The 57,429-nt window shown below is 70.9% G+C and carries 51 protein-coding genes and 1 tRNA gene (1 of these 52 only partly in view); 26 read left to right on the top strand and 26 right to left on the bottom strand.

The window, feature by feature from the left end; genetic code table 11:
• Positions 1-26 precede the first annotated feature (26 nt).
• Positions 27-251: a 50S ribosomal protein L31 gene (gene rpmE / locus QSK37_RS27150; protein WP_285579632.1), complete on the bottom strand. Its 225-nt coding sequence runs from the start codon at positions 249-251 to the stop codon at positions 27-29.
• A gap of 175 nt (positions 252-426) precedes the next feature.
• The gene (locus tag QSK37_RS27145) at positions 427-2,640 is read right to left on the bottom strand and encodes an MMPL family transporter (protein WP_285626404.1); all 2,214 of its coding nucleotides are present in this window, start codon (positions 2,638-2,640) and stop codon (positions 427-429) included.
• A gap of 186 nt (positions 2,641-2,826) precedes the next feature.
• On the opposite strand from QSK37_RS27145, the gene QSK37_RS27140 reads away from it, so the two are divergent.
• Both QSK37_RS27140 and QSK37_RS27135 read left to right on the top strand, forming a co-directional pair.
• Positions 2,827-4,095, top strand: coding sequence for a sensor histidine kinase (locus tag QSK37_RS27140; protein ID WP_285626401.1), 1,269 nt, complete (start codon positions 2,827-2,829; stop codon positions 4,093-4,095).
• A gap of 16 nt (positions 4,096-4,111) precedes the next feature.
• Positions 4,112-4,759 (top strand): LuxR C-terminal-related transcriptional regulator, encoded by a 648-nt coding sequence (locus QSK37_RS27135; RefSeq protein WP_285579627.1) that lies wholly within the window; start codon positions 4,112-4,114, stop codon positions 4,757-4,759.
• A 15-nt stretch (positions 4,760-4,774) separates the two neighbouring features.
• On the opposite strand, the gene QSK37_RS27130 is transcribed toward QSK37_RS27135, so the two are convergent.
• Both QSK37_RS27130 and QSK37_RS27125 read right to left on the bottom strand, forming a co-directional pair.
• Positions 4,775-5,422, bottom strand: coding sequence for a response regulator transcription factor (locus QSK37_RS27130; protein ID WP_285579626.1), 648 nt, complete (start codon positions 5,420-5,422; stop codon positions 4,775-4,777).
• 34 nt (positions 5,423-5,456) lie between these two features.
• Positions 5,457-5,912, bottom strand: a complete 456-nt coding sequence (locus tag QSK37_RS27125) for a winged helix-turn-helix transcriptional regulator (protein WP_285626398.1) — start codon at positions 5,910-5,912, stop codon at positions 5,457-5,459.
• 91 nt (positions 5,913-6,003) lie between these two features.
• On the opposite strand from QSK37_RS27125, the gene QSK37_RS27120 reads away from it, so the two are divergent.
• Both QSK37_RS27120 and QSK37_RS27115 read left to right on the top strand, forming a co-directional pair.
• Entirely contained in the window at positions 6,004-6,597 is a 594-nt protein-coding gene (locus QSK37_RS27120) for a dihydrofolate reductase family protein (RefSeq protein ID WP_285626396.1), read from the top strand.
• Positions 6,594-7,025, top strand: a complete 432-nt coding sequence (locus QSK37_RS27115; RefSeq protein WP_285579622.1) for a PPOX class F420-dependent oxidoreductase — start codon at positions 6,594-6,596, stop codon at positions 7,023-7,025. Before QSK37_RS27120 ends, QSK37_RS27115 begins: the two co-directional genes overlap by 4 nt.
• Positions 7,026-7,067: 42 nt before the next feature.
• On the opposite strand, the gene QSK37_RS27110 is transcribed toward QSK37_RS27115, so the two are convergent.
• From QSK37_RS27110 to QSK37_RS27075, 8 genes are all read right to left on the bottom strand, one after another.
• Positions 7,068-8,369 (bottom strand): sensor histidine kinase, encoded by a 1,302-nt coding sequence (locus QSK37_RS27110; protein WP_285626394.1) that lies wholly within the window; start codon positions 8,367-8,369, stop codon positions 7,068-7,070.
• Between the two features lie 206 nt (positions 8,370-8,575).
• A complete protein-coding gene (rho, locus tag QSK37_RS27105; protein ID WP_285626392.1) occupies positions 8,576-10,531 on the bottom strand; it encodes a transcription termination factor Rho in 1,956 nt (651 codons plus the stop codon).
• 363 nt (positions 10,532-10,894) lie between these two features.
• Positions 10,895-11,794 (bottom strand): homoserine kinase, encoded by a 900-nt coding sequence (gene thrB / locus QSK37_RS27100; RefSeq protein ID WP_285626390.1) that lies wholly within the window; start codon positions 11,792-11,794, stop codon positions 10,895-10,897.
• Positions 11,791-12,831 (bottom strand): threonine synthase, encoded by a 1,041-nt coding sequence (gene thrC / locus QSK37_RS27095; RefSeq protein WP_285579618.1) that lies wholly within the window; start codon positions 12,829-12,831, stop codon positions 11,791-11,793. Before thrC ends, thrB begins: the two co-directional genes overlap by 4 nt.
• A gap of 277 nt (positions 12,832-13,108) precedes the next feature.
• Positions 13,109-14,410: a homoserine dehydrogenase gene (locus QSK37_RS27090; RefSeq protein WP_285626389.1), complete on the bottom strand. Its 1,302-nt coding sequence runs from the start codon at positions 14,408-14,410 to the stop codon at positions 13,109-13,111.
• Complete coding sequence (lysA, locus tag QSK37_RS27085; protein ID WP_285626387.1) at positions 14,407-15,786, bottom strand: diaminopimelate decarboxylase; 1,380 nt, start codon at positions 15,784-15,786, stop codon at positions 14,407-14,409. Before lysA ends, QSK37_RS27090 begins: the two co-directional genes overlap by 4 nt.
• A gap of 16 nt (positions 15,787-15,802) precedes the next feature.
• Positions 15,803-16,561 carry an arginine--tRNA ligase gene (locus tag QSK37_RS27080; protein ID WP_285626386.1) on the bottom strand — a complete coding sequence of 253 codons (759 nt, stop codon included), beginning with the start codon at positions 16,559-16,561 and terminating at the stop codon, positions 15,803-15,805.
• A gap of 37 nt (positions 16,562-16,598) precedes the next feature.
• Positions 16,599-16,988 carry a response regulator transcription factor gene (locus QSK37_RS27075; protein ID WP_285579612.1) on the bottom strand — a complete coding sequence of 130 codons (390 nt, stop codon included), beginning with the start codon at positions 16,986-16,988 and terminating at the stop codon, positions 16,599-16,601.
• Positions 16,989-17,198: 210 nt separating this feature from the next.
• On the opposite strand from QSK37_RS27075, the gene QSK37_RS27070 reads away from it, so the two are divergent.
• The 4 genes from QSK37_RS27070 to QSK37_RS27055 all read left to right on the top strand — a co-directional run bounded on the left by QSK37_RS27070 (position 17,199) and on the right by QSK37_RS27055 (position 20,547).
• Positions 17,199-17,270: transfer RNA gene (locus QSK37_RS27070), tRNA-Arg, on the top strand.
• Between the two features lie 770 nt (positions 17,271-18,040).
• Complete coding sequence (locus QSK37_RS27065; protein ID WP_285626385.1) at positions 18,041-18,931, top strand: NmrA family NAD(P)-binding protein; 891 nt, start codon at positions 18,041-18,043, stop codon at positions 18,929-18,931.
• Between the two features lie 20 nt (positions 18,932-18,951).
• Positions 18,952-19,977 carry an amidohydrolase family protein gene (locus QSK37_RS27060; RefSeq protein WP_285626383.1) on the top strand — a complete coding sequence of 342 codons (1,026 nt, stop codon included), beginning with the start codon at positions 18,952-18,954 and terminating at the stop codon, positions 19,975-19,977.
• A gap of 342 nt (positions 19,978-20,319) precedes the next feature.
• Complete coding sequence (locus QSK37_RS27055) at positions 20,320-20,547, top strand: Lsr2 dimerization domain-containing protein (RefSeq protein WP_285626381.1); 228 nt, start codon at positions 20,320-20,322, stop codon at positions 20,545-20,547.
• A gap of 186 nt (positions 20,548-20,733) precedes the next feature.
• On the opposite strand, the gene QSK37_RS27050 is transcribed toward QSK37_RS27055, so the two are convergent.
• From QSK37_RS27050 to QSK37_RS27035, 4 genes are all read right to left on the bottom strand, one after another.
• Positions 20,734-22,245, bottom strand: coding sequence for a hypothetical protein (locus tag QSK37_RS27050; RefSeq protein ID WP_285626379.1), 1,512 nt, complete (start codon positions 22,243-22,245; stop codon positions 20,734-20,736).
• 6 nt (positions 22,246-22,251) lie between these two features.
• Complete coding sequence (locus QSK37_RS27045) at positions 22,252-24,909, bottom strand: hypothetical protein (protein WP_285626378.1); 2,658 nt, start codon at positions 24,907-24,909, stop codon at positions 22,252-22,254.
• Between the two features lie 131 nt (positions 24,910-25,040).
• Positions 25,041-25,850 carry a polysaccharide lyase family 7 protein gene (locus QSK37_RS27040; RefSeq protein ID WP_285626376.1) on the bottom strand — a complete coding sequence of 270 codons (810 nt, stop codon included), beginning with the start codon at positions 25,848-25,850 and terminating at the stop codon, positions 25,041-25,043.
• Between the two features lie 197 nt (positions 25,851-26,047).
• Positions 26,048-26,581 carry a MarR family winged helix-turn-helix transcriptional regulator gene (locus tag QSK37_RS27035; RefSeq protein ID WP_285626374.1) on the bottom strand — a complete coding sequence of 178 codons (534 nt, stop codon included), beginning with the start codon at positions 26,579-26,581 and terminating at the stop codon, positions 26,048-26,050.
• Between the two features lie 39 nt (positions 26,582-26,620).
• Here QSK37_RS27035 and QSK37_RS27030 point away from each other — a divergent pair, with 39 nt between their 5' ends.
• From QSK37_RS27030 to QSK37_RS27020, 3 genes are all read left to right on the top strand, one after another.
• A complete protein-coding gene (locus tag QSK37_RS27030) occupies positions 26,621-27,238 on the top strand; it encodes a mycothiol-dependent nitroreductase Rv2466c family protein (protein WP_285626373.1) in 618 nt (205 codons plus the stop codon).
• Entirely contained in the window at positions 27,216-28,472 is a 1,257-nt protein-coding gene (locus QSK37_RS27025) for an MFS transporter (RefSeq protein WP_285626371.1), read from the top strand. Before QSK37_RS27030 ends, QSK37_RS27025 begins: the two co-directional genes overlap by 23 nt.
• Before the next feature lie 62 nt (positions 28,473-28,534).
• On the top strand, positions 28,535-29,755 hold the full coding sequence (locus tag QSK37_RS27020) for a tetratricopeptide repeat protein (RefSeq protein WP_285626369.1): 1,221 nt from the start codon (positions 28,535-28,537) through the stop codon (positions 29,753-29,755).
• A 26-nt stretch (positions 29,756-29,781) separates the two neighbouring features.
• Here the strand turns inward: QSK37_RS27020 and QSK37_RS27015 are convergent, their stop codons facing one another.
• From QSK37_RS27015 to QSK37_RS27005, 3 genes are all read right to left on the bottom strand, one after another.
• On the bottom strand, positions 29,782-30,963 hold the full coding sequence (locus QSK37_RS27015) for a hypothetical protein (RefSeq protein ID WP_285626367.1): 1,182 nt from the start codon (positions 30,961-30,963) through the stop codon (positions 29,782-29,784).
• Positions 30,963-31,499 (bottom strand): RNA polymerase sigma factor, encoded by a 537-nt coding sequence (locus tag QSK37_RS27010; protein WP_285626366.1) that lies wholly within the window; start codon positions 31,497-31,499, stop codon positions 30,963-30,965. Before QSK37_RS27010 ends, QSK37_RS27015 begins: the two co-directional genes overlap by 1 nt.
• A 77-nt stretch (positions 31,500-31,576) precedes the next feature.
• Positions 31,577-32,614, bottom strand: a complete 1,038-nt coding sequence (locus tag QSK37_RS27005) for a DUF2891 domain-containing protein (protein ID WP_285626364.1) — start codon at positions 32,612-32,614, stop codon at positions 31,577-31,579.
• Positions 32,615-33,097: 483 nt separating this feature from the next.
• Here QSK37_RS27005 and QSK37_RS27000 point away from each other — a divergent pair, with 483 nt between their 5' ends.
• A complete protein-coding gene (locus tag QSK37_RS27000; protein WP_285626362.1) occupies positions 33,098-34,141 on the top strand; it encodes a hypothetical protein in 1,044 nt (347 codons plus the stop codon).
• Between the two features lie 64 nt (positions 34,142-34,205).
• On the opposite strand, the gene QSK37_RS26995 is transcribed toward QSK37_RS27000, so the two are convergent.
• From QSK37_RS26995 to QSK37_RS26975, 5 genes are all read right to left on the bottom strand, one after another.
• Positions 34,206-34,511: a hypothetical protein gene (locus QSK37_RS26995; protein WP_285626361.1), complete on the bottom strand. Its 306-nt coding sequence runs from the start codon at positions 34,509-34,511 to the stop codon at positions 34,206-34,208.
• Positions 34,512-34,680: 169 nt separating this feature from the next.
• Positions 34,681-36,897: an ATP-binding protein gene (locus QSK37_RS26990; RefSeq protein WP_285626359.1), complete on the bottom strand. Its 2,217-nt coding sequence runs from the start codon at positions 36,895-36,897 to the stop codon at positions 34,681-34,683.
• A 43-nt stretch (positions 36,898-36,940) separates the two neighbouring features.
• Entirely contained in the window at positions 36,941-37,897 is a 957-nt protein-coding gene (locus QSK37_RS26985; RefSeq protein ID WP_285626357.1) for a sensor histidine kinase, read from the bottom strand.
• Positions 37,898-38,107: 210 nt separating this feature from the next.
• Complete coding sequence (gene lanL / locus QSK37_RS26980; RefSeq protein WP_285626354.1) at positions 38,108-40,705, bottom strand: class IV lanthionine synthetase LanL; 2,598 nt, start codon at positions 40,703-40,705, stop codon at positions 38,108-38,110.
• Between the two features lie 120 nt (positions 40,706-40,825).
• Positions 40,826-40,996 (bottom strand): hypothetical protein, encoded by a 171-nt coding sequence (locus QSK37_RS26975; RefSeq protein WP_285579580.1) that lies wholly within the window; start codon positions 40,994-40,996, stop codon positions 40,826-40,828.
• A gap of 300 nt (positions 40,997-41,296) precedes the next feature.
• On the opposite strand from QSK37_RS26975, the gene QSK37_RS26970 reads away from it, so the two are divergent.
• The gene (locus tag QSK37_RS26970) at positions 41,297-43,195 is read left to right on the top strand and encodes an ABC transporter ATP-binding protein (protein ID WP_285626351.1); all 1,899 of its coding nucleotides are present in this window, start codon (positions 41,297-41,299) and stop codon (positions 43,193-43,195) included.
• Between the two features lie 108 nt (positions 43,196-43,303).
• Positions 43,304-44,167, top strand: coding sequence for a TlpA family protein disulfide reductase (locus QSK37_RS26965; RefSeq protein ID WP_285626348.1), 864 nt, complete (start codon positions 43,304-43,306; stop codon positions 44,165-44,167).
• Positions 44,168-44,215: 48 nt separating this feature from the next.
• Here the strand turns inward: QSK37_RS26965 and QSK37_RS26960 are convergent, their stop codons facing one another.
• Complete coding sequence (locus QSK37_RS26960) at positions 44,216-45,046, bottom strand: NAD(P)H-binding protein (protein WP_285626345.1); 831 nt, start codon at positions 45,044-45,046, stop codon at positions 44,216-44,218.
• 61 nt (positions 45,047-45,107) lie between these two features.
• Here QSK37_RS26960 and QSK37_RS26955 point away from each other — a divergent pair, with 61 nt between their 5' ends.
• From QSK37_RS26955 to QSK37_RS26900, 12 genes are all read left to right on the top strand, one after another.
• Complete coding sequence (locus tag QSK37_RS26955) at positions 45,108-45,488, top strand: NIPSNAP family protein (RefSeq protein WP_285626342.1); 381 nt, start codon at positions 45,108-45,110, stop codon at positions 45,486-45,488.
• A 120-nt stretch (positions 45,489-45,608) separates the two neighbouring features.
• Positions 45,609-47,099, top strand: coding sequence for an apolipoprotein N-acyltransferase (locus QSK37_RS26950; protein WP_285626339.1), 1,491 nt, complete (start codon positions 45,609-45,611; stop codon positions 47,097-47,099).
• A gap of 252 nt (positions 47,100-47,351) precedes the next feature.
• Complete coding sequence (locus tag QSK37_RS26945) at positions 47,352-48,149, top strand: helix-turn-helix domain-containing protein (RefSeq protein WP_285626336.1); 798 nt, start codon at positions 47,352-47,354, stop codon at positions 48,147-48,149.
• 11 nt (positions 48,150-48,160) lie between these two features.
• Positions 48,161-48,880, top strand: coding sequence for an SDR family oxidoreductase (locus QSK37_RS26940; protein ID WP_285626333.1), 720 nt, complete (start codon positions 48,161-48,163; stop codon positions 48,878-48,880).
• Between the two features lie 167 nt (positions 48,881-49,047).
• The gene (gene dacB, locus QSK37_RS26935) at positions 49,048-50,574 is read left to right on the top strand and encodes a D-alanyl-D-alanine carboxypeptidase/D-alanyl-D-alanine endopeptidase (protein ID WP_285626331.1); all 1,527 of its coding nucleotides are present in this window, start codon (positions 49,048-49,050) and stop codon (positions 50,572-50,574) included.
• Positions 50,575-50,797: 223 nt separating this feature from the next.
• Positions 50,798-51,088 carry an ArsR/SmtB family transcription factor gene (locus QSK37_RS26930; protein ID WP_285626328.1) on the top strand — a complete coding sequence of 97 codons (291 nt, stop codon included), beginning with the start codon at positions 50,798-50,800 and terminating at the stop codon, positions 51,086-51,088.
• A gap of 184 nt (positions 51,089-51,272) precedes the next feature.
• Positions 51,273-52,934: a purine-cytosine permease family protein gene (locus tag QSK37_RS26925; protein ID WP_285626325.1), complete on the top strand. Its 1,662-nt coding sequence runs from the start codon at positions 51,273-51,275 to the stop codon at positions 52,932-52,934.
• A gap of 93 nt (positions 52,935-53,027) precedes the next feature.
• Entirely contained in the window at positions 53,028-53,783 is a 756-nt protein-coding gene (locus tag QSK37_RS26920; protein ID WP_285626322.1) for a GntR family transcriptional regulator, read from the top strand.
• A gap of 221 nt (positions 53,784-54,004) precedes the next feature.
• Complete coding sequence (locus tag QSK37_RS26915; protein WP_285579555.1) at positions 54,005-55,438, top strand: amidase; 1,434 nt, start codon at positions 54,005-54,007, stop codon at positions 55,436-55,438.
• 20 nt (positions 55,439-55,458) lie between these two features.
• The gene (locus tag QSK37_RS26910) at positions 55,459-55,686 is read left to right on the top strand and encodes a hypothetical protein (RefSeq protein WP_285579552.1); all 228 of its coding nucleotides are present in this window, start codon (positions 55,459-55,461) and stop codon (positions 55,684-55,686) included.
• A gap of 113 nt (positions 55,687-55,799) precedes the next feature.
• Positions 55,800-56,279 carry a MerR family transcriptional regulator gene (locus tag QSK37_RS26905; protein WP_285626319.1) on the top strand — a complete coding sequence of 160 codons (480 nt, stop codon included), beginning with the start codon at positions 55,800-55,802 and terminating at the stop codon, positions 56,277-56,279.
• A gap of 23 nt (positions 56,280-56,302) precedes the next feature.
• Positions 56,303-57,175, top strand: coding sequence for a TIGR03619 family F420-dependent LLM class oxidoreductase (locus QSK37_RS26900; protein ID WP_285626316.1), 873 nt, complete (start codon positions 56,303-56,305; stop codon positions 57,173-57,175).
• A gap of 97 nt (positions 57,176-57,272) precedes the next feature.
• Here the strand turns inward: QSK37_RS26900 and QSK37_RS26895 are convergent, their stop codons facing one another.
• Positions 57,273-57,429, bottom strand: partial view of an MFS transporter gene (locus tag QSK37_RS26895; protein ID WP_285626312.1) — the 3' portion only. It continues 1,019 nt past the right edge of the window; the window shows 157 of its 1,176 coding nt (coding positions 1,020-1,176); the start codon falls outside the window, past its right edge — the gene reads right to left on this strand; the stop codon is at positions 57,273-57,275.

Below are 57,429 nucleotides of genomic sequence, written 5' to 3'. Positions count from 1 at the left end.
CTCTCCGGCCGGCGTGGGACGTCTGGCTACTTCTTGTTGCCCGCGGCCTTCTTGCCGAACCGCCGCTCGAACCGGGCCACGCGGCCACCGGTGTCGAGGATCTTCTGCTTGCCCGTGTAGAACGGGTGGCAGTTCGAGCAGACATCGGCGTGGATCGCGCCGTTCTCCGCGGTGCTCCGGGTCTGGAAGGTGTTCCCGCACGTGCACGTCACGGTGGTGACGCCGTAGCTCGGGTGGATGTCAGGCTTCACTACTTCTCCTCGCTTCAGGCGGTCGCCGGGTCATCACCCGGGGGATCCGGGGATGTGAACCGGTACCGCAGCGCGTACCAGTGTGCCAGATAGCACAACATGCCGAGGCCACCGCGCATTCCCCCGCCCGACGCGGCCCGGCCGGCGCCCCCGTGCCCGGCCGGGACCCGCCGGTTCAGCGCCCCACCGGCACCGCGCTGCGCTCCGCGCGGGGAGGCGCCGGCTCCTCGCCGTGGGACACCTGGGGCAGCCGGCCGAGCCAGCGCGGCAGGTACCAGTTGCGCTCGCCGAGCAGGGCCATCACCGACGGCAGCAGCACCGCGCGTACGACGGTCGCGTCCAGCAGCACGGCCACCGCCAGGCCCACGCCCATCTGCTTCATGTCCTGCATCGACAGCGTCGCGAAGACCGCGAAGACGGCCACCATGATCACCGCCGCGGAGGTGACGACGCCCGCGCTGGAACGCACGCCGTGCGCCACCGCGTCCGGGGTCCGCAGGCCCCGGTCGCGCGCCTCGCGGATCCGCGACACCACGAACACGTGGTAGTCCATCGACAGGCCGAACAGCACCACGAAGACGAACAGCGGCATCCATCCCTCGACCGCCCCCACCGGTTCGGTGCCGAACAGGCCCGCGCCCCAGCCGTGCTGGAAGACCGCGACCATGACGCCGTACGCCGCCGCGACCGACAGCAGGTTGAGCAGGATCGAGGTGATCGCGACCGTCAGCGACCGGAACGAGATCAGCATCAGGACGAACGTCACGATCATCACGAACACGAAGACCGGCACGATGTCGGCGTTCAGCTGGTCGTTGAAGTCGACCGAGTCGGCGAGCTCACCGGTCACGTACGCCGTCCCGGCCGCCCCGACCGTCGCGGGCACGATCTGCTCCCGCAGCGTCTTCAGGGCGTGCCGGGAGGTCGCGTTCCTGCCGTCGCCGGCGAGCGGCACGGCGATCTCGGCGACGTTCTGCCGCGCATGGGTGGTCACGGTGGCCGGTGCGCGGAACTCCCCGTCGTGGCCGGTCCGGCTCTTCAGCGCGGAGATGGCCTTCCGTACCTCCGGCGAGCGGATGTCGGCGGCCTTGAGCACCACCTTGGCGGGCGCCGGTCCACCGGGGAACGCCGTGGAGATGTGCTGGTAGGCCTCGAGCGTGGGGGTGCCCTTGGGCATCTCCTGGTCCAGGCCGAGCTGCTGGGTGCGCATGCCGAGGGTCGGCGCGGCCAGGACGAGCATGACGACCGCCGCCAGCACCGCGAAGATCGCCGGACGGGCGAGCACGGGTCGCAGGACGGCCGCCGACACGCCTCCGCTCGTGGCGCGGCGGCCGCGGCGGCGGCCCAGGAACGGGATGCGGCCGAGCTCGACCTTGTCGCCGAGCAGGGACAGCAGCGCCGGCAGCACGGTCACCGAGCCGAGCATCGCGATGAAGACGACCAGGATCGTGGCCAGCGCGAAGCCGTTGAACAGCAGCAGCCCGGACAGGAACATGCCCGCCATCGCCAGCATCACCGTGAGACCGGAGATCAGCACCGACCGGCCGGACGTCGCGGCGGCGATGCGCAGCGCGGTCTGCCTGTCGTGGCCCGCGGCGCGCTCGTCGCGCTCCCGGCGGATGTAGAACAGGCAGTAGTCGACGCCGACCGCCAGCCCCACGAGCAGCATCACCGAACTCGTCGTGTCGAACAGGTGCAACGCGTGGCTGGCCACGGCCAGCACCCCGTTCGCCGCGACGAACGCGGTGAGCGCGAGCCCGACCGGCAGCAGGGCGGCCAGCAGCGCGCCGAACGCCACGAGCAGGATGCCGATGGCGAGCGGCACCCCGGTCCACTCGGCGCGGGCGAAGTCCTTGCTGAGCACGTCGTTCAGCCACTTGCCCCCGCTGGCGTCGCCGAACTGGCCGATCGTCACCTCCGGGTGGGCGGCCCGCACCCGGCCGACGGCGTCCAGGACCGGCTGGACCCGGTCGGCCGCCGTCTCCGGGTCGCCGGTCATGGTGAACCGCACCAGGCCGTCCCGCCCGTCCGCGGAGGTCACGGCGGGTGCGACCGTACCGACGAGGCCCGTGGCCCGTACCGCGGCCGAGACGTCCTTCGCCGCGTCACGCCAGGCGCCGGGCGTACGGCTGTGCACGATCACCATCTCGCCGGCCGGGTCCTTGATCCCGGCGTCGTAGAGGATCTTCTGGGCGCGGGCGGAGTCGCCCGCGGCGTTCTCGTAGGGCTTCATGTTGGCCTGGCCGGCCATTCCGCCGATCACGCTGGCGGCGATCACGAACAGCAGCCAGCCGATGATCGCGGTCTTGCGGTGCCGCACGCTCCAGCCGCCGATCCGGGCGGCGAAGGACGACGGAGGGGCATGACGTCCGCGAACGTGGCTTCTCATGAGCGTCTCCCGACTTTGGGCTTCGCCGAAGACGCTAGGAATCCGCGATGGCCCGCCCCAGCCGCTCAGACCCCCTCCCGGGGTGGTGCCAGTGACACCCCCGGCCGGTCCCTGGCCCCAGTGACCGCGGACGGCACGCTCGCGAGACTCGAGACGGCAAGATAAGGACGGAGACCGGGAGGAACGATGAACATTGGGAGGGCGGCGCTCGCCGCCGTACGCGGACTGGGCCTGGCCCTGCTGGCCATGGTCGGATCGCTGGTGTCCTTCATCTTCTCGGTCGTGTTCATGGCGTTGTCCCTGGTCGGCGTGGGGCTGTTCGTGACGCCGGTCGTCACGGCCGCCGCCCGGTCCTACATGGGGTTGCGCCGCCGGCTCGCCCGCGACTGGTTCGGCGTGGAGATCGAGACGCCGTACCGGCGGAAGCCGGAGTTCCAGAGCGGCGTGCTCGGCGTGCTGGAGCGGTACCGGTGGATCATGAAGGACCCGGCGACGTACCGCGACCTGCTGTGGATGATCACGGATGCCACCGCCGGGTTCGCCATGGCGATCTTCGCCTTCGCGCTGCTCTTCTACGGCCCGTACGGCTGGGTGCTGGCGGCCGGGCTCTGGTACCCGATCGTGCACGCGGACGGCGGCGACTGGTACACCTTCGTGCACGTCACCGGCTTCGGCAGCGCGATGCTCGCCGGCCTGATGGGGTTCGTGTACGCGGGGCTGGGCATCTGGCTGACCCCGCTGATCATGAAGGCGCACGCGCGGCTGGACGCCTCCCTGCTGGGCCCGACGCACGAGCGGGAGCTCGAGATGCGTGTGGAGCGCCTGACCGAGACCCGCTCCGACGCGCTCGACACGCAGGCGGCCGAGCTACGCCGGATCGAACGCGACCTGCACGACGGCGCGCAGGCCCGCCTGGTGGCCATGGGCATGAACCTCGGCGCGATCGAGCACCTGCTCGAACGCGACCCGGAGAAGGCCAGGAAGCTGCTGTCCGAGGCGCGCGAGTCCTCCTCCAAGGCCCTCACCGAGCTGCGCGACCTGGTCCGTGGCATCCACCCGCCGGTCCTGGCCGAACGCGGGCTCGGCGACGCCGTACGGGCCCTGGCCATGGCGAGCCCGCTCACCACCGAGGTGTCGGTCGACCTTCCCGGCGTTCTGGAGGCCCCGGTCGAGTCGGCGGCCTACTTCGCGGTCTCGGAGGTGCTGACCAACGCGGCCAAGCACTCCGGCGCGCAGCGCGTCTGGCTGGATCTCCGGCACGAGAACGGCATGCTCCGTATCATGATCACCGACGACGGCCAGGGTGGCGCGGACATGTCCGGCGGCACCGGACTTCGCGGAATCGAGCGGCGACTCGGTACATTCGATGGTGTCCTCGCGCTGAACAGTCCGGCGGGAGGCCCCACGATCGTGACCATGGAGCTGCCGTGCGCGCTGACCACGCCCCGGCGTTGATGCTGGAGGAGCCGGGATGCGCGTCGTCCTCGCCGAGGATCTGTTCCTGCTGCGGGACGGCCTCGTCCGGCTCCTCGAGGCGTACGACTTCGAGATCGCGGCCGCGGTCGACAACGGGCCCGAGCTGAACCGGGCCCTGGTCACGATCAAGCCGGACGTGGCCGTGGTCGACGTACGCCTCCCCCCGACGTTCACCGACGAGGGCCTGCAGGCCGCCCTCCAGGCCCGGCGCGAGATCCCCGGGCTGCCGGTGCTGGTGCTGTCGCAGCACGTCGAGCAGCTGTACGCCCGCGAGCTGCTGGCCGACGGCAGCGGCGGCATCGGCTACCTGCTCAAGGACCGGGTGTTCGACGCCGACCAGTTCATCGACGCGGTACGCCGGGTGGCCTCCGGCGGCACGGCGATGGACCCCCAGGTGATCTCCCAGCTCCTCGTCCGCAAGTCCCGCGACGAGCCGCTGGGCGACCTGACGCCGCGCGAGCGCGAGGTGCTCGCGCTGATGGCCGAGGGCCGCTCCAACCAGGCGATCGCGCAGCGCCTCGTGGTGACCGAGCGCGCCATCGCCAAGCACACGTCGAACATCTTCTTGAAGCTGGACCTGCCGGTTTCCGACGACGACAACCGCCGCGTCCTCGCCGTCCTGGCCTACCTCAACGGCTCCTGAAGCCGGACCGGCCGTTCAGCTCTGGCCGAGGAAGGCCAGCACCGCCATCACCCGGCGATGGGTGCTGTTGGTGTGCTGGAGGCCGAGCTTGAGGAAGATGTTGGAGATGTGCTTCTCCACCGCGCCGTCCGTGACGACGAGCCTGCGGGCGATCGCCGCGTTGGACAGGCCCTCGGCCATGAGGCCGAGCACCTCGCGTTCCCGCGGCGTCAGCGCCTCCAGCCGGTCGCCGCGACGCCGGCGGCCCAGGAGCTGCGCGATGACCTCGGGGTCGATGACCGTGCCGCCCTCGGCGACCCGCTTGACCGCGCCGAGGAACTCCGCGACGTCGGCGACACGCTCCTTCAGCAGGTAACCGACGCCCTCGGCGCCGCCGCCGATCAGGTCGGTGGCGTAGCGCTCCTCGACGTACTGGGAGAAGACGAGGATGGGCGTGCCGGGCACCCGCTCCCGCACCTGCAGGGCGGCGCGCAGCCCTTCGTCGGTGAACGTCGGGGGCATGCGGACGTCGACGATGACGAGATCCGGCCGGTGCTCCTCGACGAGCGCCATGAGCCCGGCGCCGTCGCCGGAGGTGGCCACCGTCTCGATGCCCTCATCGGCGAGAAGGCGGATCAGGCCTTCGCGCAGCATCACAGCGTCTTCCGCGATCACGACCCGCACGGTCGCCAAGCTTAGAGGAGATCCGCGCGCGGCCTCAGGTCGCCGCCGCACCGGGGCCGGGCAGCAGGTCGACGTCGCCCGCGTGCATCGGCTCGCCGCAGTGGGCGCAGCGCAGGTCGACGCTGCTGATCTCACCGCACGCGTGGTGCCGGTAGAGGACCGGCGGGCCGGCCTCGCCCGCGAGCCACTTGTCCCCCCAGCCGATCATGACCATGAGCAGGTCGACGAGTTCGGCGCCCTTCTCCGTCAGGACGTACTCGTACCGCGGTCGCCGGTCGTAGGGCCGGCGTTCGAGCACGCCCTGCTCGACGAGGTGGTTCAGCCGCTCGGTCAGGACCTTGCGCGAGATGCCGAGGTCCGCCTGGATCTGCTCGAACCGGCTGACCCCGGCGTACACGTCGCGCAGGACCAGCGGCGACCAGGGCTCCCCTATGACGTCGAGCGTGCGCGCGATCGAGCACGCCATCTCCGCGAAGTTCGTGCGTTGCATGGAATCAGTTTAGCAATCGGGGTTCCCTAAGGGAACTTCGGGCTGCTACGGTCATGGCGTCTCCTCAAGGAACTCCGAAAGGATCGAGAAAATGAGCAAGGTCCTCAGCGCCCACGCGGTGTCGGTCGACGGTTACATCACCGGCCGCGACCCCGGCGCCGGGCGCGGGCTCGGCGACGGCACGACGCTCTTCGACTGGTACTTCGCCGGCGACACGCCCAGCCGGGTGTTCGACGGATTCAAGCTGAGCGAGTCCAGCGCCCGGGTCTTCGACGCCTTCGCCGGACGCGTGGGCGCGGTCGTGGCGGGGCGCAACACCTACGACGACTCCGACGGTTTCGGAGGCGGCAGCCCGCACCCGAACGCCCGCCTGGTCGTGCTGAGCCACCGGCCCGTTCCGGAGATCTCCGAGCGGCAGACGCTGGTCACCACCGGCATCGAGGACGCGATCGCGGCGGCTCGCGAGGCCGCCGGCGACGGTGACGTCGGCCTCATGGGCGGCGGCGTCCTGACCGAGGCGCTGAAGGCGGGGCTCGTCGACGAGGTGGTCCTCCACCAGGTGCCGGTCCTGCTCGGCGGCGGCCGGCCCTTCTTCCAGACCCTCCCCGAGCACGTACGGCTCCGCCTCATCGAGGCCGTCCCGGCGCCGGGCGTCACCCACCTCCACTACGCGGTCGAGCGATGACCCACTCCCCCGACGACCCGATGAACCCCGATGACCAGGAGATGACCCCGATGCTCGACACCGACGTACGCCGCGTCCTCGACGGCAGCCCGATCGCCCACCTCGCCAGCGTCCTGCCCGACGGCGCTCCCCACTCCGTGCCGGTCTGGATCGGCACGCATGACGACCACGTCGTCATCATCACCGGGCCGGGCTCCCGCAAGGCCCGCAACCTGCGGCGCGACCCGCGGATCGCACTCTCCCTGACGCCGCCCGACAACCCGTTCCAGCCGGTGATCGTCCGCGGCCGGGTCGTCGAGTGGATCGAGGGCGACGCGGCCTGGGAGATCGTCGACCGGATCGCGATGAAGTACATCGGCCGCCCCTACACACGCACCGTGGAACGCGTCGTCGCGCTCATCGAGCCCGACACCCAGAGCGTGGGTTGAGACGCCTTGTCCTCGATGCCCGCGTGCGTCCGGGCGGACCGGCTACCAGACCGCCGGGAGGTCCGCCCGGATGACGGTGGGGCCGCCTGGAGGGCTGTTGACCGTGAGGATGCCGTCGATGCCGGCCGCGCGATCGGCCAGGCCCGCCAGGCCGCCGCCCGGGGTGGCCTCCGCGCCGCCGACGCCGTTGTCGGACACCTCCACCACGATCCAGTTCTGGTCGCGGGTGATGCGTACCGCGGCGCGGGTCGCGCGGGCGTACTTGGCGACGTTGGTCAGGGCCTCGGAGACGATGAAGTACGCGATGCTCTCGACGGCCGCGGGCGGGCGGGTGGGCAGGTCCACCTCGACCGCCACCGGCACCTGGGCGCGGGCGGCGACCGCGGAGATCGCGGCGTCCAGACCGCGGTCGGTGAGGATCGCGGGGTAGATGCCGCGGGCGAGGTTGCGCAGCTCGGCGATGGCCTCTTTGGCACCAGCGTGAGCCTGCTGGATCAGCTCCTGGGCGCCGGCCGGGTCGGTCTCCAGCTTGGCCCGGGCCCGGCCGAGGTCCATCGCCACGGCGAGGAGCTGCTGCTGGGCGCCGTCGTGCAGGTCACGCTCGATGCGGCGGCGTTCCGCCTCCGCCGCGTCGACGCCCCGCGCCCGGCTGGCCTGAAGCTGGGCCGTACGGGCCCGCAGCGCCTGGGTCTCGTTCGGGCCGAGCAGGAAGCGCGCCAGCGCGCCGTGGGCGTAGCCGATGCCGCGCACGACGTACATGACCACGAACGCCAGCGCGATGCCGAGCGGGATCGCCGGCAGGGTCGTGAGGGTGTTGTCGAACCAGATCTCGTGGCTGCCGACGGTGAGGTAGAGGAAACCGCCGTCCTGCCAGTTGATCGTCAGCGGCATCGCGATGAGCGCGAGGGCGGCACACCACATCCCGACCGACAGGGCGAACTCCACGACCCCGAGCGGGAAGACCAGGAACAGGTAGACCAGGTCCTTCCAGGTCGCCGGGTCGACGGCCATCGCCTTCCACTTGGCGAAGAGATTGGTGCCCTTCGGCAGCGGACGGTACGGGTCGGGGATGTCGACGCCGAAGGCCGCCTTCGCCAGGCGCCGCTCGAACATCGCGGCCCCCCGCCAGAGGATCATGGCGAGGGCGAGCCCGAGCACGCCCACCCAGATGATCACCGTGCCGACGGAAACCGACAGCAGCACGGTGAGACCGACGAAGTACGCCAGTCCCAACGGGAAGTGCAGCAGCAGGTAGGCGGCCGACCGCCAGGTCAGCGATTCCCCCGCCAGCCGCAGCGGGCCGGACCGCCGCCGGGAGGGTGTCATCTCAAGCGTGCTGTTCACCGCGGGTCCCTTTCGCGCCGCATCCACCGTACGGCCCCAGCCTCACGGACGGGAGCCCCGCGTGCCATGGAGCGTCCCAGCCTCATGGGGGTGGGGCTATCCCCACCCCCGACACGAAAGAACGCCCCGGGCGCGAGGCCACGGGGCGTTCTTCTGCGTTTCGACGGTCGCGCTCGGGTTCGCCGGTCGCGCTCGCCTCTCCGGGATCAGTCGTTCAGCGTCGTCTTCTGCACCTGCAGCAGGAACTCCGCGTTCGACTTGGTCTCCTTCATCTTCTCGAGGAGGAGCTCCAGCGCCTGCTGCATCTCCAGGGCGTGCAGCACCCGGCGCAGCTGCCAGACGATGCGCAGCTCCTCCGCGGACATGAGGATCTCTTCCTTACGGGTGCTGGAGGCGTCGACGTCGATCGCCGGGAACACCCGCTTGTCGGCGAGCTCGCGGCGCAGCCGGACCTCCATGTTGCCGGTGCCCTTGAACTCCTCGAAGATCACCTCGTCCATGCGCGAGCCGGTCTCGACCAGCGCGGTGGCGAGGATCGTCAGCGAGCCGCCGTTCTCGATGTTGCGGGCGGCGCCGAAGAACCGCTTCGGCGGGTACAGCGCCGTCGAGTCGACACCACCGGACAGGATGCGGCCGCTGGCCGGAGCGGCCAGGTTGTACGCCCGGCCCAGGCGGGTGATCGAGTCGAGCAGCACGACGACGTCGTGGCCGAGCTCGACGAGGCGCTTGGCGCGCTCGATCGCCAGCTCCGCGACCATCGTGTGGTCGTCGGCGGGCCGGTCGAAGGTCGAGTGGATGACCTCGCCCTTCACCGACCGCTGCATGTCGGTGACCTCTTCGGGACGCTCGTCCACGAGGACGACCATCAGGTGGCATTCGGGGTTGTTCTTGGTGATCGCGTTGGCGATCGCCTGCAGCACCATCGTCTTGCCGGCCTTCGGCGGCGACACGATCAGGCCGCGCTGGCCCTTGCCGATGGGGCTGACGAGGTCGATGATCCGCGTGGTCAGCTGGCCGGGGTCGTTCTCCAGGCGCAGCCGCTCCTGCGGGTACAGCGGGGTGAGCTTGGAGAAGTCGACGCGGCCCTTGGCCTGCTCGGGCTCCATGCCGTTGACCGTGTCGAGGCGGACCAGCGCGTTGAACTTCTCGCGCCGCTCGCCCTCGCGCGGCTGCCGGACGGCGCCGGTGATGACGTCGCCCTTGCGCAGGCCGTACTTGCGGACCTGGGCGAGGGAGACGTAGACGTCCTGCGGGCCCGGAAGGTAGCCGGTGGTGCGGACGAAGGCGTAATTGTCGCGAATGTCGAGGATGCCGGAAACCGGGATCAGGACGTCGTCCTCGTTGATCACCGGGTCGGCGTCGCCGTAGCGCTCCCGGCCGCCGCGGCCGCGGTTGCGCTCGCGGAACCGGCCGCGCCGCCGCCGGCCGCCGCCGTCCTCGTCGTCGTCGTTCTGCCGCTGGCCCTGGTTGCCGCGCTGACCCGGGTTGCCACCACGGCCCTCCTGGCCGCCACGGCTGTCGTCGCGCTGACCGCCACGGCTGTCGTCACGCTGGCCGCCACGGCTGTCGTCACGCTGGCCGCCACGGCTGTCGTCACGCTGGCCGTCGCGCTGCCCATCACGCTGGCCGTCGCGGTTGCGGTTGCCGCGCTGCCGCTGGCGGCCTTCGCGGTTGCCGCCGTCACGACCGGCGCTCTCGCGCCCGCCGTCGCGGCCGCCCTCGGACTCCGCCGAGTCGGTCTTGATCTCCTGCTGCTGGCCCTGCTGCGGGGCGGCGTCGTCGCGCCGCGGCGCGCGCTCACGCCGGGGCTGCTGGGACTCGCCGCGCTCCGTCTCGGCCGCGGGGGCCGTCTTCGCCGGGGCGGCGGCCTTGGCGGCCTCGCCCTCGTCCTTGGGCGCCGACTTGGGCGCCGTTGCCTGGTCACCGCCGCCGGCGTTCTGCGCCTGCTTCTCCTGGATGGCAGCGATGAGCTGGCTCTTGCGCATGCCGCCCGTGCCGCTGATGCCCAGGCTGGAGGCGAGCGCCTTCAGCTCGGGAAGCACCATGGCCGACAGGCCCGTGCCGCTGCGGCGACGCCGCGGAGCGGGAGCCGTCTGCTCGGCAGGGGTGGCCTCAGGCGCTGTGGTGGCTGCGTCCGTGAGGAGTTCGGTGGTTTCGCTCACTAAGGGTCCTTCCCAGGGAGCGGGTGTGGCCGCCGTCGGCCAGGCAACCCGGTAGTGCGAGCCGGCGGGGGCGCCGGATCAGTCGAGCTCTGCTGATCTGATGTTGATCGGCGAAGAGTTCTGGCCACAGCCAGATGGTGGAGGCAGGTCGCCGGATCTGATCCCCGATCCCGTTACGTCCGAAGCTTTGCCGAAACAATGAACGACGAGCGGTTTCGGTGCCGGGGAACCACATCCGCGTCACGCGGCCGGCATAAGCCGGAGTGGCCGACGAGCCCACGCCCCCGAGCGGGGCATCTGGTGCGGCACTTAGCCTAACATCACCTGGGCACACTGCTATTCCCCAGAGGTCGATGTCGCGTGTCACTGATCAATCGGCTGAACGCATGCGCCATGGGGGGCCACATCCAGCGGGTGTATGTGCCACGAAGTACCCACTTCGGCGCTGATTGAATCAACTTCGCCGTCGCGAAAGGCGAGCGCGAGGACCGTCGGGCCCGCGCCGGAGACGACCGCCGCCACGCCCTTCGCGCGCAGCCGCTTCACCAGGTCGAGCGACTCGGGCATGGCGGGCGCGCGGTACGACTGGTGCAGCCGGTCCTCGGTCGCGTCGAGGAGGAGCTCGGGCGTCGCGGTCAGCGCCGCGACGAGCAGCGCCGCGCGGCCGGCGTTCGCCGCGGCGTCGGCGTGCGGCACCGTGTCGGGCAGCAGCCCGCGGGCGCGCTCGGTGGCGAGCCGCACGTCGGGTACGAGCGCCACCGGTCGTACGCGCGAGGACACATCCATCCTGGTCATCCGGGCTCCCCCGCTGGTCTCCCAGGCGATGGTGAGGCCGCCGGCGAGGCAGGGCGCGACATTGTCGGGGTGCCCCTCGATGCGCGTCGCGAGCGCCAGGACGTCGTCGTCGGTGAACTTCTCCCCGGCGGGATGCAGGGCGCGCGCGGCGAGGATGCCGGCGATCGTGGCCGCCGACGACGAGCCGAGCCCCCGCGCGTGCGGGATGCGGTTGACACAGCGGATCCGCAGCCCGGTGGGTTCGCCGCCGAGCCGGTCGTACGCCGCGCGGAACGTGCGCGCGACCAGATGGTCGGCGCCGCGCCCGGCGGTCTCCTCCCCCTCGCCGCTGACCTCGATCGACAGGCCGGATCCGGCCACGTCGACCTCGACGTCGTCGTACAGCCCGAGGGCCAGGCCGAGCGCGTCGAAGCCGGGTCCGAGGTTGGCGCTGGTGGCCGGCACCCGGACCCGTACGGCTTGCGTCACGTGAGTTCCAGCGCGGAGGCCGCGGCGTGGGCGTCGACCGGCACGGTCATCGGCGCGGGCGCGCCGGAGATCGCCCAGTCGGGGTCCTTCAGGCCGTTGCCGGTGACCGTGCAGACGACCCGGCTACCGGCGGACACGAGCTCCTCCTGGCGAGCCTGCAGCAGGCCGGCGACGCTGGCCGCGGACGCGGGCTCGACGAAGACGCCCTCCTCGCGGGCGAGCAGGCGGTAGGCGGCGAGGATCTGCCGGTCGGTCACGGCCTCGATCGCGCCGCCGGACTCGTCGCGCGCGCGTACGGCGAGGTCCCACGAGGCGGGGTGGCCGATGCGGATCGCGGTGGCGATGGTCTGCGGCTTCAGCACTGGCTCACCGCGCACGATCGGCGCCGCGCCCGCGGCCTGGAAGCCCAGCATGCGCGGACGCGCGTCGTACTCCTGGTATCCCATCCAGTACGCGGAGATGTTCCCGGCGTTGCCGACGGGCAGGCAGTGCACGTCGGGAGCGGCGCCGAGCGTGTCGACGATCTCGAACGCGGCGGTCTTCTGCCCCTCGAGCCGGTAGCGGTTCACCGAGTTGACCAGGGCGACCGGGTAGTCGGCGGACAGCTTGCGCGCGAGCTCCAGGCAGTCGTCGAAGTTGCCGTCGATCTGCAGGAGCCGGGCGCCGTGCACGAGCGCCTGGGCCAGCTTTCCCATCGCGATCTTGCCCTGGGGCACCAGCACCGCGCACACCATGCCGGCGCGCACCGCGTACGCGGCGGCCGAGGCGGAGGTGTTGCCCGTCGAGGCGCAGATGATCGCCTTGGCGCCGTCCTGCGCCGCCCGGCTGATCGCCACCGTCATGCCCCGGTCCTTGAAGGAGCCGGTCGGGTTGGCGCCCTCGACCTTGAGATGGACGTCGCAGCCGGTGAGCTGGGACAGCCGTGGTGCGGGCAGCAGCGGCGTGCCGCCCTCGAGCAGGGTGATGACGGGCGTGTCGGCCGTCACTGGGAGCCGATCACGGTACTCCTCGATGATCCCCCGCCATGCCTTGGTCACGGTGTTCCCTCCTGACCTGCGATGACCGTACGCCGAGTCTACGGGCGACGGGCCGCGCGTCTCACGTCGTTCCAGATGCTGGGATCAAGGGGGGATATTCATCATTGTGCCCCCTGCGTCCCCGGGCGTGTCGCCGCCGCCCCACTGGCCATCGTGTGTGGCCGCATGCGCTGGAGCTACGACCGGGCGTACGGGCCGTTCGTGCGGAACGGAAAGATCGAACCGTCATCGAGCGCACGCCGGAACCGGTGCCGCCGCGCTCTCGGCCATCGTGTGTTCAGTCGTCGCCCTCGACGCGCATCACGCTGGCGACCGCGCGGACGATCTCCAGGTCGCGCAGGCGCTCGATGGTGGCCGACAGGGCGCCGTCGGGCGCTCGATGGGTGACGATCACGAGCTGCGCCTCATCGCCGTGCCCCTCCTGGCGTACGGCCTGGATCGACACGTCCTTCTCGGCGAACGCGTCGGCGACCCGGGCGAGCACCCCGGAGCGGTCGGCCACGTCCAGCGCCACGTGGTAGCGGGTCACCGTGTCGGCCATCGGGAGCACCGGCAGTTCGGCGTAGGTCGACTCCGCCGGCCCGCGCGCGCCGTACACGCGGTTGCGGGCGACCGCGACGATGTCGCCGAGCACGGCGCTCGCGGTCGGCGCCCCGCCGGCGCCCGCGCCGTAGAACATCAGCGAACCGGCCGACTCGGCCTCCACGAACACGGCGTTGTACGCCTCGCGGACGCTCGCCAGCGGATGCGAGCGCGGGATCATCACCGGGTGCACGCGGACCGAGACGCCGCGCCCGGCCCGGTGCTCCTCCGACGGCACGCGCTCGCAGATGGCCAGAAGCTTGACCACGCAGCCCATCGCCTTGGCGCTGGCGATGTCGGCGGAGGTCACGTCGGCGATGCCCTCCCGGTGCACACCGGCGGCCGTGACGCGCGTGTGGAAGGCGAGCTGGGCCAGGATCGCGGCCTTGGCCGCCGCGTCGAAGCCCTCGACGTCGGCCGTGGGGTCCGCCTCGGCGTAGCCGAGCGCCTGCGCCTCGTTCAGGGCCTCGGCGAACCCGGCCCCGGAGGTGTCCATCTGGTCGAGGATGTAGTTGGTCGTCCCGTTGACGATGCCCATGACCCGGTGGACGTGATCGCCGACCAGCGACTCGCGCAGCGGGCGCAGCAGCGGGATCGCCCCGGCGACGGACGCCTCGTAGTAGATGTCGGCGCCGTACTCCCGCGCCGCACCGAACAGCGTCGCGCCGTCCTCGGCCAGCAGCGCCTTGTTCGCCGTGACGACCGACTTTCCGGCCTTCATGGCGGCGAGGAGGAGCCCGCGCGCGGGCTCGAACCCGCCGATCACCTCCACCACGATGTCCACGTCGTCGCCGGTCACCAGGCCCATGGCGTCGGTGGTGAGCAGCTCGGCCGGAACGCCCTCACGGCGCTTGTCGAGCCGCCGCACCGCGATCCCGGCCAGCTCCAGCGGGACGCCGACCCGGGCGGCGAGATCGTCGGCCTGCTCGCGCAGCAGGCGCACGACCTCGGTGCCGACGGTGCCGCACCCCAGCAACGCCACTCTCAGAGCCGTCACGGCGAAACCTCCAGGCGCAACAGATCATCCTCGGTCTCGCGGCGGAGGATGAGCCGGGAACGTCCGGCGCGCACGGCCGCGACCGCCGGCTTCGGCACGTGGTTGTAGTTGTTGGCGAGCGAACGGCAGTACGCGCCGGTGGCCGCCACCGCGACGAGGTCGCCGGGAACGAGGTCCGCCGGCAGCCACAGGTCGCGCACGACCATGTCGCCGCTCTCGCAGTGCTTGCCGACCATGCGGCTGAGCATCGGCGCCGCGTCGGAATGCCGCGAGGCGAGCACGCTGGTGTACTCCGCGCCGTACAGCGCCGTGCGGATGTTGTCGCTCATGCCGCCGTCCACCGAGACGTACGTGCGGAGCCCGTCGAGCGGCTTGACCGTGCCGACCTCGTACAGCGTGATGCCGCCCGGCCCGGCGATCGTACGGCCCGGCTCCACGGTCAGGCGCGGCACCGTCAGGCCCCGCTCGCGGCAGTTACGGGTGATGATGCCGCGCAGGTTGTCGGCGATGTGCTTGGGGTCGAGCGGGTCGTCACCCTCCAGGTAGGCGATGCCGTAACCGCCGCCGAGGTCCAGCTCGGGGAGTTCGACGCCGTGCTCGTCGCGGATCGCGACCAGCAGGTCCACCACGCGGTGGGCGGCCAGCTCGAAGCCGTCGGTGTCGAAGATCTGCGAGCCGATGTGGGAGTGCAGGCCGACGAGCTCCAGGGAGTCGATGTCGTGGACGCGCCGGGCCGCCTCCAGCGCCGTCTCCCGGGCGAACCCGAACTTCTGGTCGTCGTGCGCGGTGGCGATGAACTCGTGCGTGTGCGCCTCGACCCCCGTGGTGACGCGGATCATCACCTTGGGCCGTACGCGCCTCTCCGCGGCGAGGTAGCCCAGCCGCGCGATCTCCTCGAAGGAGTCGAGCACGATGTGGCCCACTCCCACCTCGAGCGCACGCGTGAGCTCAGGGGTGGACTTGTTGTTGCCGTGGAACGTGATGCGCTCGACCGGGAACCCGGCGTGCAACGCGACCGCGAGCTCCCCGCCCGTACAGACGTCCAGGCCCAGGCCCTCCTCGGCCACCCAGCGGGCGATCTCCGTACTCAGGAAGGCCTTGCCCGCGTAGTAGACGTCGCCGTCGCTGAAGGCGCCGGCGAACTCCCGGCACCGCGACCGGAAGTCCTCTTCGTCGTAGACGTAGAGCGGCGTGCCGTACTCCCCCGCGAGATCGCGGACGTCCACCCCGCCGATCGTCAGGGCGCCGTCGTCACGCCGGGCGTTGCGCGGCCAGACACCGGCCGCGAGCGCGTTGAGGTCGCGCGGCGGGGGCAGCGGGTGGTCCTCCGGCAGCACGTCGGCATGCCGGGGACCGGCCGGGTGCACTCGACTCATGATCTCTCCGTAACGCTCACAGGCGGTCTTCCGGCATCTCGCCGAGCATCCGCAGGCCGTTTCCCAGCACGATCCGCGCGGCGCGGGCCAGGCCCAGCCGCGCGGTGTGCCGTGTGTCGACGGACTCGTCGCCCCTGGGCAGCGCCGGGCACTGCTCGTGGACGTCGTGGTAGGCGTCGGCGATCCGTTCGAGGTGCCGGGTGAAGGGGCGCGGGTCGTTCTGCCGCGCCGCCTGCTCCGCCCGGCCGGGAAAGTCCGCGAGGAGCCCGATCAGCAGCCGCTCACGAGGATCGTCCAGCGGCCCGTCCGTCTCGCGCATCCCCAGGTCGGCGGCGTGCCGCCGCACCCCGCAGGCACGCGCGTACGCGAACCGGACGCGGAAGCCGGGGTTGTCGAACGTCAGCGGCCGTGTAGGCCACAGCTCGGCCGGCGGGACGGCCATCAGGCCGTACGACTCATCGATCCGGGCGGTGAGCGGCGTGTCCATGGTGATGGTGAGGAAACCGGGGCCGGTCGTCCTGGCGGTACGGACCCCGGGCCGCTTGGCGAGACGCTTGGCGAGGATCGCCGCCACCTCGGGCGCGGACCGCCCCGCCGCCCTGGCGAGACGCAGCGGAAGCGGCGTGGCGTAGTCCCCCGTGGCGGTCGCCTCGACCGGCGCCATCTGCGGAATGGGCACGCTTATGTCGCCATCGGCCACCGCGTCACGTACGGCGTCGATGACGGCACTGCTCAACTCACCCGGGTTCACGTGCGCGAGGCTACCCGGGGTCACGCGTACGAGACTATCTGACCAGCATGTGGACGAGACCTCATCCGGCGTCGCTCGCGTCGTCCGGGCTGGGCCCGGCACCGGCCAGCTCCCGGACGGTACGGATAAGTTCCGAGGGATCGAACGGCTTGGTGACATAGGCGTCCACCCCGATCTCGTGCCCCCGGCGAATGTCATGCTCCTGCGCCCGCGCCGTGATCATCACGACCCTGATGCCCCGCGTGCCGGGATCCTCCCGGAGCTTCACCGCGGTGACCCAGCCGTCGAGCCGGGGCATCATGATGTCGAGCGTGATCACATCGGGATCGACCTCGCGCACCTTATCCAAACAGTCCTGACCGTCGACAGCCGTCGCCACCTCGAACCCCTCCAGTTGAAGGTTCACGGCGATGAGCTGCCGGATCACCTCGTCGTCATCGACGACCAGCACGCGTCCAAGGGTCACGGCGGCCAAGCTAGCGGGTTCACGGCCCCGGACACGCGGAGAACGACAACGTGCGGCATCATCGTTATCGGGGGGACGACCGACCGAAACCACCGCGTAGCCAACGCCCCCTCCGCCGAACCGCCGGTACGGGCGTCCGACACCCGGGACCGGCGCGAGCGGTGCCGAGATACTGATAATCTCTAGGCGTCCTGAGCCCCCTTAGCTCAGGGGATAGAGCACCGGCCTCCGGAGCCGGGTGCGCAGGTTCGAATCCTGCAGGGGGCGCGCATTCTGATCAAGGAAAACCCCGGCCGACCAGCCCTAACGCTGGGAGCCGGCGTTTCGTCTGTGTGCAGCCATGTGCCACCGGACGCAGGTCCATGTCCGTGATCACGAATATACGCGGAACGGCTTTCGGGGCGTCCGCCCAGGTGAGGCCCCAAACGAAGGAGCCCCGGCGGAATGACCGGTTGCCCTGGCCACTCGGCGACGTGTGTCGCCCCACCTTTCGCGGGGCAGGTGGCAGGTGTCCTTGGTGACCGCGATCGCCTCGGCCGGCCCGGAGCATGTCGTACGTAGTACATGCCTCCGTACAGCGCCACCAGCCGAGGCCCCTGGGTCTCCCCCACGTCCTTGATCGTCTCCGGCTGGGCACGGAGCCGAACGGGGTTGACTTCCGGTGGTCCGGGCTCACGACCAGTACGCGTTCGAGCGGGCGGAGATCGTTTGGGTGCAGACGGGTGACTTCGGTCTGTTCCGTGAGCCGGTCGGGGGCCGATGCGGGCCAGACGCGATCAACGACCTGATCACCGCGGCCGCGCGCCTCGATCGCCGAGCCACTCCGCATCGGCTTCGTCATGCCCGTGGCGGCGATGTCGTGGACGCCGGCGGCACGGTGGACGAGGTCCAGGAGCTGCTCCGGTCGCCAGGCTCGCCGCGTTGCTCGACGGCGCGTTCCCGACCTAGGCCGGCCGGGACGCCGAAGCGCGGGTGCGCCGAATGCGAAAGTAAACGGTACGGTAGAGTTTACATCCTCGCCGTACAGAGGAGTGCTCGTGATCGTCGTTACCGCACCCACCGCCAAGATCGGCCGTCATGTCGTCGAGCAGCTGCTCGATGCCGGCGAGCCCGTCCGGGTCGTCGTCCGCGACCCGGGGCGGCTCTCTGCCACCGTTCGCGACCGTGTCGAGGTCGTGGAGGGCTCCCACCGTGACGCCGCGGTGGTCGGCAAGGCCTTCGCCGGCGCCGACGCGGTGTTCTGGCTGATGCCCAGTGACCTGCGCGCCCCCGACGTGATGACCTCCTATGTCGAGGCCAGCAGGCCGGGCGTCGAGGCCGTCGCCGCGCACGGCGTCCGTCACGTCGTCGGAGTCTCGGCGCTGGGCAGGGGCACCGCCGTCGCCGGCCGGGCCGGCAACGTCACCGCCTCGCTGGCCATGGACGACCTGTTCGCCACGGTCACGAACTACCGCTCGCTCGCCAACCCGACCTTCATGGACAACACGCTGCGCGAAATCCGCACGATCCTGGGCGACGGTGTGATCTCCGGGCCCCTCGCGCCCGACCGCAAGCTGCCGCTGGTGGCCACCCGCGACATCGGCGGCACCGCCGCCCGCCTGCTGCTCGACCGCGGCTGGGCCGGGTTCGCCGAGGTCCCGGTGCTGGGCCCCGAAGACCTGTCGGGCAACGACATGGCCGCCGTCATCACCGACGTGCTCGGCATCCCGGTGCGCTACATGCAGGTCGAGGCCGCGTCGCTGGAGACCGCCATGCTCTCCTTCGGCGCGTCGCCCGGCATGGCCCGGGCGATGGCCGACATGGCGACGGCCAAGATCGACGGTCTCGACGAGGGTGTCGTCCGCACCGCCGAGAACAGCACGCCGACCACCTTCCGCCAGTGGTGCACGGAGGTTCTCCGACCCGCCGTCGACGCCGCCCGCTCCTGACCACACCACACGAGGACGAGATGACTCTCATCTGCATCGAAGAACACGCGATCGACCCGGCGATCATGGAGGCCGCCGGCCCGGTGCTCGCCCGCGGGGCCCCTTACCTGCGCTTCCAGAGCACCAGCTCGGCGCCCGTACGGCCGGGACCCGGACGGTCACCTGCGGTCGACCAGGCGACCGCGTACCGCCTCGGTACCGACCTCGGCGAGGAACGGATCCGGCGTATGGACGAGCACGGCATCGACGTGCAGATCGTGTCCTGGACGAGCCCGGTCCAGATGGTGCCCGCCGATCCGGGCATCGCGCTGTGCCAGGCGGCCAACGACCGCCTCGCGGCGGCGGTGGCCACCTACCCCGACCGGCTGCACGGGTTCGCCGCCCTACCGTGGCAGGACCCGGTCGCCGCCGTCGCCGAGCTGGACCGGGCCGTGTCCGGGCTCGGCATGCGCGGGGTGCTGATCCTCGGCCGCCCGGGCGAGCGGTTCCTCGACGACCCGATGTACCGGCCGGTCCTGGCCCGGATCGCCGAGCTGGGGGTGCCGCTCTACGTGCACCCATTCGTCCCGGTTCCCCAGGTCCAGCAGGCGTACTACGCGGGATTCGGCGACAAGGTCACGGCGGAGCTGTCGTTGGGCGGGTGGGGCTGGCACCACGAGGCCGGGATCCAGGTGCTGCGGATGATCCTCGGCGGGGTCTTCGACCGTTTCCCGGACCTGCAGGTCGTCAGCGGCCACTGGGGCGAGATGGTGCCATTCTTCCTGAACCGCCTCGACGACGTCCTGTCGCCAGGTGACACGGGTCTGTCGCGGACCATCACCGAGACCTACCGCTCGAACGTCTGGGTCACCCCGAGCGGCATGGAACACCACGCCGAGTTCGAGTTCGTCCGCTCGACCGTCGGCCTCGACCGGGTGATCTGGTCCACCGACTATCCCTTCCTGCAGCTCGGGAAGGTGCCGGACTTCATCGACGGGCTCGACCTGACCGCCGAGGAGCGGGCGGCGATCACCCACCGCAACGCGGAGCGGCTGTTCGGACTCTGACCGGAGACCGCGGCGGGCCGAGATGGCCGACCCAGGCCGAGGTGGTCGGCCCGCCGCGGCGCTTTCGTCGATCCGGCGGCCGACCGACGTGTGGTCATGCAGGGTCGGCTTGCCGGTTGCGCTCGGGGCACCCCGACGGCTCCCGGCCGATCGAGCCCATTCGCACGACCCCGTACTGTGTCGCGAATAGATGATCTTGGTCTGGAAGACTGCCGTAGTCTGAGCCCCGCGCATTCGTTGGACCTCGATGCGCGGGCGGAGGTTTTCCTGGGCCTCCCGCCATCTCTCGCGATGCTCGCGGCGACGTGCCGCGGCTCGCCCTTCACATGGAAAGGCCGGTAGTTGGCAACCAAGACCATCAAGATCGATGACATCGATGGCCGTGACGGAGACGACGTGGCGAAGCGAGACTTCGAGCTCGGCGGCTTGATGTACACGATCGACCTGGGGGACGCGAACTTCGCGAAGCTCCAGGAGCTCCTGGACCAGCTCGCGCCGTTCATGCAGAGCGCGGTCAAGGCCAAACAGGCCGGACGCGCCCGGAAGAACACGTCGGACACTCCGGCCTGAGCCTGACAGGCAAGCCGGAGCGCCGCCGGCTCGTACCCAGGCGCTCGTGGAATGGGGAGCCGGCGCCACGCTGACACCGCGCACGACGCACCGCCCCGCCCTCCGAAGAGGTGCGGGGCGGTTGTCGTACGGCGGTGAGTGACGCGATTCGTCAGCCGTCATCAGGCCGTCGGGTATCCGGGTGAGTCACCCGGCGTCGCCGTTGCTCGCGTCGAGTTTCAACGTCGCACGGCTGAATGTCGCGAGGATCCGCTGGTGGGTCTGGCGGGGAAGCGATCGGTTCCCGGGTTCGCCGAGTGGCGTGCCCGGTCGTGCGGGGGCTTCGCCCAGCAGATCGTTGAGGCCGGCTCGGGCGACCATCAGCAGCCCGTGCGTGGCGCGGGTGCAGGTGACGGCGAGGCGGCCGAAGGCCGAGTTGAACTCATCGAGCTGGTCGGCGCCTGAGAGCGGGTGAATGGCGACGGTGATGGCGTTGGTCTGGCCCTGCCAGGAGTCGACGGTCGAGGCGAGGAGCACGCCATCGGGCAGGTCGTACTTCTCGGTGAGGCGTTCGACCATGGCGGTGGCGTCATCCACGGCCTGGTTGCGGGTGGCGAGAACGACGATCAGGGGATCGCCGGATGGCGCGTCGGAGGTGGTCCGGACCTCGTCCCCAGGGTTGCCCACTCCGTCGTACCGTCGGCGGACGACCGTGAATCCGCCCTCCAGGAGCGGCACGAGTAGTTCCTCGACGACGCCGAGCAGCGGTGGGTCGATGTCCGCCGCTTCGGGATCTGGGAGGCCGTCGACCTCCAGCAGCGTCGGGTCGCCGGTGGCGACGGAGGCCCAGACCGCCGCGGCGGCTCCCGTCAGGGCCGGCAGCTCGATGGACCGGTCGCCCGGCCCCGCGACACAGTCCAGCCGGTCCCAGTCGCCGTAGAAGGTCCGCCAGAGGCGAAGCTGGGCGGCCGTGGGGCGCCACACCGCGGGCAGATCGACGGTGAAGGTCCTCTCGTCGTCCTCGAACGCGGTGGGCCAGGCACGGTAGGGGTTGTAGCCGGGGTCGCCGCGCCATGGGTTCTGGCTGGGGTCGATCGGCGGCAGCTGGCCGACGTCGCCCACGCCGACGGACAGGGGCGCCAGCCCTTCGACCGTGGTGTACCGGTGGAGTGGGAGCTGCCATGCCTCGTCGACGAACAGGACGTCGAACGGAAGCTCGGCGTTGGCGGCCGGACCCAGGTGGTCGAGGAACCGCTTCCGCTGCCCCCATGCGCCCATCTTGTGCGAGGTTCCGAGGACCACGGAGCATGTCTCGGGGATGGTGCCGGTGGAGGTCGCGACGGAGACGTGGTCGAGCACGTTCTGCGGGAGTTCCGGCACCCGGTCCTCGGCCACGAAGAGGCAGACCCGGGAGGCGCCCAGTTCCTCCCCCAACTCACCGGCCAGCGGGAACACCTGCTTGTTGGCGAAGGCGGTGACACCCACCCGCGTACAGCTCGCATGCTCCATGGCCTCTCGGACCATCCTCACGAGCGCGTAGGACTTTCCGGCGCCGGCGGCGGCGCGCAGCAGGATCTTGTCGTGGTCGGCATCACCGCTCAGGACCGACGAGAGTGCGGAGACGGCACTCTGGGCGGCTTCGAAGTTCCCCTTGGCCGCGGCTTCGTGGTGCAGCGCGTCGGCGGGCGACGCGGCGGGGGGCGAGAAAGTGATCGTCATCGCGGTTCAGTCCAGGTCGTCGATGGTCAGGCCGTCGGGAGGAGAGGTGGGCGGAGGCAGCGGCCCCTCATCGTCCGGGCCGACGTCGAACCGCTCCTCGTCGATCAGGGGTGGCCAGACCTCGGGGTTCAGCTCGCCACGGCCCCGGCGCTCCGCCAGCGTGTCCGACCACTGCGCCTCGGCGACCGTGTGCGGCCGGCAGCACCACTCGTGGGTTTCGGGGTCCGCGGAGTAGGCGTCCGGGGTGCAGGTGGCCCTCGGGGCGGACTGGTTGTCCAGCGACGGCCGCTTCACCGCGATCTCATGACCGGACTTGAGCGGCTTGCCGAACCAGGTGGTGTCGGCCAGGACCAGTTCGTCGCCTACGGCCAGGCCGGGTACGACCTTGGGATCCCAGAGGAGTCCCTCGACGCCGTCGGTACGGGTGAGCGTCCCGACCGGCAGCTGCCCCAGCTTGAACGACCCTGCCTGAACCTTGATGGTCGTACTCGGCTGCTCGACGAGACTCCGGTCGTCGATGTGCAGTGCGACGACCGTCGACCCGTCGGCCAGGCGCCGTGACTTCACGTCGAGGCGGAGGGGGTCGAGGTCGACCACGGTCGCGAGGGCCAGCTCGCGGACCCCCGCGTCGGTCGCCCTGTCGCGCGCGACCGATGCGTCGGCCAGACAGGTGAGCTGGTCAGCGCACTTCCGGTCGGCATCGAGCATCTCGACCTGGGTGTTGCGCCAGGTGCGGTGCGTCCGGGAGAAGCGGACGAGGTCGGAGGCCTGCAGTGCCACCCGGCGGCCCCAGATCTCCTGCGCGTCACCCTCCAGGACGCGATGCACCTCACGTAGCCGGGAGGTCCGCAACCCGCCGAGGACCGCCAACGCCCTCTCGACCACCTCGACGCGGTAACCCAGCGCCGCCTCGACGAGCGCGTCGTACTCCCCCATGTCGTCGTCGCGCCGCGCCTTGTCGATCGCGTCGGAGACGGAGTTGGAGAGCCGGGCACCGGGGGTCTGCGGCTGCTCGGCGATGCTGTCGGAGACCTTGCGGTGGTCCAGCGGATCGCTCGCCTCGGCCCACGTGACGAGGTAGTCGAGACGGCCGGCGTCGACGGCCGGGCCGCCGGCGATCACGTGTGCGGCCAGCACCGCCCGCAGGTCGACGATGGGGGTGCGCAGGCTCATGGCCCGGGCCCGGTCCTCCTCCAGGAGGAAGCTGACCGCGAGCCGCTCGTCGGCGTGAAGCGGGTCCGGCAGCGTGGCCGGCTCCCCATCGAAGGTCAAGGCCGGCCGGCCGCTGTCCAGGTCGTGCTGCCAGCGCAGCCGGCTCAGCTCGACCCCGGCCAGCGAGTCCGCGGCGGTGGCCAGCAGGTCGGCGCTCGGCCGGTCCGGAACGACCAGGTGGACCGGCCCGAGGCCCGCCTCCCGGACCTCGCGAATCGCCTTCCCGAGGATCCGCATCATCTCTCGGCGGGTGAGCGGGGACTGCGGGTCGGCGAAGACCCGCCGCACCCAGCCGGCCGGCCCGTCCGCCCCCACCTTCCGCACGGCCACGCCGTGCACGCCGAGAGCCGTGGCATCCGACTTCACCAGCACCAGCTCGATGGTGCCCGGCAACCCGCACGGGTCGGTACGCAGGCGTCCGGGCCAGTACGGAAGGCCGCTGACGGTGGCGTTGACCTGTCCGACGACGCTGTGCGGGGCCTGCCCGACCTCCCCGGTGCCGGACACGAGCCCGACCACGGCAGGCCGTACGAAACGATCGACTCCGATCTCGGTGAGCAGGGCCAGCGGGTCGTCGGCGGCGCGCAGCTCTTCCCGGCAGTACGCCAAGAGGTTGCAGGTCACACAGCTGCGAGGGTCGAAAGCCGCGGTGAGATCGGCGAGGTAGGCGGCCAGGTCCTCCTCTGCCGGGGAAGCGTCGCCGAGCCGCGCCTTCGTCTCCAGGCGTTCATCCGCCCTCGTACGGACCTCGACCCGGTGGTCGTCCAGCAACTCCACCACGGCTTCGGGCTGCAGGAAGGCGTTGCGCGGCACGGCCAGCGCGCCATGGCGGTGAACCCGCATGCCGCTCGGCAGTTCGCTCCAGCCGGCGGCGGACTCGGCACCCAGGGCGACCTGCAGGAAACCCTTGAGCATCCGACCGTCGTCGATGCGCGAGCGAACCCGCTCGTAGTCCTTCGCATCACCCATGATCAGCCAGGAGCCGTCGCCTTCGCGGGGGCAGACGATGGCGAAATCCGGCTGAACGGCGGTCGCGTCGGGGACGTCCTCAAGGTGGAGGTACGGCACGGCGAGCGCGGTCAACATCGTCGTCTCACCAGAGGAGTTCGCCTTCTGGTGAGCCTGCGCGAGTTCCGTGGCCGTGACCGCGACGGCCCCGTGGCAGTCGCGCCGGCGCACGGCCTTCGGCCGGGGAAGGCCCAGCTGTCCGACCGTCTTGGTGAGCAGCTCGGAGACGAAGCGTTCGGAGCGCACAAGACCCTCGAAGGTCATCGCCCGCATCCATCGAGCCTCGGGGATCCCGGCGCTGGTGTCGGGCCGGCCGACCTGCGCCGCCAGGGCCTTGCGGGTCTTGCTGGTGATGAACGGATCGGTCAACCGGAACCGCTCGCACCCGGCGTGCGCCGACGCCGCGACCGCGCTCGTCCCTCCCCCGGACTGCAGTCCCCCCATGTAGCGCTCCTCACTGATCGTCGGCTTCGCCACGTGACTGTAGATCGAGACGTCAGTACCTGAGGCCAGGTACCACGAACTTCCCGTCGACTGTCACACGGGTCGCGACGGAGAGGCCAACGGGTGGGCGGTCAGGTGTGGGACACGGTCAGGGCGTAGAACTTGACCTTCGCGCCGTTGGTGGTGCTGCTCGACGAGGACTGGTTGTAGTCGCCGGCCTTGAAGTACTGGTGGTAGGCGTTGAAGCCCGAGGCGATCGAGTAACTCTTCGTTGTGCCGTTGACGGTGATCTGAATCTTGCCGCCGACGATCGCGATGACATAGCTCCACTGGGTGCCGAGCGGCACATTGGTCAGGGTGTAGGTGTTCTGACCGCCATCGGGTGACTTCTCGAGGCCGAGGACGACGTCGCCGTTGGAGTGGTAGTAGAGCTCGAGCAGCGGCTTCGTCGACGAGCCGCCACTGCCGAGGTGGATCTGGCCGACGCAGACGTTCTTCGTCACCGAGACGATTCGCAGGGTCGCCGACAGCTGGTGAGTGCCGGACAGGGACCAGTCCGCGGCGCTGCCATCGGCGTTCATCTCGCGCAGTTCGGAGCGGGCGTAGTTCGAGTTCGGCGTGGTCACTCCGGACTCGGGGTCCCAGAAGGTCATCGAGCCGTCGTTCTTGTCGGTCCAGAAGTACGCCGGGTTCGTGTACCCGTTCGCGCCCTTCAACTGGGACGGCGGGATCGTGGTCGGCGAGCCGGGCGATCCGATCGGGAGCTGGAGTTCCCACACCGACAGGTTGAAGTTGCCGCCCGGTGCGACGGTCGGGTCGAGGCCGGCGGCGACAGCGTCACCGGCGTGGACGGCGCCGGCGGCGACCACCATGGCACCGCCTGCGACCACCGCGAGAAGCTTCCGGCGGATACGGCGCGCTCGGTCGTTCTGTGCGGTCACGAACGTTCTCCTTCACGTGCTGGGGCACACGCGTCCTGGCGGGGGCGCGGACATGGCCGTACGGGCGATCACGGATCGGACGGAAGCGACTCGATCCATGACGTCACAGTAAGTACGTGACCAGCGACTGTAAAGATACTTAACCAATAACGTTCGGGCGCATCAAGCCTGAATGGACGACCCCGATCGGCTCCGCGCTAGGAGCCCCGGCCGGCTTCGACGGACGCGAGCAACTTGCCGAGCAGGGACGCGAGCAGGTGTTGTTCGTCGCCGTCGAGCGCCCCGATGATGGCCGACTCGTTCGCCATGTGCACGCGGATGAGTTCGTCGGCGAGTTGCCGGCCGGCCTCGGTCAGGGCCACGACGCGTCCACGAGCGTCCGCCGGGTCGCGGGTTCGCGTCACCAGCCCCGCGGCGGCCAGCCGGTCGATCCGTTTGGTCACTCCGCCGGGCGTGACCAGCGTCGCCCGGGCGAGGTCGCCGTTCGACAGGGCGTGGGGCGGCGCGCTCCGGCGCAGCGCGGCGAGCACGTCGAAGTCACCGGGTGCCAGCCTCGCGGCGGCGAACGGCGGCCGGAGAAGCGGATCGCACATCGCGGCCAGGCGTTGGACGCGCCCCAGGATCAGCAACGGCGAAGGGTCGAGGTCCGGCAGCCGCGCGCGCCACGCGTCGACGATCGAGCTCACCGTGTCGCCGTCCGTGGCATGGTCCAGGGCGGTTCGTTCTTCCACCTTGACAGCATACTTTCCACGTCAACTAATATACTTTCCGTGGAAACTACCTTGATCGTCCCCACCGTCACGGCCTACCTCGATCCGACCTGTCCGTTCGCGTGGATCACCAGCAACTGGCTCGCGGAGGTCGAGACGCAGAGCGGACTGGCGGTACGCCGGGAGTTGATGAGCCTGTCCGTGGTGAACGAAGGGCGTGAGCTCGAGGCGTGGTACCGCGACTACAACGAGCGCGCGTGGCGACCCGCCCGAGTCGCGGCCGCCCTGCTGGCCTCACCTCACGCGGACCTGTGGACCGATTTCTATGAGGTGTTCGGACGGCGGCGGCACGTCGACGGTCTCCGTGACGACGCGCAGAACCTCGCGCTGACGCTGCACGAACTCGGCGTCCCGGCCGAGTTGGCCGAGGCGGCGGAGGACCCGTCCTGGGACGCGGACCTGCGGAACCGCACCAAGGCGGCCACGGAACCCCTGGCCGACGACGGCGGCACTCCGATCCTGCACGTCGCGGACCGCGCGTTCTTCGGCCCGGTGCTTACCGCCGTACCGCGGGGGGACGCCGCGGTCCGGCTGTGGCAGGCGGTGTCGACCCTCGCGACCACCCCGTCGTTCAGCGAGATCAAGGGGACTCGCGATGAGCGGCTGCGGACCAGCTGACGACGGCCGGACGCGGCTGCGCCGCCTCGGCCAGGCGCATGCTCTTGCCCAGACCGGCGACGGCGCCTTCTACGTCACGTCAGCGGCCTATCTGGTCGGACTCGGCTGGAGCCCCGTTCGGGTCGGAATCCTGCTCGCCCTCTGCTGGGGAGCGGGTGCGCTGCTCTCGCGCCGCGTCGGCCGCCTCGCCGACCGCCACGGTCTCGTCGCGACCAGCGCCGCGACCCTCGGCTGCTGCGCGGCCGGGCTGCTCGGCCTCGCGCTCGGCGGCGAACCGGCCCTCGTCGCCGGCGCGTTCCTCGTGTACGCCAGCGGCCAGAGCGCCTGGGGCGGGTTGCGCGCCGCGCTCGTCCAGGCCGCGGCGGACCCGGCGGCCGCCGTCACCGAACGGGCCAGGCTGCAGTCCATCGGCAACGGGGCCGTGGCCGTGGGCGCCGCCGTGGGCGGTCTGGCGCTGGGTCTCGGCGAGATCGGGGCCCTGCGCGTCGTCGTGGCCGGCGACGCGCTGCTCTACCTGGTCACAAGCCTGCTGGTCGCGAGAGGAATCCGGATCTCCGCACCGGCCCCGACGGCGTCGGCCGGCCGTCCCGTGGCGGGCGAGGCCGGTCGTACGACGATGCCCCAGCTGGTCGCGACCGTCGCCGCATCCGTGCTCTACCTGTACATGCCCATGCTGAGCGTCGCGTTGCCGTTGATGATCACCAACGCGTCCGGAGTCCCGCGATGGACCATCTCCGCGTGCTTCCTCGCCAACACCCTGGGCGTCATGGCGATGCAGCGCCGCGTCGCCATCCGGGTCGCGACCGCCGAGCGAACCCGGCACGCTCTGCTCACGGGCGCAGCCCTGCTCGCGACGTCGTCCGGCCTGCTGTGGACGACTCTGCTGGGGCACCGTCTCGCGCCCGCGCTGATCGCCCTCGGGCTGGGGGCGGGCATCGTGACCCAGGTCCTCGGCGAGGTCCGCTTCGCCGTCGGCGCGTGGGATCTCGGGTACCGGCTCGCGCCCACCAGCGGCACGGCCGCCTGGCAGGCGACCTACGGGGCGGCCGTCCCGATCGCCCGGAGCGCGGGGCCGGCCGTGCTGGCCCCGCTGGCCGGCTTCGAGCTCGGCTGGATCGTCCCGGCCGGCCTGTTCCTCGCCGGCGGGATCGCGATGGCGACCGTGGTCGCCCCGGGGTCGGTACGGCGTCCCGGATCGGCGCGAGATGTTCGTCCGGCCGGATCCCGGAGGTGAGTGGCGATGTGCCGCGACGCGCGGGCTGGGAAGGCCGTACAGTTCCATGTCGTGGTGAGCCGATGACCGAGGCGGAGGCGTCGTACGACACGGCATCGGACCTGTGCTCCGCCGGACGCCACGCCGACGCCGAGCCGCACGCCCGGCGCGCGGCCGCACTCGCTCCGGACGTCGCCGACCACCATCGCCTCCTGGCCGAGATCCTGCTCGAACTCGACGGCCGCGGCGGCGAGGCGGTGTCCGCGGCCCGCCGCGCGGTCGAGACGGATCCGGCGGACCACTGGAACCACTACACGCTGTACCGGGCGCTGAGCGCCCGGCTCGACTGGGCGGCCTGCGAGGAGCCGTTGCTCGCCGCGGTGGCGCTCGTGCCGGACGATCCGGACTACCGGCTGTTCCTCGGGCTGCTGCGCGTACGCCTCGGGCGCTCGCCCGAAGCCGTTCCCGACCTCCAGGCCGTGCTGGACGGGCAACCGGGCCCCGGCGTCCTGCGCACCCTGATCGAGTACCTGGAGTCGTGCGGCATCCCCGGCCCGGTCCGTACGACCTATGAGCGGTGCGCCGTACGGCTCGGCCGCCCCGACCTCAGCGTGCCGGGAGCGGCCGGCACCGACCGTACGCTCCTGCGCGAGCAGGCCGAGGTCGCACTGCGGCTGTCCACGGCCCTCGGCCAGGACGAGCCGACCACCCTGGCCGCGCGGGAGCGGGCGCGCGCCCTCGCCGAGGCGGTGCTGGCCGTCGACCGGCGGAACAAGACGGCCAAGGCGGCGCTGAAACGGCTGGCGACGTTCGAGGACATCCCGCTGAGCCTGTACGCGGCGCCGGACACGGCACGCGAACACGGCCGGACGCTCACGGACCTCGGCGAACGGATCAGCGCTCTCGCCGCCCGGCTGGAGACCGAACCGGGCGACCCCGACCTGGTCGTACGGCTGCTCCGCACGACGCTCGACGCCCGTGACCTGTGCACGTCGATCGGGATGACGGAGACAAGGGAACAGCTCACCGCCCTGGCGGCGAGTGCGCTGACCACGCTCCGCGAGCACTGGCGACCCGAGCCGGAGGAACGCCGCCAGCTGGCGGACGCGCTCGACGCCGCGGGCCTGGCGCGCGAGTATCCCGCCTTCCACCACTGGCTGCTCGCCCCGGCCGGCGAGACCAGGCACGCCGATGCCGCGGGGCACGGCCGGGCCGACGGCGACACGCCCGCTCACCGTACGACACGAGCGCACGCGTCCCCTGCGGACCCGGACGGCCCTCGCCGTACCGGCATGGCGTCCTGAGTCATTCGCCCCGGCGCTCACGGCATCTACCAGGTGCCTTCCAGATCGATGTCATGGCCGACATGCCGTGTGCGAACACTGGTGCCGGTGACTCGGTACATGGTGTTACCGATCACCACCACGGCGGCGTCGCCGACGATGGTCGGCCCCACCGCCTGGTCGGTGTGGGAATGCTCGAGCGGCACATCGCGGGTGATCTTGGAGGTGGCGAGGGAGTACCACACCAGATGGTTCCCGTCCGCGCGGTAGGTCAGTGCCACGATGTCGCCGTCCGAGCCGATGTCGGCGGCGCGGAACGCCCCATCGTCGCCACCCAGGTCGACATGACGGATGGCGCCGGTCGCGGGGTCGAGGGTGCGCAAGCCGTTGCCGGGGGTCTCCTCGGTGAAGGCGAGGGCCCGGCCGTCCGGCGCCCAGACCAGTTCATCGATCACGGTCCCCTGCGGCAGGCTGATGGCCTGCTGGTCCCCGGTGCGGGGATCGATGATGTGGATCCGCTCGCGGATCTCGGCGTCATCGGTCATGGAGGATCCGCCGTGCGTGATGGTCAGTTCGGCGCCGGTCTCGGTCACGTACGCGAGTTTGGTGCCTCCATTCGTAGCGGCGAGCAGTTGTGGACCTTCTCCCTGCAGACCGTCGTGCAGGGTGGCCCGCGGCAGCTCGGACAGTTGCTGTGGATGACCGTCCGCGTTCAGGCGGAGCCGGTAGAAGGAGACGATCGCACGCTTGTAGTCGACGCTGGTGAGGAAGAAGGTGCGGTTGTCGCCGGCACCTGCGGTGTCCCAGTACCCGGTCGAGCCCGGGGGTACGGGGACCTGGGCGATCTGCTTGCCGGTGGCCGCGTCGTTGACCGCGACCGGTTCGCCACCTGTTCCCGCGCCGACGAGCACGTACTTGGCGTCGGTGTAGGCCGCCAGCGTCCAGCGCGCCGCGGTCGGTGCGTGCGCCGGAGGCCGAGCCTTCATCGGCAGGGGCACCTCGCTCGGCAGGGCCCCCTCGTTCGTCCGGGTCACATCGCCCGGCCGGGTCACATCGCCTGGCCGGGTCGATACCACGGTGAGGGCCATGGCCGCGGTCACGGCCGTGGCGGTGACGGCGGCCGGGATGACCCAGCGGCGCCTGCGTCGGACCCGGCCGGTGAGCGGACGTACGTGCTCGACGGTGGCGGCGGCATCGCTCAGCGCTTCGCGCAGCAGTTCTGTGATCATTACTCCTCCTCGTACTGGACACGCAGCGCGGTCAGGCCACGGGAAAGGGTCGACTTGACGGTGCCGGGACTGATGCCCATCGATGTGGCGATCTCGGCCTGGGACAGGTTGAGGTAGTAACGCAGGATGATCGCCTCGCGCTGCCGGGGCGGCAGCCGGGTGAGGGCACGGAGAACGCGCCGGCGGTCCTCGGCGATCAGCACGTCGTTCTCCGCTGACCAGACGGGCTGGGGCACTTCCACGAACCGACGCATCAGCGCCCGGCGGCGCAGCAGGGACCGGCACGCGTTGAGTACCGCGGCACGGGCGTAAGCGGCCAGGTCCGCAGGAGGACGTGATCGGCGCCGCCGCTGCAGTCGCGCGTAAACATCCTGTACGACGTCTTCCGCGCTCGTCTGATCGCCCAACATCAGGAGCGCCAGGCGGACCAGCGACATGTGATGGACCCGGAACAACTCCGTCAGATGACTCGCAGGGTCGGCGGCCTCCTGCCGCCTGTCGGCGCCGCACGAGGCCAAGCCTTGATCGAACGTCATGGCTCTAAGACCAACGAGCGGCTCGAAGGTTGCTTCCTGAGCGACGACCGACCCGAAATCAACTGGCGTCGGGCTGTTCAGGTGAGCAGGAGGACGGCGTAGCAGGCGAGCCAGTGTTCGACGGCGTAGTGGCTGCCGGTGGCGTGGGTGAGGGCGGCGTCCGCGTGGCGTTGTGCCGCTTGGAGCATGGCCGGGGTACGCGGATCGGCGTCACCGAGGGTTTCGGCGAGTCGGCGCCAGCACCATGCGCGGCTGAGGTTGAGGCCGTGGAGGTGGGCGATGTAGCCGTCGGTGGAGTCGGAGACGGTGGCCGGGGTGAACAGGTTCGCCGGCTGCCGGTCGGCGATGCGCGGGAGAAAGCCGTCCAGCCAGTCCGCGAACCGGTCGCGTGGCAGCAGGTGTGTCATGAGTTCGGCTTCGACCAGGGCGGGCGACAGGAAGTCGACACCGGCGGGTTCCCACTGGGCGGGGTAGTCACGGTCGCCGCCGTACCAGTGATGGGCCTTTTCGGTGATGGCGGTGAGCAGCGTGCCGTCGCCGTGCCGAGCGCGGTGGCGGGCGTACGGGAGGGCGCGGGAGAGCCCGAAGGCGGTGTTGGAGTGGACGCCGTAGCGGACCGGGTAGGTCGCTTTGGGGAGCCATCGCAGGTAGTTCTGGGTGAGTACGTCCGCGAGCGGGGTGAGGTCGGTCGTCCAGCGGCGGGCGTCGGGGTCGTCCCAGGTGGCTGTTTCGTGGATGAGCCACAGGGTCCATCCCCATCCGTAGGGGCGCTGGTAGATACCGCGGTCGGGGTCGCCCATGTACGCGGCCTCGGCCGCCAGCGGTTCGGCGGCCAGGTGCCGATCCAGCGCGGCGCGGATCCGCTGCCCGGGAACCTGCTCTGACGCGGTGCGCAGGAGGCGGATCAGCAGCCAGTGCATCTCCACGCAGGAATGCCAGTCGAAGCTGCCGTAGAACGCCGGATTGACGTCCCGAGGCCGCGGCCGGTCTTCAGGGCCGGACATCGTATGCAGCATCACATGGGGGTACTCCCGGACGATGTTGGCCAGGGCCACTTCGGCGAAGTCGCTCGCGTACCCGGCCAGCCGATCCTGCCGTTCGTGGTGCTGAATCAAAGCCGTCTCCCGGTCCTGGCGGTGGTCTGCTCGGTGCAGGCCGAGGGGATGGAAGACGACATTGTGATACGCCGATCCTGTTTTTCGCTGTGAGTAGAGAGAGGGAGTCTCGGTCCTGAGTGGCGTCGCGGCCACCGACACCGGTTCGGAGGGGTACCGGTGGAAGCCACAGGCGCGCTCAGGACCGAGGCGTCTGTCCCTGCCTGAGCGAGCGGTGCCCGTGGACAGCACCGGTCCGAGGAGCCCGGGAGCTGCTGGTGGGCGAGCGTCCTGGTGCCGTCACTCATCAGCGCGTCGCTCAGCAGGCGGGCGTTGGGCGGGCCACCGTCTGGAGAGCATGCCGTACACCAGCAGCCACGTCTCAGCGGTGCGGCAACCACGGCACACACCGACGCACCGCGTGGCACAGTGGACGCCACCGACCGAAGTGGAAGGGAGCGAGGTGTGAGCACCTACGCCCTCGACGAGGAACGTCACGCGCTCATGGTGTTCTGGGACACCGGTACGGGCTGCACCGCCTCAACCATCGCCGAACTCGCTCGCGACGTCCCCGACGACGCGATTCAGCGTCTCGTTCACGCTCTGACGCTCCTCTCTGCCCAGGCCTGGCGCACCTACACCCACCCGGCCGCGGCAGCGGACGACCTTGAGGTGAACACCGAGGGCTGGCGGCGCGACGGGCACCGGGAAGCCTTCGCCACAGTCGCCGAGGCCTTGACCAGACCGAACCTGCCATCCGGCGGCATGCTGACCGTCTCCTACAACCCCGTCGAGGAGACAGCGCATCAGGTCGGTCGAGCCCTGCACAGCATCAATGATCCCGGCTTGACCGGACAAGTCGTCGCCGAGGTTCAAGCCGAACTCGCCGCCGTCGAACAGGCAGAACTCGGCGAACTCTCCGGCCGGGCCCGCCAGGCCGTGGCCCTCACTCGCGCCGGCGCGTCGCCCGCCCAGGTTCAGGCCGCCGACGAGATCCTCGCCACGGACCCGCTCGGCGATCCGGCCCTGTTCACCGAGATCGAGCCCGCTGCCGGCGCCATCGCGGCGACCCACTGGCTTCAAGCCGCCGCCGACGTCACCGCCAAGGCTTCCGGCCTCGCCCCCACCCAGATCATCGTGGAAGCCGACAACATCGAGGCCCTCGCGCACGAGACCCCCACCATCGTGCTGGAACTTCTCCAACTCGGCCTGAGCCCGTACGAGACGGTCACCGGCTTGGTCCGCGGCGCCATGACCGTCGCCGAAGGCCAGATTCCCGACCTCGGCGAACTCCTCGACCAGATCGCGCAGGCCGAAGAACTCGCCGAACAACACCAGGACCGGCACCTCCGCGACGCGCTCCTCAACGAGCTCCGCACCACCCCGCTCGACCCCAAACGCCCCGCACACGACCTCCTGGAAGACCTCCTCGACGGAATCCGCGGCTGTTGGCTGATCTACCAGGACAACACCGACCCAGAAGACGAAGACGCGTTCGCCGACGCCGTACGCGCCGAAGCGAACGCCAACCGAGACCGACTCACCTAACCCGGACTCCAGCCACAACGGCATCATCCCGACTCACCGGTGATGGCGTTTCTCCTCGCGGCGCTCAGCGTACGTGGATCTTCTGGTTGATGCGACAGGTGCGCTTCCGTTTGCAGATCGCGGCCTGGCTGGAGAAGATGCTCCCGGCATTACCGCCGAGGATCATCTGTATTCCGTTGTTGATCGTTGGGCTCTTGACGATCCAGACATTCCTGTTGCCGGTTCCGTTTCCGTCACCGGCCACGAGATGATAGCCGTTGTACGAAAAGGAGACCTGGGCGCTCGCGGGCCGCGCCGAACCACATCCGACCAGCCAAAGCGATACCGCCAGGCACGACACGCTCAGGGCCGGAACGGTGAACGATCTCATGCGCCGATATCTCACTTTCGACGCCCCCATCTGCTCAGGGACGAGTGGTCGGGTACATCTCCCTGCGCTATCTACCCCCTGAGCGTTCATGCTTAGTAGACTTTTCGGGGTTCACGCGCAAACTTGATGCGGTCTTTGGCGTAAATATCCATTCATGCCGGTATGTCGGTTAAGTGTGTTTGCTCTCGGTCATCCACATCACCACCTCCGCCCGGGACGTGTAGCCGAGCTTGACCAGGATGTTCTCGACATGGGCCTCCGCGGTCCGCTGGGCGATGACGAGGCTCGCCGCGATCTCCTTGTTCGTCTTGCCCTGGGCGATCAACTCGGCGACCTGCTGCTCTCGCGGCGTCAGCGGCGACGCCGCGTCGCGTGAGGGCGCGGACGCGCCGGGCAACAGGTCGTCCTCGCCGAGCACGTAGTCAATGGCCTGGTCGAGTTCGAGACCCGCCCCTCGCCTGATCGCCGCGAGGTACCCCTGTTGTCCCAGAGACTCACGAACACGGGCCTCGCACGCCTCGTGGGCCTCGGAGAACGGCAGTAGCTGCGGAATCGATACGCCGATCGACTCTCGCAGCCTGCGGGCGGTGTCCAGGCACAGCGCCGCGCGTTCGTGATCCCCGGCGGCCGCCGCCACCCAGGCCAGACCTTCGATGTTCCAGGTAGGGCCCCACTTGTCGTTGATCCGCCGCTGACGCCGCAGACTGTCGCGGAAGAAGGGGACGGCGTCCGGGACGGCGCCGCGCCGCCAGGCATCCAGGCCGAGCACCCAGCTGCCCCACGTCATGGCCCACTCCGCCTCGGCGTCCTCCGCCCTGGACCGGCATTCCACGCTGTAGGTGGTGCCGCGCTCGTCGCCGTCGAACACCGCGGCCATCGCCAGGAAGAGTGAGGTGTGGAAGGCATCACCGGCGTCGTCAGGTCCGCTCGCCTCCTGCAGCAGGGCAATCGCGGCGGCCGTGTCCCCACGGAACAGAGCGAGTGTTCCGCGGACGAAGAGGATGCTCGTGAGCATTTGCGGGTCGCGCGCATGCCCGGTGCTGGCCTCGTCCAGCATCGGCACCGCGTCGTCGATGTTGCCCTGCAGCAGAGCGATGAACGCATCGGCCAACAGGGCCTTCGCCTTGATCGAAGGCTGGCCCGTCGGACGCCCCAGCGCCCGGTCCAGCCAATGACGCGCCTCTCCCATGGATCCGTAGAAGATCCAATAGACTCTCAGGGCGGCGGCGATCTCCAACCCGACGTCGACCTCGCCGGGACCGCTCATGCAGAACTCCAGCGCGACCCGGAGATTGGACATCTCGAGCCGGATCCGTTCGAGCCACTGGAGCTGCCGCGGGCCGAACCACTCCCTCTCCGCCCTGCCGCTCATGTCCCGGTAGTAATCGTGGTGCGCGCGCCGGAAGGCCTCCTCCTCCCCCGACTGGGCGAGGCGCTCGTACCCGTAGACGCGGATGGTCTCCAGCAGCCGGTATCGCGCCTGGCCGTGGTCCTCCCGGATCAGGATCGACTTGTCGACCAGGCCCGCCACCAGATCCAGGACGTCCTCGCGGGCGATCCCGCCGCCGGCGCAGACCTGCTCGGCCGCCTGCAGGTCGCATTCGCCGGAGAACACCGAGAGCCGCTCCCACAGCATCCGTTCCTGCGGCGAGCACAGTTCGTAGCTCCAGTCGATGGCCGCCCGCAGCGTCTGATGACGCGGTAGCACGGTGCGGTCACGGCCGACCAGCAGATGGAAACGGTCTTCGATCCGTTCGAGGATCTGCTCGACCGACAGCATCCGCAGCCGGACGGTCGCCAGTTCGATCGCCAGCGGCATTCCATCCAGCCGCTGGCACAGTTTCGCCACCGTGCCGCAGTTCTCCGCTGTGATCGCGAAGTTCTCCGCCGCGAGCGCGGCCCGGTCGGCGAACAGCCGGACCGCGTCACACCGGATGATCGCCTCCGCCTTCGGCCGGTCGCTCAGGCAGGGCATCGCCAGGGGCGGCACGCCGAGAACCCGCTCACCCCGGATGTTGAGAGGTTCCCGGCTGGTCGCCAGAACGGTGAGACCTGATGCGCCGGCCAGGAGGGTGTCGACGAGCTTGGCGCACTCGTCCAGCAGGTGCTCGCAGTTGTCCAGCACCAGGAGCAGGTGCTTGTCCTGGAGGTAGGCCACCAAGGAGCTCACCGACGACCGCGCCGACGCGTCGCGCAGCCCCAACGCGGTGCTGATCTCCTGGATCAGCAGCCCGCGACCGCGCAGTGGCGACAGGTCGACCAGCCACACACCGTCGGTGAACGCCCGCCGCCTCTTGGCCGCCGCCCGCAGGGCCAGGCGTGTCTTGCCGACGCCGCCGGGCCCGGTCAGGCTCAGCAACCGCGTGTCGGCGAACAGGCGTTCCACGTCCCGCAACTCCTGTCGCCGGCCGACGAAGCGTGTCCGCTCCTCAGGTAGGTTCCCGAGGGGCCGCCGCGCTGACGTGACCATGCTTCACGCTACGTGATGAACCGAATGGCCTTCTCCCCGGCAGCCCCAGCCGGGAGTCGGCGATCCGCCGGCGCGCGATGGGGATCTCGGCGGACAAAGTGGTGCCCTTTCCGACGGGGCTCGTGAGCTCGATCGTTCCGTTCATGGCCTCGACCCGGTCCCACAGGCCGACGAGCCCCGACCCGCGGTGGCGGTCGGCCCCGCCGATCCCATCGTCACGGACGGTCAGCCGCAGGTGGTTCCCCTCCGTACGGACGTCGACGTGGATCACCGAGGCGTGGGCGTGCTTGGTGACGTTCGTCAGGGCCTCGGAGATCACGTAGTACACGCCTGTCTCCACCTGTTCGTCGATGTCCCGGTCGATGGCCATATTGAGGCGTACCGGTATCGGAGATCGCCGGGCGAGTGTCCTCAGCGCCGACTCGATCCCACCGGCGGACAGGATCCGCGGATAGATCCCGTACGCGACCTCCCGCAGTTCTTCCAGGATCTCCGTCACGTCCTGCTGCGCCCGTTTCAGCTGACGCCGCAGGTGGTCGTCCCCGCACACCTCCGACTCGACCCGCCCCAGGTCCAGTTTCAGCAGGACCAGCCGCTGCTGGACGCCATCGTGCAGGTCACGCTCGACGCGGCGCCGAGCCGTGTCGCCGGCCGTGACCAGGCGTGCCCGTGAGGCGATGAGCTCGGCCCGGGTCGTCCGCAGCGACACCGCCAGGTAGCCGGCCCAGACCAGGACGAGAGCGACCACTCCCGCCAGGCCGCCCGCGGCCTCGACGATGGTCGTGTGGTCGGCCTCCGACGCCTGCCGGCTACCGATCGCCCCGGGCATGCTCGCGGCGGCGACGACCACGAGGAGCGCCAGCGGGAACCCTCCCGCGGCGAGCCGGAGGATCGAGCTTCTGTATCTGCGTGACATCGGACGCTCACACTGCTTGTTCCGGTACACGGAACCACCCCCCTGGCGACCGGTGACCGTTGAACTCATCACCGCCAGCGTCTCCGCCGACCCGCAGGGCGGACAACGGTGGGACTACGTAGGTACCTACTTAGATGGCGCGGTCACGAGGCGCAGGAGTGACGCCGGAGTGGCCGGTGATGCGGATGACGCGATTCGTGGCGATGCAGGTCAGGTGGGGAGGCACCAGCCGGGTGTCCACAGCCGGGAACCGGTGCGGTGGTCGAGGCGGCGGAGGAACGACAGGACGCCCGCGGTTCCGGTTCCCCAGGTGTACGCCGGGGTGTCCAGGTCGTTGCCGGGGAAGATCGGCTGCGTCTGTGGTCCGCCGGCGCGGGTGAGCATCAGGGCGGCGATCTCCTCGGCGCCCTGCCAGTACGCCGGGTCGCCCGTCGTCATCGCGGCGTCGATGAGCGCCTCGCCGATTCCGGCGAGGCCGCAGCACTGCGAGGTCACCCACGCGCGGGGCGCCAGCGCGAGGCAGGCGCGGACGCCCTGCTCGGCGAGCGCCAGGTACCGGTCGTCGTCGTAGGCGCGTGCGGCATGGAGGAGGGCGCTCGCGATGCCGGACATCCCCTGGCACCAGGACGCGCCCATCGGGCGGGCGGCGGGGCCGTTCAGGTCGCCGATCAACGCCTCGGCCGCCTCGGCCAGGTCCGCGAACCGCGTCCGGGCCGCCACGCCGGACTCGGCGTCGCCGGTGGCCTCGTGATGGGCGAGGAGGAAGTCCGCGGCGCCCGCCGCGCCGTGGGCGTAGGCCAGGTCGACGGCGACGCCGGAGCCGGGCAGTTCCACCTCCGGCGCGTCGCCGGGCTCGGCGACGTCCCCGGTGATCAGGCGCCGGGCGCACTCGGCGGCGATCTCGTGGTGGGACGGGCGGGGGTCGACGGCGGCGAGGAGGAGGTGGCCGGTGCCGATCCCGGCGACGCCGTGCGCCTGGTCGGCGGGCTCCCTTCCGGTACGCCGGATCGGCTCGGGCAGCGGAAGGTCGGGGACGGCCGTCAGCCGGGCGGCGGTGAGGAACAGTGCCGTGCCGGTCATGCCGAAGTAGAGCGACGGCGGCAGCTCGGCCGGTGGCATGCTCTCGACCGTCCACCGCGCCAGGTCGGCGGCGACGGTCTTGCCCTCGGGGTGGTGCAGGAGCTCCATGCCGACCCCGGCCGAGCCGCCGTACACGTTCGTGACCGGTGGGCTGGAACGCCGTACGTCGGCCGGACCTTCCAGGAGTTTCTCGGCGTACCGGACGCACTCGCGGGTGGTGTGCGCGAGGACCGCCGACAGCAGTTCGCCGGTCGGCGCCGAGGGCGCCGGGTACGGGCGGGCCGCGGTCGTGGCGGTCCGGCCGTGCCGCCCGGCCCGGATGTCGGCGGCGGCCTCCGCGCGTTCCTCCGGGTCGAGGCCGAGCAGGCGTGGCAGCAGCCCGCGTACGCCCGTGGTCACGCCCGGGAAGATCCGCGCCAGGCACCGCAGCGTCCGCTCCACCCCGCGCTCCGGATCAGGGTCGATGATGATCGGGTTCAGGCCGGTGGCCGCGTAGAACAGGGTCGCGCCGAGCGAGAAGTAGTCGTCGGCGGGCACGGAGGCCCGTCCGGTGCGCTGGTCGGGGACGCTGTAGCCGCGGCTCCAGCCGGGCAGTTGCAGGTCCTCGTAGCGGCTGGTGCCGAAGTCGATCAGCGTGCAGCCACCGTCCGCGCCGAGCACGACGTTCTTGGGCGACAGGTCCCGTACGACGACGCCGCGGGTGTGCACGGCGTCCAGCACGCCGAGAAGCCGGGACGCCAGTACGGCGAGGTCCCGGTCGCCGGGCGCGTCGCGGAACACGCCCTGCTCGCCCACGAACCGGTTGAGGTCGCTGGATCCCGCGTCGGTCATCACGAGGAACTCATCCTCACCGTGCCGGAAGTGGTCGATCGGCTCGGGGACGCCGGCGACTCCGGCGAGCGCGGTGAGGATCCGCAGCTCGTTGCGCAGGTACATCCGGAGGTCCGTGCCGTCGGCGTTCTCCCCGACGTACGCGCGGGCCTCCTTGACCACCACGGGCCGTTCGCGTGCGTCGACCGCGCGGTAGACGTTGCCGCGCGGTCCCCGCATGACGCCCGAGGTCACGCGGTAGCGACCGCCGATGCGCCGGGCCCGGGGCGGGGCCGCCGCGCCGCCGCCGGCGGTGCCGGCCGGGACGGGCGCGGCCGGGCGGAACGGGTCGGTGGCCCACGGCGGGCAGGTGTACTCGGCGCCGGCCGCGCCGGGCAGGCTCTCACCGTCCGGGCCGACCACCACCAGCTCGAAGTCACCGTTGTCGTCGACCCGGTACTGCGGCGCGAACGGGGCATACCGGTAGTACACCGGCGCGTCGGGCCGCACCCGGCGGTCGCTGACCACACGCGGCGCGGCCAGCCCGACGAGAGCCTCGGCGAGGCGATGCCCGATCTCGGCGACCGCCTCCTGGGGCGGGTAGACGGTGATCGCCTTGCCGACCGCTCCGGCGTCGAGGTCGCCGGAGTTCAACTCACGGAGCATTTCAGTGGACCGTACGACCTTGAAGTCACAGGCCACCGCGAACAGAATCGGAATGGCGCGCCGAAGCGTGGCCTCCAGAGTCGCCGGACGTGCCGACACATGGAGTTTCCAGCCCTGCGGGTCCAGCTTGAACGTGGGGTCGTGAACATTTATCCACGTGTCATCCGAACCAATTTCCCTACCATTCCGGTCGGCTAGCTCGGCGATCAGGCCGAGAATGTCCGGACCGGCTTCAGATGAGGGTGTGTCCATCGCCATCCCTGAGCGCATAAGGGGACGGCCGGGAAAGGCCACCGATCGGCGCGATGGCCTTTCCCGACGCCCGTGGACCGAAGCCCGGTCTTTCGCGGAGCCGGACCTGTTCTCGGCTTGTTACACGATGGACGGGCAGCACGGGTACGTGCTGCAGACCGTGCGCTTGCAGGTGTTGACGCAGGCCTGGGGGCCGTGCAGCAGCTCGGTCAACTCCATTTCGAAGTCGACGTCCAGGTCCTCGGGGTCGAGGACGCCCGCGTCACGGGGCTCGAGGAGAAGTGCGGACATGAGGGCTCCTTCCTTGGCCACCTGTTGAGCGGCCGGTACGGGGCAAGAGCTGGGGGCGATGCGGGTACGCGCCGTTCCCCGTGTTCGTCACATCCGGGTTCCACATAGTGATTCGGACGTGAACACCGACGCATTATGAACAGACGTCCGGGAGGCTGTCCAGACCGCGTTCTGTGAGCATCCGACTGCGCATGAATACGGTGAGGAGGCGTTTACATGGTGCAAATCTTCACTTACAGTGTCACCCGTGTCATGGCGTAGTCATACCCTTACCTGCCCACCGACGGTTGACTTTCGCGGATGAGGTTGCGACCGAAAAAGCGCCGCCTCGAGGATGTTTCGCCGGACCGGTCCGGCCTTGATGTCGCCTACTGGGAAAGCCACGACGAGGAACTGCTGTCGGCCGGGCTGGGCACGATGGCCCGCCGGCTGCCCGCGCTCGTCGCCGCGGCCTTCCGGCTCGCCTGGCGCGCGAGCCGCCGGGACACCGCCGTCGCGCTCGGCGGCAACCTCCTGGCCGGTTTCTTCACCGCGTTCGGGCTGCTGGCGACCTCCGACGTGCTCTCGCCCCTGTTCGCCGCAGGGCCGACACCCGGCCGGGTGCGGGCGGCGCTGCCCGCACTGCTCGTCGTCGCCCTGGCCGCGGGCCTGCGCGGCACCCTGCTGGTCGTCGCCGGCTGGGCGCAGGCACGGCTGAAACCGCAGGTCGAGCGGCACGCGGAGACCCGCCTGTTCGAGCTGACGACAGAGGTCGAGCTGACCGCGTTCGACGACCACGACTTCCACAACGCCATGCGCCGCGCCCGCGACAACGGCGTTCCCGACACGGCGACCGTGGTGGAGACGACGGTCAGCGCGGTCACCGGCGCGGTCGGCGTGGTGGCCCCGGCGGTGGCGCTCGGCCTGATGCACCCGATCCTCATGCCGTTGCTCCTCGTCACGGCCGTACCGGCCGGGTACACCGCGCTGCGCACCGCCCGCCTGCGCTATGAGGCCTTCTACCGGCTGTCGACGGCGCGACGGCGCAAGTTCATGCTGTCGGACCTGATGGCCGAGCGGCAGCCTGCCGCCGAGGTCCGGGCGTTCACGCTCCGCACGTTCCTTCTGGAGGAGTACGACCGCGTCGCCGAGCAGGAGCAACAGGTCCAGCTCGGGACGGCCCGCCGCCAGACCGCGGCCAAGGCCTCCGGCGACCTGCTGACCGGCACGGCCACCGTCGCGGTGTACTGCGCGCTCGGTGGGCTGCTCGCCGGCGGGATGATCCCGCTCGCCATGGCCGCGGCGGCGGTGCTCGCGATCAGGGCCGGTCAGGCGTCACTCGCCGCGCTGATGCAGACCGTGAACCGCCTGTACGAGGCGGGCCTGTACTTCGGCGACTACCTGAGCTTCCGCGAACTCGCCGCCACCCGGATCCGCGCGCCACGGGGGACGGCGCCGCCGGCGCCGTTCCAGCGGCTGACCGCCGAGAAGGTGTCCTTCACCTATCCGGGCGCGAGCGAGCCGGCGCTGTCGGACGTGAGCGTCACGGTCGCGCGGGGCGAGGTGATCGCGCTCGTCGGCGAGAACGGATCGGGCAAGACCACGTTCGCCAAACTGCTCGCCGGGCTCTACCGGCCCGACGCCGGGACGATCCGCTGGGACGACACCGACCTCGCCGAACTGGACGGCGACACCCTCCGGCAGCGGATCTCCGTGATCGCCCAGGACCACACGCGATGGCCCCTCACCGTACGGGAGAACATCGTCATGGGCCGCCCCGTGGACGAGGACCGTCTCGTGGGCGCCGCGGCGGCGGCCGGGGCCGACCAGGTGATCGCCGACCTGCCGCACGGCTACGACGCCCTGCTCGACCGCCGCTTCCGCGGCGGGCACGACCTGTCCGGCGGTCAGTGGCAACGCATCGCGGCGGCCCGCGGCTTCTACCGCGACGCGGCGCTGGTGATCTTCGATGAGCCGACCTCGGCGCTGGACGCCCGCGCCGAACACGCGCTGTTCGAACGGATCCGGCGACACGCCGACGGCCGTACCGTCATCCTCATCACCCATCGCCTCGCCAGCGTCCGCTTCGCCGACCGGATCTACGTGCTCGACCACGGCCGGATCGCCGAGCAGGGCGACCACGGAGAACTGCTGGACCACGGCGGGCTGTACGCGGAGCTGTACCGGCTGCAGGCCTCGGCCTACCAGGAGGTCCCATGACCAAGCGCAGCAAGAGAATCGAGGACACGACCCGGTGGTCACACCCTCCGACGAAAGAGGTCCCGTGACCGAACGCCCGCGGTCACACCGTCCGACGAAGGAGGTCCCATGACCGTTCTGGGGGCGGCGTGGCCGACGCTGGTGGTCGTCCTGGTGACCGCCGCGGTGGGCAAGGTACGCGACGTGCGCGGGTTCGCCGCCGTCATCGACGGCTACCGTCTGCTGCCGCGGCGCCTCACCCTGCCCGCCGCCGTGACGGTGCCGGCGGTGGAGGCGGTGGCCGCCGTGCTTCTCGTGGTTCCCGCCACCCGCCGGTGGGGCGGGCTGCTGTCGGCGGCGCTCTTCGCGGTGTTCGTGGCCGCGATGGTCTCGGTGCTCCGACGGGGCCTGGACGTCGACTGCGGCTGCTTCGGTTCGTCCCGCGGCTCCCGGGTCGGCCCGTTCACCGTGGCCCGTACGGGACTGCTGCTCGTCCTGGCGGTCATGACCGCCGTCGCGGGAGCGGAGCCGTTCCGCGCCGCCCAGATCGTGCCGGCGGTGGTCTTCCTGGGCCTCGTCGGCGCGGTGACCCTGCTCGGCCCGCGGGCGCCGGACGCCGGCGGGCCACGGGCGGGCACACGCTTCACCCTCGGAGTACCGGTGGAGACGGCGACCGCCGGCGCCCCCACCCTGTTCGCGCTGGTGTCACCGGCGTGCGGATTGTGCACGGCGATGCTCCCGGCGTTCCTCGCGGCGCGCGCGAGGATGCGGGTCGTCCTCGTGAGCGCGGACGAGGAGCGGACGGTGCGCGGGTACCTGGAAGACCACGGCGTCGACCTTCCGGTGCTGATCGACCCGGACGTCTATGACAACAACGGCATCCCCTGGCCGCCGTACGCCGTCGTCACCGACGGGACCGGCGCCGTCCTCGCGGCGGACGGCGCGGACTCACCCGACCGGCTCGGCGCCCTCCTCTCCGGCCACTCCTCATAGCGCGCTCAGACGCAGAAGAGGATGTGACACTGGTCGACGGCGGTGCGCTCAGCGGAACGTCTCGGCGTGGGCTCGGGCCCACTGCTCGAAGGTACGGGGCGGGCGCCCGGTGACCTCCTGGACGGTCGGCTCGACCTGTGACTCGTCCAGCGTGCCGTCGACGTAGAAGCTGAAGAAGGCGTCGACGTACTCGACCGGCATGGTCGCCTCCATCTCGGTTCGCGCCTCCTCGTCGGTCATGCCCTCGCAGCGCAGATCCCGGTCGAGGACCTTGGCCAGCACGGCGACCTGGTCCGCCGGGAGCAGCGACTCCGGGCCCGACACCAGATGGATCCGGCCCTCGTGCTCGCCGGTCACCAGTGATCGTGCCGCGACCGCCGCGATGTCGTACGGGTCGACGGCGGCGGCCCGTACGGTGGGGAAGGGAACCCGCACCACGTCACCGGCCGCGAGTTGAGGCAGCCAGCGGAGGGCGTTGGACATGAACGCCTTGGGCCGTACGAAGGTCCACGGCAGGCCCGAGTCGCGGACGGCCCGCTCCGAGACGATCATGTAGCGGGACACCGCGTTGCTCATGTCCCCGCCTCCGGCCGAACCACCGGACAGCAGCACCACGCGTTCCGCCCCGGCTTCACGGATCCGGGTCAACAGGCCCGGCATGTCCGCGTAGCCGGGCAACAGGAATACCGCGCGCACGCCGGACAGCGCGCCGGTCAGGGTGCCGGGCTCGTTGAGGTCTCCGGTGACCGGCTCGACTCCCGCCGGCAGAGTCGCCTTCCGCGGATCGCGCACCAGGGCACGTACCCGGTGTCCCTCTTCGGCCAGCGCGCTCACCAGTTCGGAGCCCACATTGCCGGTCGCGCCGGTCACCAGAATCATGCCAACCCCGCTACGCCGTCCGCTGGAACAAGGTCACCGGCATAAGACCACAATTCAGGGGGTGATCACCCGCCATTTCGGGCATGGGGCGAGCGCCCTCAACCCGGGAGACGGAGGAATGATGATCACCTGCGTGGTGGACTACACGATCGACGCGGCGAAGATCGAAGAGTTCGAGCGGTTCGCGCGTCGCTGGGTGGAGTTGGTGAACCGCCACGGCGGGACGCACCACGGCTACTACCTGCCCGCCGAAGGGGCCAGTGACAAGGCGCTCGCGCTGTTCAGCTTCCCGAGTCTGGCCGCGTACGAGAGCTACCGGGGCCTGTTCGGCAACGATCCGGACTTCGTCGCCGCCGACCGCATCCGCGACGAGAGCGGTTGCGTCCTCCGCTACGAGCGGACCTTCATGCGCCCCCTCCTCACCGAGGACGCCTCGGGCTGACCGGCCGCGGGGATCTCTCACTCGCACGGGTGATGCCGCGTTCATGCTTCCCGGCGATGTGCGGTCAGGGGCGGCGTACGGATCATCGACGCGATTCCCAACCAGAGGGAGACGTGTTCGATGAATTCGAAGACCCGGTCCGCCGCCGCCCTGATCGGGATCGCGGTGGCGTCGGCCGTGCTGTTCTATTTCGGCACCGGTCTGCGGCCGGTGCCCTGGCTGACCTGGCTCGCTCCGCTTGCCGTGCTGGCGGTGGCGCCGCGCGTGCGCGGCGTCATCGCGTTCGCCGTCGGGGCGGCCGCGTGGCTGGGCGGCGAGACGAGGATGTGGGGTTACTTCCTCGACACCGTGCAGATACCGCCGCCGCTGGCCGTGTCCGTCATCGTCGGTTCGGCGGTGCTGTTCGGGCTGGCGGTCCTCGCGACGCGGGCCCTGATGCTGCGAAGGCGCTCCGTCACCGCGATCATCGTCTTCCCGGCGACCTGGGTCACCGTGGAGTACGTGATGTCGCTGGCGGCGCCGAACGGCGCCTGGTGGAGCCTGGCCTACACCCAGGCGAGCGTCCTGCCGGTGCTGCAGCTCACCTCGGTCACCGGCGTGTGGGGGGTGACCTTCCTCCTCATGGGGGCACCGGCCGCGGTGGCGGCGCTGACCGCTCCCGGCGCCAGGGGACGCCTCCCGGTGGCCGTCGCCGCCACGACCATCCTGGCCCTGACCCTGGGATACGGCGGCTTGCGGCTGCACTCCTCCGACGGTCGGCAGACCCAGCGCACGGCGCTGCTGGCCACCGACCGGGCGATCGACCCGGTGACCGTGGGCACGCCCGCCGGCCGGGACATGCTCGACGCGTACGTGACCCGGATCCGTTCGCTGGCCGGGCAGCACGTCCGTGTCATCGTGCTCCCGGAGAAGGTCTTCCTCACCGATGACGCGCACCTGGCCGCGCTCGAACGCCCCCTGGCCCGCCTCGCCGTCGAACAGCGCACCGACATCGTCGCCGGGCTGGCGCTCAGGCGGGGGAACGCCCTCTACAACGCGGCGATCGACCTTCCCGCCGACGGCGGCCGCCCGGTCACCTACTTCAAACGGCACCTCGTACCGGGGGCCGAGAGCGACTTCACGACCGGCGAGGGCACCGCCTTCGTCCCCGGCACCGGAACCGGCTGGGCCATCGCCATCTGCTTCGACCTGGACTTCCCCGGCCTCGTACGGGACTACCGGCAGCGTGGCGCGACCGCGCTGTTCGTCCCCGCCTGGGACTTCTCCAACGACGCGTGGCTGCACAGCAGGATGGCGGTCACCCGCGGAGTGGAGAACGGCATGACGGTCGTACGGGCCGCGCGGCAGGGCGCGCTGACCGTGAGCGACCCGCACGGCCGCGTACGGGCCGAGGTGCGAACCGCCGGGAACCCGATGGTCTCGGTCAGCGCCGACCTGCCGTCCCGCGCGACCACCACGCCGTACACGCGGTTCGGCGACTGGTTCGCGTGGGCCTGTGTCCTCATGCTCCTCGCCGGAGCGGCCACGTGGTACCTCACCCGCCCCCGCGCGACACGGTCGGCGCCGCGGACCGCTCGACGCATGAGCGTGGCGCGGGCAGGTAACCGGTGAGTTCCCGCGGAGGGCGCCGCCCGGACGCGGCGCCCTCCGGTCGGGATCAGCCCCAGTCGATGAGGCTGATGCCTTGCCAAATGACGTCGGTCGGCTGCATCGCGGTCACCTCCTTCGTGCGATTTGCCGGATATGTCGCGAATGGTGGCAGGCCCCCGATTCCGGGCAGGGCCATCGCGCGCACAGGAATGCACCATTTCGTGCACCCGTCGAGAGCTTCTGTCCAAGTGGCCGACCGGCCAGGATGGGCTCGTGATCCAGATCCATTCGGCGATGGCGGACGTGGGCGCGGGGCCGTGCCGGGCGGTCTCCCGCCTGCCGGAGCCGCGGCTGCGCCCCTTCGTCTCGGGATACTCCGGCTTCCGTACGAGGCCGGGGCCGTCGCGGCGGCGGTTCTTCCCGCTGGCCCAGACGACTGTGGTCATCGACTTCGCGGGCCCGGTACGGCTGGTCACCGGTCCGCGCGCCACTCCCGCCGTGTACGAGGACGGCTGGCGCCGCGGCGTCGCGTTCGGGCTGACGCCCGCGGGCGTGTCCGCGCTGGCCGGGATGCCGATGAGCGAGCTGACCGGGGTCACCGTCCCGCTGGAGTACCTGCTCGGCCGCCGCGCCGGTCCGCTGGTGGACGAGCTGGGCGAGGCGCCGGACTGGGCGGCGCGGTTCGCCGTCCTCGACGACCGGCTGAGCGCCTGGCTGGCTCCGGACCGGACGCCGGACGCGCTGGTGACGCGCGCGTGGTGGCGGCTGCAGGAACCGGCGGGCCGCCGCACGATCGAGGCGCTCGCCGCTGAGCTCGGCGCCAGCCGCCGGTACCTGGAGCTCGGGTTCCGGCGCCACATCGGCCTCCCGCCCAAGACCGTCGCCCGGATCACGCGGTTCCAGCACGCCGCGTACGCGCTGAGCAGGTCGTCTGCGAGCTTCGCCACGGCGGCCGCCTCCGGCGGGTTCGCCGACCAGCCGCACTTCACCCGCGAGGTGCGGGCGATGAGCGGCGTCACCCCCACCGAGCTGTGCGCGTTCCTTCAAGACGTCGAGCAGCGCGCGCCCTAGCGTCCCGGGCCATGACGCTCACCGGGAAGACAGCGATCGTGACGGGCGGCTCGCGGGGAATCGGCCGGGCCATCGTGCGCCGCCTGGCGCGCGACGGCGCCACCGTCGTGTTCAGCTACAAAGAGAACAAGGCCCAGGCCGACGAGCTCGCCGCCCGGCTCGACGGCGCCATCGCCGTACGCGCCGACCAGGAGGACCCCGCCGCCCTCGACGCACTGTTCGCGCCGGTGAGCGACGGCCTGGACATCCTGGTCAACAACGCGGCCGTCAACCCGCGTGCGCCGATCGTGGACCTCACCGCCGAGGAGTTCGACCGGGTGATGACCGTCAACGCGCTGTTTCCGCTGCTCGCGATGCGGCGGGCCGCGTCCGCGCTGCGTGACGGCGGCCGGGTCGTCAACATCTCGACGCTCAACACCGTCCTGCCGGCGCCCGGCCACGCCCTGTACTGCGCGAGCAAGGCGGCGCTGGAGCAGTTCACCGCCGTGGCCGCACGGGAGTTCGGCGAGCGCGGGATCACCGTCAACACCGTCTCCCCCGGCGCGACCGACACCGACCTGCTCCGCGCGTCGAACCCGCCCGAGGCCCTGGAACAGACCGCCGCGCTCACCGCCCTGCGGCGGCTCGGCCGTCCCGAGGACATCGCCGACGTCGTCTCCTTCCTCGCCGGACCCGACTCCCACTGGATCACCGGCCAGAACCTGCGCGCCGGCGGCGGCTTCCTGCTGTGAAGGCGATATGTGAAGAACGCACGACCTGCGGCATGTCACACTCCGGGGCCCATATCCGTCTATAAGGTCGACGCGTTTTCCGCATGCCGATCAGATGTCCGGCGCGTACGAAGAAACAACGGTGTTTCACCGCGTCAACGAAGAATGCTTCCCGACGAAGGGGTGACATGCGCAAGCTGGTAAAGCGCGGTCTCACACTGACTCTGGCAGGGGTGCTCGTCTCGGCCTCACCGGCCGCCGCGGGCGCGGCCACCGGCACGGCCCGGCCCTCGTCAGACGACCTGAAGACCGACCTCGACCAGATCCTCTCCGACAGCCGGCTCAACGGCGCGAGCGTCGGATTGATCGTCCGGGACGCCCAGAGCGGCGCGGTCCTGTACGACCATGACTCGTCGACCCAGGAGACCCCCGGGTCGAACAACAAGCTGCAGACCTCGACGGCCGCCTTCGGCCTGCTGGGCTCGGACTACCGCTTCCACACCAAGGTCGCCGTCGGCAACGGCAACCTCTATCTCAAGGGCACCGGAGACCCGACGATGCGCGCCCAGGAGTACGACGCGCTCGCCGCGGCCGTCGCCGCCAAGGGCGTCACCAAGGTCTCCGGCAACCTGGTCGCGGACGACACCTGGTTCGACGCCGAGCGCACCCGTCCGGACTGGGACCCGTCCGACCTGCCGTACTCCTACGCGGCCGGGATCTCGGCGCTGACCGTGGCGCCCGACGACGTGTACGACATCGGCTCGATCGGCGTCGACATCACTCCCGGCGCCGCGGGCGAGCCGGTCAAGGTCGCCGTCTCACCGCCGACCAGCGTGATCAAGATCGACAACGAGGCGGTCACCGGCGCGGCCGGCTCCGCCTCCACGCTTTCGGTCGACCGTGTGAACGGCACGAACGTCGTCAAGGTGACCGGGTCCTACCCGGCGGGCGGTGCCGAGTCCGACCATCTGACGACGGCGCCGGACCCGACGATGTACGCCGCCGACGTCTTCCGCGACGCGCTCGAGGCACACGGCGTCGAGGTCGACGGGACGATCACCGAGGCCGCCACTCCCAGCACCGCGAAGGTGCTCACCGACCGCGCGTCGATCCCCCTGTCGCAGATCGCCGTGCCGTGGCTGAAGCTGAGCAACAACCCGATCACCGAGACCGTCGTCAAGGCGATCGGCCGCAAGGTCAGCGGCAAGGGCACCTGGGACGCCGGCCTGGCCGGGGTCACGGCGTACCTGAAGAACCACGGAGTCGACACCTCGCAGATCAAGCTGACCGACGGGTCCGGGCTGGCCGCCACCAACAAGACCACGCCGCAGCAGATCACGAACGTGCTGAGGAGCGCCCGGTCCCAGAGCTGGTTCGACACCTGGTACAACGCCCTGCCCATCGCCGGTGAGCCCGATCCGCTCGTGGGCGGCACGCTGGCCTCCCGGATGACCGGCACGCCCGCCGCGGGGAACCTGCACGGCAAGACCGGCACGCTGACCGGCGTCAGCGCCCTGTCCGGGTACGTGACCGACCCGAACGGCGAGAAGCTGGTCTTCTCCAGCATGTTCAACGGCTACCAGGGCGGTGCGCCGAAGGACATCGAGGACAAGATCGCCGTACGGCTCGCCGGTGGCCCCACGGCCGCCGTCAACGCGGTACGCCGGGCGCCGTCCGGCCAGAACCTCGAGTGCTCCTGGACCAGGTCCTGCTGAACGCCTGAGACGAAGGGGCCGGCCGCCGGTTCGGCGGCCGGCCCCTTCAGCTGAGCGGCAGCAGCCAGTGGTCCGCCGCGCGTTCGGGGCGGGGCGGGCGAACCCGTAGAGGCCGATGGGGCCGGACACCTCAGGTATGACGATTTCCATACCTGCGGAAACTAGCGTCCGGCATTGGTACGATGTAAGCCGTACCTTTGCGACGGAAGGCCGGGGGTGAACCGTGGACCTGGGGAAGGTGTTCGCCGCGCTCTCCGACGACTCGCGGCGTCGTGTGGTGGCCGAGCTCGCGGACGCGCCCACGGACGGCGAACGCCCGTGCGGCTCCTTCGACCTCCCCGTCGGCAAGGCCACCCGTACCCATCACTTCCGCGTGCTGCGTGAAGCCGGGCTCATCGACCAGCGCCACCACGGCAACGGCAGCGCGGTGTCCCTGCGCCGCGACACGATCGAGCGGCACCTTCCCGGCCTGCTGCCGCTGCTCGTCCGAGAGCTCCACGAGCGCGAGGGCTGACGATCCCGGCCGCGCCGAGCCGCGGCCGAACCCTCCGGACGACGGCGCATCTCCCGTCGCTCCGTGCGTCTTCCCACGTCACAGCGGTGCGGTTCCGGCGTAACAGCGCGCAATCGCCCCGTCATCAGGTGGCAACCGGGCGTCCTTAGCGTTCCCGCCCAGGTTCCACGCACAAGGGAGCGACATGGATCTCGCGGACAATCCGGCGCTGGAGGACTACTCCCTCCGGTACGCGCCGAGCGCCTTCCGTTCCTGGTCACCTTGGATGATCTTCTTGAGCTGTCTGGCCGGGCTGTCGGCCATGGCCGGTTACGCGCTCGACGCCGCGTTCGTCAACGCGTTCGGGTTCGGCAACGCCCTGCTCGGCTTCGCGGTCGCCACCGCGGTGACGTTTCCGCTGACTCTCACCGCCGCCTTCGCCATCGCCCGCAAGCACATCGACATCGACCTGCTGACCCGGGGCGCCGGCTTCGGGTACCTAGGCTCGACGCTCACCTCGCTGGTCTACGCCACGTACACGCTCATCTTCCTCGCCTACGAGGGCGCCATCATGGCGCAGGCCCTGACCGCTCTGACCCACCTCGACCTGCACATCTCCTACGCCGTCGTCGCCCTCGTGATGATCCCGCTCACCGTGTACGGCATGAGCTTCACCGCGAAGTTCCAGGCGTGGACCTGGCCGCTGTGGGTGGCGCTGATCGGCGTCGCGCTGGGGTCCGCGGCGACCGCCCCGCACGCCGCGCACACCATGGTCCACCCGCACATCCCCGCGACGGCGGCCACCGGCGTGACCGTACTGGCGGTCTTCACCATCGCCGCCGCTCAGCTGTCCCTCGCCGCGCAGGTCGGCGAGCAGGGCGACTACCTGCGGCTCATGCCCGACTCGAAGCCGGGCCGGGCGGGCCGGTGGCGGCTCGCGGTCATCCTCGGCGGGCCGGGCCTGACACTGTTCGCCGTCGTCATCTTCTTCGCGTCCACGCTGCTGGTCGGGTACGCGGAGACGCAGACCACGCCGGACCGGGCGGCCGAGCCGGTCGAACTGTTCACCGTCGTCTACCAGCGGCTGACCGGGAACCACACCGCCGCGCTGGTCCTCGCGGGCCTGCTGGTCCTGCTCTCCCAAATCAAGATCAACATCATGAACACGTACTCGGGCTCGCTGTCGTGGTCGAACTTCTTCTCCCGGCTGCTGCACCGTCACCCGGGCCGCGCCGCGTGGGTGTTCTTGCAGGTGGGGCTGGCGCTGGTGCTCATGGAGCTGGACGTCTACCACCACATCGTGACGGTCCTCGCCTGGTACGCGAACGTCGGCATCGCCTGGATCGCCGCGCTCGCCGCGGACCTGCTCATCAACAAGCGGCTGCTCAAGCTCTCCCCGGCGCACATCGAGTTCCGGCGCGCCCACCTCTACAACGTGAACCCGGTGGGATTCGGCTCCATGGTGATCGCGGCGGCGGCCGCGATCACGGCCTACTACGGGGCCTTCGGCGCGACCGCGGCGGCGCTGTCACCCTTCATCGCCCTGGTGCTGGCGCTCGTGCTGCCGCCCGTCATCGCGGCGGCGACCCGGGGACGCTGGTACATCGCGCGGACCAGCGACCTGCCGGACGGCGAGTTGCCGTGCACGGTCTGCGCGGGCTCGTACGACACCGCCGACATGGCCGCCTGCCCGTACCACGGCGGGACGATCTGCTCGCTCTGCTGTTCCACCGAGGGCTCGTGCCGCGACCGGTGCAAACCCAGCGCCTGGCGGCCCGGCGGCGGACCCGTGCCGCTCGGCATGCCCACGGCTCCGGCCCGTACGGTGTCCGCCCCCGTCGGCGCGGCCACCGAGGAGGTCGGCTGACCCATGGGCACCGCCCTGATGACCTGGCCGCGTAATGACCGGGTAACCGAGCCGGAATCGCGGCGAAACGACATGTCCGTAATGTCCACGGCCATGGTGACGGCGTCGTACGGGCCGGGAGGAAGCCAGGACGCTCACGTCCGCCGTCTCCGCGACCTGCTGCGCTCCGCGATCCTGCGCGACGGTTTTCCCGCCGGACAGCTGCCCGGCGAGCCGGAACTGATGACCTCGTACGGCGTGACCAGGGCGGTCGTGCGCGAGGCGCTGGCCCTGCTGCGCCGCGAGGGACTCATCGACCGCAGGCAGGGCGTCGGCACCCACGTCGTCGTACACGCCGTCCTCGCCCGCCTGGCCGAGGCGCACGGCGCGGCCGACCCCCGGGTGGACAGCGTCTTCAACCGCCGCCTGCGACCACGGGTGCTCGACCGCTCGACCATCCCGCTGCCCGCCATCGCCGCCGAACGCCTCGGCGCGCCGCCCGGCGTCCCGTGCCTGCGCCTGGAGTACGTCGCCCTCCTCGACGAGGAACCGACCGCGCTGGCCACCAACTATGTGCTGTTCCCGGAGGCGGAGCGGCTGCTCGCCCTGCCGTTCGACACCGACTGGTACGCCCTGCTGCGGGACGCCGGAATCGGCTTGGGCGAGTCGGAGTTCGTCGTCGGCTGCGCACCCGCCGACGCCACCAACGCCCCGCTGCTCGACGTCGCCGAGGGCCCCCCGCTGATCACCATCGAACAGGTGATCCGCGACGCGACCGGCCGCGCCTTCGACCTGGCCCACATCCACACACGCGGCGACCGCTTCCTTTTCGTCTCCCGAGCCGTACGCGAACACGCGTCCGGCATCTGACCCCCACCAGACGAACCCCCACCCACCCAGACAGCCCCCGCCCGCCCAGACAGCCCCCGCCCGCCCAGACAGCCCCCGCCCGCCCAGACAGCCCCCGCCCGCCCAGGGGGGCGACCCCACTTCCATTGTCCAGCCCGGTCCCCCAGCGCGAAAAGACCTGCGCCTTCCCTGTGGATAACCGGCATCTCCCCAGTTCCCGAGGCCCTTGGAGGAGTTCCCCCATGCCCACACCCGTCACACTGACCGACGCCGCCGCCGCACTGCGCGCCGGCACCGTCACGAGCACCGAACTGACCGAGGCGGCGATCGCACGGGCCGACCGGCTCGACGGAGAGCTCGGCACGTACCTCGCCCGTTTCGACGACACCGCGCTCGCCGCCGCCGAACGCGCCGACGCCGAACTCGCCGAGGGTCTCGACCGCGGCCCGCTGCACGGCATCCCGTTCGGCGTCAAGGACATCCTCGCCGCCGCGGAGGGACCGACGACGGCGCAGAGCCTCATCCTCGATCCGGCGTGGGGCGCGGGCCGGGACGCGCCGGTCGTGGCCCGGCTGCGGGCGGCCGGTGCGGTCATCACCGGGAAGGTCACCACCATGGAGTTCGCCTGCGGCATGGTCGACCCCACGAAGCCCTTCCCGGTCCCGCGCAACCCCTGGGATCCGCGGACCTGGCCCGGCGGCTCCAGTTCGGGCACCGGCAACGGCGTCGCGGCGGGGATGTTCTTCGCCGGGCTCGGCACCGACACGGCGGGCAGCATCCGCATTCCGGCGGCGTTCTGCGGGGTCACCGGCCTGATGCCGACGTTCGGCCGGGTGCCCAAGTCCGGCTGCGCGCCGCTCGGGTACAGCCTCGACCACGTGGGCCCGCTCGCGCGCAGCGCCCGTGACTGCGCGAGCGTCCTGGAGGTCATCGCCGGGCACCATCCCAGCGACCCGGACTGCGTCGACCTCCCGCTCGCCCCGCCGGAGTTCGGCGGCTCCCTGAACGGCCTGCGGATCGGGGTCGTCCGCGACCACCACTTCCCCGAACGGTCCGATCCCGCGCTCGGCCCCGTGTTCGACGAGGCGCTCGCCACCCTCACCTCGCTCGGCGCCACCCTGACCGACGTCGCGCTGCCGTACTGGCCCGAGATGCTGACCGCCAACCTCGTCACCATGTGCGCCGAGGCGCTCGCGTACCACCGCAACGACCTGGTCGAACGGTGGGCCGACTACTTCGCCTCCACCCGTCTCCTGCTCGCCCGTGGCGCGCTCGTGTCCGGCGCGGACTACGTCCAGGCCCAGCGCGTACGGAGGGTGGCGCAGGACGCCGTGGCACGGCTGTTCGAGGAGGTGGACGTCATCGTCTGCCCCACCACGGCCCTGCCCGCGCCCCGTTACGACGACATCACCGACGCCGAGGGCACCATCGACGTCGAGGCGATGTTCGAGTTCATCTTCACCCAGTACTGGGACTGCGTCGGCAACCCGGTCCTCGCCGTGCCGATGGGATTCACCGCGGCGGGGCTGCCGCTGTCGATGCAGCTCGCCGGGCCGGCGTTCGCGGAGGCGACGATCCTGACCGCCGGCGACGCGTTCCAGCAGGCCACCGACTGGCATCGCCGCGTACCCGCCATGGCCGACGACTCCGCCGCCGCGACGCCCGCCGCGGTCTAGTTCCGAGGAGGAGACACGACATGACAGTGAACGACTCGACGGCCGACCCCCGGCTCGTCACCGAGATCGGCATGGCGCTGACACGAGGCGGCCTGCCCGCCACGGGTCCGGAGATCGCCAAGCTCGTGGCCGGCTACCACGCGCAGAACCTCGGCGTGGCGATGCTCTACGCCGTCCCCGAGGCCCGCTACGCCGATCCGGGTCTCCGTTTCCAGGCCGGCGCCCGGATCATCGACTGGTCGGACTGAGTTCCGCCGTGGGCCGGACGGGCGCGACCGTCCGGCCCACGGCGCCTCCCGGCTTGACCTTGACGCCGGTGTCAGGGGGTAGCGTCGCTGACGCCAGAGGGCGGGAGGAGCCGATGCGGATCGGTGAGCTGGCCGAACGGGCCGGTGTGAGCGCACGCGCGCTGCGCTACTACGAGCAGCAGGGGCTGATCTCGGCGCGGCGTGCGGCCAACGGCTACCGGGAGTACGACGAGTCCGACGTCCGGCTGGTCGCCGAGATCCGATCGCTGCTGGCGGTGGGCTTCACGCTGGAGGACGCCCGGCCGTTCGTGGACTGCCTGCGGGCGGGTCACGAGGCGGGGGCCTCGTGCCCGGAGTCGGTCGCCGTCTCACTGCGGAAGCTCGCCGAGATCGACGCGGAGATCCGCGCGCTGATCCGGCACCGCGCCGAGGTGACCGCTCAGCTGACGTACACCTGTCCCGGCTGCGACCTGTTCCCGGCGGAGGGAAACGACGGTCCTCGCCCGGCGGGTACGCCACGGCGGCAGGCCGCCACCGGTCGTCTCGCGGGCGGAGTGACGCCTCCCCCACCCGACGACCAGGCCGGTTCCTGAACCGGCTCGACGCGGAGGCTGGAATGAAATTCGCGATCAGCTACAGCACCCCCCAGTACGGCGCCGACCCGGACCGGATCACGGCCTTCGCCCGGCACGCCGAGGACTGCGGCTTCGAGTCGTTGTACCTCCCGGAGCACATCGCGCTGTATCCCGGCGCCACGATCGGGCCCGCCGAGCTCCCGACGTCACTGCCGTACGCCGACCCGCTCGACTGCCTGGCCTTCGTCGCCGCGGCCACGCGGCGGATCCTGCTCGGTACGGGCGTGCTGCTCCTGCCCTACCACCATCCGGTCGTCCTCGCCAAGCGCCTGGCGACCATCGACGTCCTGTCCAGGGGACGGATGCGGCTGCTGACCGTGGGCCTCGGCACCCTGCCGGGTGAGGCCCGGGCGGTCGGCGTCGACTTCAGGACCCGCGGCCGTCGCGCCGACGAGGCGATCGACGTGCTGCGGCTGCTCTGGGGCGGCGGCGAGGAGGGCGTCGGCTTCGACGGGGAGTTCTTCGCCTTCGAGAACCTGTGCAGTTTCCCGAAGCCGTTCGGGGTCACCGAGCTGCCGATCCACGTCGGCGGGTCGAGCCGGGCCGCCGCGCGCCGCGCCGGGCGGCGCGGTGACGGCTACTTCCCCGGCGGTGCGCTCACCCCGGACGAACGCGCCGCCCGGCTGGAGCTCGCCCGGTCGTCCGCGGTCGAGGCCGGCCGTGACCCGCAGGCGCTGGAGTACACGCGATGGGGATCGATCGACATGCCCGCCGAACGGGTCGAGGCGTTCGCCGCGGAGGGCGTGACACGCATCGTCGTCGGCGTCACCGCCGCCGAACCGGACCGGCAACGCGACGAGATGTCGGCGTTCGCCGAGCGCTTCGGCCTCTCCGGCTCTCCCGCGACGCGGTGAGCCGGACGCCGGTCAGGGCAGCAGTACGGCGTACTCCAGACCGGTGGGACCGGCAGGTCGTACGCCGGCCCGCGCATACCGAGCGATCCTTGAACCGTCACAGTCCGGTGGCCTCGGCGGGAACGTTCGCGGGTTCCGGGCGACCGGCCGCCGTACGGCGCTCGGGGGCGGTCAGCCGGGTGACGCCGAGCACGATGGCGGCGAGGACGGCGGCGGCCGGGGCCAGCCAGAGCGTCCCGGCGACCGAGAGCACC

Source organism: Actinoallomurus iriomotensis, assembly GCF_030269445.1.
In the GTDB taxonomy this organism is placed as follows: domain Bacteria; phylum Actinomycetota; class Actinomycetes; order Streptosporangiales; family Streptosporangiaceae; genus Actinoallomurus; species Actinoallomurus iriomotensis.
Note: the sequence above shows the minus strand (reverse complement) of the source record. Positions and strands in the feature narration are given on the sequence as shown.

Coding starts and splice junctions, on each gene's coding strand:
- QSK37_RS27045 (WP_285626378.1), bottom strand. CDS start 24,909: ATGGGGGGACTGCAGTCCGGGGGAGGGACGAGCGCGGTCGCGGCGTCG.
- QSK37_RS27020 (WP_285626369.1), top strand. CDS start 28,535: ATGACCGAGGCGGAGGCGTCGTACGACACGGCATCGGACCTGTGCTCC.
- QSK37_RS26915 (WP_285579555.1), top strand. CDS start 54,005: ATGCCCACACCCGTCACACTGACCGACGCCGCCGCCGCACTGCGCGCC.
- QSK37_RS27125 (WP_285626398.1), bottom strand. CDS start 5,912: ATGCAACGCACGAACTTCGCGGAGATGGCGTGCTCGATCGCGCGCACG.
- lanL (WP_285626354.1), bottom strand. CDS start 40,705: ATGGACACACCCTCATCTGAAGCCGGTCCGGACATTCTCGGCCTGATC.
- QSK37_RS26985 (WP_285626357.1), bottom strand. CDS start 37,897: ATGTCACGCAGATACAGAAGCTCGATCCTCCGGCTCGCCGCGGGAGGG.
- QSK37_RS27000 (WP_285626362.1), top strand. CDS start 33,098: ATGGTGTTCTGGGACACCGGTACGGGCTGCACCGCCTCAACCATCGCC.
- QSK37_RS27025 (WP_285626371.1), top strand. CDS start 27,216: ATGAGCGGCTGCGGACCAGCTGACGACGGCCGGACGCGGCTGCGCCGC.
- QSK37_RS27060 (WP_285626383.1), top strand. CDS start 18,952: ATGACTCTCATCTGCATCGAAGAACACGCGATCGACCCGGCGATCATG.
- QSK37_RS26900 (WP_285626316.1), top strand. CDS start 56,303: ATGAAATTCGCGATCAGCTACAGCACCCCCCAGTACGGCGCCGACCCG.
- QSK37_RS26920 (WP_285626322.1), top strand. CDS start 53,028: ATGGTGACGGCGTCGTACGGGCCGGGAGGAAGCCAGGACGCTCACGTC.
- QSK37_RS27050 (WP_285626379.1), bottom strand. CDS start 22,245: ATGACGATCACTTTCTCGCCCCCCGCCGCGTCGCCCGCCGACGCGCTG.
- QSK37_RS26925 (WP_285626325.1), top strand. CDS start 51,273: ATGGATCTCGCGGACAATCCGGCGCTGGAGGACTACTCCCTCCGGTAC.
- QSK37_RS26975 (WP_285579580.1), bottom strand. CDS start 40,996: ATGTCCGCACTTCTCCTCGAGCCCCGTGACGCGGGCGTCCTCGACCCC.
- QSK37_RS26940 (WP_285626333.1), top strand. CDS start 48,161: ATGACGCTCACCGGGAAGACAGCGATCGTGACGGGCGGCTCGCGGGGA.
- QSK37_RS26970 (WP_285626351.1), top strand. CDS start 41,297: ATGAGGTTGCGACCGAAAAAGCGCCGCCTCGAGGATGTTTCGCCGGAC.
- dacB (WP_285626331.1), top strand. CDS start 49,048: ATGCGCAAGCTGGTAAAGCGCGGTCTCACACTGACTCTGGCAGGGGTG.
- QSK37_RS27015 (WP_285626367.1), bottom strand. CDS start 30,963: ATGATCACAGAACTGCTGCGCGAAGCGCTGAGCGATGCCGCCGCCACC.
- QSK37_RS27115 (WP_285579622.1), top strand. CDS start 6,594: ATGACCCACTCCCCCGACGACCCGATGAACCCCGATGACCAGGAGATG.
- QSK37_RS27010 (WP_285626366.1), bottom strand. CDS start 31,499: ATGACGTTCGATCAAGGCTTGGCCTCGTGCGGCGCCGACAGGCGGCAG.
- lysA (WP_285626387.1), bottom strand. CDS start 15,786: ATGAGTCGAGTGCACCCGGCCGGTCCCCGGCATGCCGACGTGCTGCCG.
- QSK37_RS27120 (WP_285626396.1), top strand. CDS start 6,004: ATGAGCAAGGTCCTCAGCGCCCACGCGGTGTCGGTCGACGGTTACATC.
- QSK37_RS26995 (WP_285626361.1), bottom strand. CDS start 34,511: ATGAGATCGTTCACCGTTCCGGCCCTGAGCGTGTCGTGCCTGGCGGTA.
- QSK37_RS26965 (WP_285626348.1), top strand. CDS start 43,304: ATGACCGTTCTGGGGGCGGCGTGGCCGACGCTGGTGGTCGTCCTGGTG.
- QSK37_RS26905 (WP_285626319.1), top strand. CDS start 55,800: ATGCGGATCGGTGAGCTGGCCGAACGGGCCGGTGTGAGCGCACGCGCG.
- QSK37_RS26950 (WP_285626339.1), top strand. CDS start 45,609: ATGAATTCGAAGACCCGGTCCGCCGCCGCCCTGATCGGGATCGCGGTG.
- QSK37_RS26910 (WP_285579552.1), top strand. CDS start 55,459: ATGACAGTGAACGACTCGACGGCCGACCCCCGGCTCGTCACCGAGATC.
- QSK37_RS26960 (WP_285626345.1), bottom strand. CDS start 45,046: ATGATTCTGGTGACCGGCGCGACCGGCAATGTGGGCTCCGAACTGGTG.
- QSK37_RS27140 (WP_285626401.1), top strand. CDS start 2,827: ATGAACATTGGGAGGGCGGCGCTCGCCGCCGTACGCGGACTGGGCCTG.
- QSK37_RS27145 (WP_285626404.1), bottom strand. CDS start 2,640: ATGAGAAGCCACGTTCGCGGACGTCATGCCCCTCCGTCGTCCTTCGCC.
- QSK37_RS27135 (WP_285579627.1), top strand. CDS start 4,112: ATGCGCGTCGTCCTCGCCGAGGATCTGTTCCTGCTGCGGGACGGCCTC.